General features: G+C 70.8%; 50 protein-coding genes and 1 tRNA gene (2 of these 51 running past the window's edge). 14 read left to right on the forward strand and 37 right to left on the reverse strand.

Features of this window, described 5'->3' with window-relative positions; translation table 11 throughout:
- Positions 1-338, forward strand: partial view of a MarR family winged helix-turn-helix transcriptional regulator gene (locus tag BLT21_RS05170; protein WP_091500702.1) — the 3' portion only. It extends 184 nt beyond the left edge of the window; 338 of the gene's 522 nt are visible here — the last part of the coding sequence; its start codon lies beyond the left edge, outside the window; the stop codon is at positions 336-338.
- Between the two features lie 142 nt (positions 339-480).
- Positions 481-1,509 (forward strand): NADP-dependent oxidoreductase, encoded by a 1,029-nt coding sequence (locus BLT21_RS05175; protein ID WP_091500077.1) that lies wholly within the window; start codon positions 481-483, stop codon positions 1,507-1,509.
- 125 nt (positions 1,510-1,634) lie between these two features.
- On the opposite strand, the gene BLT21_RS05180 is transcribed toward BLT21_RS05175, so the two are convergent.
- Entirely contained in the window at positions 1,635-2,540 is a 906-nt protein-coding gene (locus BLT21_RS05180) for a LysR family transcriptional regulator ArgP (protein ID WP_091500079.1), read from the reverse strand.
- Between the two features lie 71 nt (positions 2,541-2,611).
- Here BLT21_RS05180 and BLT21_RS05185 point away from each other — a divergent pair, with 71 nt between their 5' ends.
- Complete coding sequence (locus BLT21_RS05185; RefSeq protein ID WP_256335920.1) at positions 2,612-3,229, forward strand: LysE/ArgO family amino acid transporter; 618 nt, start codon at positions 2,612-2,614, stop codon at positions 3,227-3,229.
- A gap of 42 nt (positions 3,230-3,271) precedes the next feature.
- Complete coding sequence (locus BLT21_RS05190; protein ID WP_091500083.1) at positions 3,272-3,547, forward strand: acylphosphatase; 276 nt, start codon at positions 3,272-3,274, stop codon at positions 3,545-3,547.
- Between the two features lie 67 nt (positions 3,548-3,614).
- Here BLT21_RS05190 and BLT21_RS05195 read toward each other — a convergent pair whose 3' ends face one another.
- The 6 genes from BLT21_RS05195 to BLT21_RS05220 all read right to left on the reverse strand — a co-directional run bounded on the left by BLT21_RS05195 (position 3,615) and on the right by BLT21_RS05220 (position 7,615).
- Entirely contained in the window at positions 3,615-4,658 is a 1,044-nt protein-coding gene (locus BLT21_RS05195; protein WP_091500085.1) for an NAD(P)H-dependent flavin oxidoreductase, read from the reverse strand.
- Positions 4,659-4,755: 97 nt separating this feature from the next.
- A complete protein-coding gene (rplA, locus tag BLT21_RS05200; protein ID WP_091500088.1) occupies positions 4,756-5,445 on the reverse strand; it encodes a 50S ribosomal protein L1 in 690 nt (229 codons plus the stop codon).
- Positions 5,446-5,458: 13 nt separating this feature from the next.
- Complete coding sequence (gene rplK / locus BLT21_RS05205; RefSeq protein ID WP_091500090.1) at positions 5,459-5,890, reverse strand: 50S ribosomal protein L11; 432 nt, start codon at positions 5,888-5,890, stop codon at positions 5,459-5,461.
- Between the two features lie 214 nt (positions 5,891-6,104).
- Complete coding sequence (nusG, locus tag BLT21_RS05210; RefSeq protein WP_176786814.1) at positions 6,105-7,166, reverse strand: transcription termination/antitermination protein NusG; 1,062 nt, start codon at positions 7,164-7,166, stop codon at positions 6,105-6,107.
- Between the two features lie 74 nt (positions 7,167-7,240).
- On the reverse strand, positions 7,241-7,498 hold the full coding sequence (secE, locus tag BLT21_RS05215) for a preprotein translocase subunit SecE (protein ID WP_091500094.1): 258 nt from the start codon (positions 7,496-7,498) through the stop codon (positions 7,241-7,243).
- 44 nt (positions 7,499-7,542) lie between these two features.
- Positions 7,543-7,615, reverse strand: a tRNA-Trp gene (locus BLT21_RS05220).
- A gap of 247 nt (positions 7,616-7,862) precedes the next feature.
- Here BLT21_RS05220 and BLT21_RS05225 point away from each other — a divergent pair.
- The 3 genes from BLT21_RS05225 to BLT21_RS05235 all read left to right on the forward strand — a co-directional run bounded on the left by BLT21_RS05225 (position 7,863) and on the right by BLT21_RS05235 (position 14,153).
- Positions 7,863-9,278 carry an HNH endonuclease signature motif containing protein gene (locus tag BLT21_RS05225; protein ID WP_091500097.1) on the forward strand — a complete coding sequence of 472 codons (1,416 nt, stop codon included), beginning with the start codon at positions 7,863-7,865 and terminating at the stop codon, positions 9,276-9,278.
- A gap of 173 nt (positions 9,279-9,451) precedes the next feature.
- The gene (locus BLT21_RS05230) at positions 9,452-11,305 is read left to right on the forward strand and encodes an HSP90 family protein (RefSeq protein WP_091500100.1); all 1,854 of its coding nucleotides are present in this window, start codon (positions 9,452-9,454) and stop codon (positions 11,303-11,305) included.
- Positions 11,306-11,366: 61 nt separating this feature from the next.
- Positions 11,367-14,153 (forward strand): hypothetical protein, encoded by a 2,787-nt coding sequence (locus BLT21_RS05235; protein WP_091500102.1) that lies wholly within the window; start codon positions 11,367-11,369, stop codon positions 14,151-14,153.
- 79 nt (positions 14,154-14,232) lie between these two features.
- Here the strand turns inward: BLT21_RS05235 and BLT21_RS05240 are convergent, their stop codons facing one another.
- The 7 genes from BLT21_RS05240 to gabT are packed head-to-tail and all read right to left on the reverse strand — an operon-like array spanning position 14,233 to position 23,761.
- Complete coding sequence (locus BLT21_RS05240) at positions 14,233-15,600, reverse strand: NAD-dependent succinate-semialdehyde dehydrogenase (protein WP_091500104.1); 1,368 nt, start codon at positions 15,598-15,600, stop codon at positions 14,233-14,235.
- Positions 15,601-15,634: 34 nt separating this feature from the next.
- Entirely contained in the window at positions 15,635-17,101 is a 1,467-nt protein-coding gene (locus BLT21_RS05245; protein ID WP_091500106.1) for an NAD-dependent succinate-semialdehyde dehydrogenase, read from the reverse strand.
- Positions 17,098-18,657 (reverse strand): APC family permease, encoded by a 1,560-nt coding sequence (locus tag BLT21_RS05250; RefSeq protein WP_091500108.1) that lies wholly within the window; start codon positions 18,655-18,657, stop codon positions 17,098-17,100. The genes BLT21_RS05245 and BLT21_RS05250 overlap by 4 nt, the downstream gene beginning before the upstream one ends.
- Entirely contained in the window at positions 18,654-19,556 is a 903-nt protein-coding gene (locus BLT21_RS05255; protein WP_091500110.1) for a universal stress protein, read from the reverse strand. The genes BLT21_RS05250 and BLT21_RS05255 overlap by 4 nt, the downstream gene beginning before the upstream one ends.
- The gene (locus BLT21_RS05260; RefSeq protein WP_091500112.1) at positions 19,553-20,911 is read right to left on the reverse strand and encodes a flavin monoamine oxidase family protein; all 1,359 of its coding nucleotides are present in this window, start codon (positions 20,909-20,911) and stop codon (positions 19,553-19,555) included. Before BLT21_RS05260 ends, BLT21_RS05255 begins: the two co-directional genes overlap by 4 nt.
- Positions 20,904-22,400, reverse strand: a complete 1,497-nt coding sequence (locus BLT21_RS05265; RefSeq protein ID WP_091500114.1) for an amino acid permease — start codon at positions 22,398-22,400, stop codon at positions 20,904-20,906. Before BLT21_RS05265 ends, BLT21_RS05260 begins: the two co-directional genes overlap by 8 nt.
- A 2-nt stretch (positions 22,401-22,402) precedes the next feature.
- The gene (gene gabT / locus BLT21_RS05270) at positions 22,403-23,761 is read right to left on the reverse strand and encodes a 4-aminobutyrate--2-oxoglutarate transaminase (RefSeq protein ID WP_176786815.1); all 1,359 of its coding nucleotides are present in this window, start codon (positions 23,759-23,761) and stop codon (positions 22,403-22,405) included.
- Between the two features lie 90 nt (positions 23,762-23,851).
- Between gabT and BLT21_RS05275 the strand changes: the two genes are divergently transcribed.
- A complete protein-coding gene (locus tag BLT21_RS05275) occupies positions 23,852-25,378 on the forward strand; it encodes a PucR family transcriptional regulator (protein WP_091500120.1) in 1,527 nt (508 codons plus the stop codon).
- A gap of 114 nt (positions 25,379-25,492) precedes the next feature.
- Here the strand turns inward: BLT21_RS05275 and BLT21_RS05280 are convergent, their stop codons facing one another.
- Positions 25,493-26,977: a helix-turn-helix transcriptional regulator gene (locus BLT21_RS05280; RefSeq protein ID WP_371113420.1), complete on the reverse strand. Its 1,485-nt coding sequence runs from the start codon at positions 26,975-26,977 to the stop codon at positions 25,493-25,495.
- Between the two features lie 131 nt (positions 26,978-27,108).
- Here BLT21_RS05280 and aceA point away from each other — a divergent pair, with 131 nt between their 5' ends.
- Both aceA and aceB read left to right on the forward strand, forming a co-directional pair.
- The gene (aceA, locus tag BLT21_RS05285; protein WP_091500122.1) at positions 27,109-28,416 is read left to right on the forward strand and encodes an isocitrate lyase; all 1,308 of its coding nucleotides are present in this window, start codon (positions 27,109-27,111) and stop codon (positions 28,414-28,416) included.
- Positions 28,417-28,627: 211 nt separating this feature from the next.
- Positions 28,628-30,190 carry a malate synthase A gene (aceB, locus tag BLT21_RS05290; RefSeq protein WP_256335969.1) on the forward strand — a complete coding sequence of 521 codons (1,563 nt, stop codon included), beginning with the start codon at positions 28,628-28,630 and terminating at the stop codon, positions 30,188-30,190.
- Between the two features lie 96 nt (positions 30,191-30,286).
- On the opposite strand, the gene BLT21_RS05295 is transcribed toward aceB, so the two are convergent.
- The 12 genes from BLT21_RS05295 to BLT21_RS05350 all read right to left on the reverse strand — a co-directional run bounded on the left by BLT21_RS05295 (position 30,287) and on the right by BLT21_RS05350 (position 43,076).
- Positions 30,287-31,153, reverse strand: a complete 867-nt coding sequence (locus tag BLT21_RS05295) for a hypothetical protein (RefSeq protein ID WP_143024941.1) — start codon at positions 31,151-31,153, stop codon at positions 30,287-30,289.
- A 298-nt stretch (positions 31,154-31,451) separates the two neighbouring features.
- Positions 31,452-32,093 carry a response regulator gene (locus tag BLT21_RS05300; protein WP_091500130.1) on the reverse strand — a complete coding sequence of 214 codons (642 nt, stop codon included), beginning with the start codon at positions 32,091-32,093 and terminating at the stop codon, positions 31,452-31,454.
- The gene (locus BLT21_RS05305; RefSeq protein WP_143024942.1) at positions 32,090-33,334 is read right to left on the reverse strand and encodes a sensor histidine kinase; all 1,245 of its coding nucleotides are present in this window, start codon (positions 33,332-33,334) and stop codon (positions 32,090-32,092) included. Before BLT21_RS05305 ends, BLT21_RS05300 begins: the two co-directional genes overlap by 4 nt.
- A gap of 29 nt (positions 33,335-33,363) precedes the next feature.
- Positions 33,364-34,239, reverse strand: coding sequence for an ABC transporter permease (locus BLT21_RS05310; RefSeq protein ID WP_091500135.1), 876 nt, complete (start codon positions 34,237-34,239; stop codon positions 33,364-33,366).
- A complete protein-coding gene (locus BLT21_RS05315; protein ID WP_091500138.1) occupies positions 34,236-35,117 on the reverse strand; it encodes an ABC transporter ATP-binding protein in 882 nt (293 codons plus the stop codon). Before BLT21_RS05315 ends, BLT21_RS05310 begins: the two co-directional genes overlap by 4 nt.
- 94 nt (positions 35,118-35,211) lie before the next feature.
- Positions 35,212-36,240 (reverse strand): Lrp/AsnC family transcriptional regulator, encoded by a 1,029-nt coding sequence (locus tag BLT21_RS05320; protein ID WP_091500141.1) that lies wholly within the window; start codon positions 36,238-36,240, stop codon positions 35,212-35,214.
- A complete protein-coding gene (locus BLT21_RS05325) occupies positions 36,240-37,145 on the reverse strand; it encodes an alpha/beta fold hydrolase (protein ID WP_091500144.1) in 906 nt (301 codons plus the stop codon). The genes BLT21_RS05320 and BLT21_RS05325 overlap by 1 nt, the downstream gene beginning before the upstream one ends.
- 43 nt (positions 37,146-37,188) lie before the next feature.
- Positions 37,189-38,376, reverse strand: coding sequence for a M24 family metallopeptidase (locus BLT21_RS05330; RefSeq protein ID WP_091500146.1), 1,188 nt, complete (start codon positions 38,374-38,376; stop codon positions 37,189-37,191).
- Positions 38,366-39,268, reverse strand: a complete 903-nt coding sequence (locus BLT21_RS05335) for an ABC transporter permease (RefSeq protein ID WP_091500149.1) — start codon at positions 39,266-39,268, stop codon at positions 38,366-38,368. Before BLT21_RS05335 ends, BLT21_RS05330 begins: the two co-directional genes overlap by 11 nt.
- Positions 39,265-40,227 (reverse strand): ABC transporter permease, encoded by a 963-nt coding sequence (locus BLT21_RS05340; RefSeq protein ID WP_091500152.1) that lies wholly within the window; start codon positions 40,225-40,227, stop codon positions 39,265-39,267. Before BLT21_RS05340 ends, BLT21_RS05335 begins: the two co-directional genes overlap by 4 nt.
- A gap of 18 nt (positions 40,228-40,245) precedes the next feature.
- The gene (locus BLT21_RS05345; RefSeq protein WP_091500155.1) at positions 40,246-41,877 is read right to left on the reverse strand and encodes an ABC transporter substrate-binding protein; all 1,632 of its coding nucleotides are present in this window, start codon (positions 41,875-41,877) and stop codon (positions 40,246-40,248) included.
- Positions 41,868-43,076: a dipeptidase gene (locus BLT21_RS05350; RefSeq protein ID WP_091500158.1), complete on the reverse strand. Its 1,209-nt coding sequence runs from the start codon at positions 43,074-43,076 to the stop codon at positions 41,868-41,870. Before BLT21_RS05350 ends, BLT21_RS05345 begins: the two co-directional genes overlap by 10 nt.
- A 166-nt stretch (positions 43,077-43,242) precedes the next feature.
- On the opposite strand from BLT21_RS05350, the gene BLT21_RS05355 reads away from it, so the two are divergent.
- The 3 genes from BLT21_RS05355 (at position 43,243) to BLT21_RS05365 (ending at position 47,221) form a co-directional block, all read left to right on the forward strand.
- On the forward strand, positions 43,243-44,898 hold the full coding sequence (locus BLT21_RS05355; RefSeq protein WP_091500161.1) for an ABC transporter ATP-binding protein: 1,656 nt from the start codon (positions 43,243-43,245) through the stop codon (positions 44,896-44,898).
- A gap of 46 nt (positions 44,899-44,944) precedes the next feature.
- Complete coding sequence (locus BLT21_RS05360; protein ID WP_091500163.1) at positions 44,945-46,144, forward strand: pyridoxal phosphate-dependent aminotransferase; 1,200 nt, start codon at positions 44,945-44,947, stop codon at positions 46,142-46,144.
- Between the two features lie 189 nt (positions 46,145-46,333).
- Positions 46,334-47,221 (forward strand): DUF559 domain-containing protein, encoded by an 888-nt coding sequence (locus tag BLT21_RS05365; RefSeq protein WP_143024943.1) that lies wholly within the window; start codon positions 46,334-46,336, stop codon positions 47,219-47,221.
- Between the two features lie 115 nt (positions 47,222-47,336).
- Here the strand turns inward: BLT21_RS05365 and BLT21_RS05370 are convergent, their stop codons facing one another.
- The 7 genes from BLT21_RS05370 to BLT21_RS05400 are packed head-to-tail and all read right to left on the reverse strand — an operon-like array spanning position 47,337 to position 54,847.
- Complete coding sequence (locus BLT21_RS05370; RefSeq protein WP_091500704.1) at positions 47,337-48,473, reverse strand: UDP-N-acetylmuramate dehydrogenase; 1,137 nt, start codon at positions 48,471-48,473, stop codon at positions 47,337-47,339.
- Between the two features lie 2 nt (positions 48,474-48,475).
- The gene (locus tag BLT21_RS05375; RefSeq protein WP_091500170.1) at positions 48,476-48,883 is read right to left on the reverse strand and encodes a MaoC/PaaZ C-terminal domain-containing protein; all 408 of its coding nucleotides are present in this window, start codon (positions 48,881-48,883) and stop codon (positions 48,476-48,478) included.
- The gene (locus tag BLT21_RS05380) at positions 48,880-49,329 is read right to left on the reverse strand and encodes an FAS1-like dehydratase domain-containing protein (protein WP_091500172.1); all 450 of its coding nucleotides are present in this window, start codon (positions 49,327-49,329) and stop codon (positions 48,880-48,882) included. Before BLT21_RS05380 ends, BLT21_RS05375 begins: the two co-directional genes overlap by 4 nt.
- A gap of 9 nt (positions 49,330-49,338) precedes the next feature.
- Positions 49,339-50,175 carry a sulfite exporter TauE/SafE family protein gene (locus BLT21_RS05385; RefSeq protein WP_091500175.1) on the reverse strand — a complete coding sequence of 279 codons (837 nt, stop codon included), beginning with the start codon at positions 50,173-50,175 and terminating at the stop codon, positions 49,339-49,341.
- Positions 50,175-51,080, reverse strand: coding sequence for a DUF2510 domain-containing protein (locus BLT21_RS05390; protein ID WP_091500178.1), 906 nt, complete (start codon positions 51,078-51,080; stop codon positions 50,175-50,177). Before BLT21_RS05390 ends, BLT21_RS05385 begins: the two co-directional genes overlap by 1 nt.
- Positions 51,081-51,086: 6 nt before the next feature.
- A complete protein-coding gene (locus tag BLT21_RS05395; RefSeq protein WP_091500181.1) occupies positions 51,087-53,123 on the reverse strand; it encodes an ABC transporter ATP-binding protein in 2,037 nt (678 codons plus the stop codon).
- On the reverse strand, positions 53,120-54,847 hold the full coding sequence (locus BLT21_RS05400) for an ABC transporter ATP-binding protein (protein ID WP_091500184.1): 1,728 nt from the start codon (positions 54,845-54,847) through the stop codon (positions 53,120-53,122). Before BLT21_RS05400 ends, BLT21_RS05395 begins: the two co-directional genes overlap by 4 nt.
- A 140-nt stretch (positions 54,848-54,987) precedes the next feature.
- On the opposite strand from BLT21_RS05400, the gene BLT21_RS05405 reads away from it, so the two are divergent.
- Positions 54,988-55,683 (forward strand): GTP pyrophosphokinase, encoded by a 696-nt coding sequence (locus BLT21_RS05405; RefSeq protein WP_091500187.1) that lies wholly within the window; start codon positions 54,988-54,990, stop codon positions 55,681-55,683.
- A gap of 24 nt (positions 55,684-55,707) precedes the next feature.
- Here the strand turns inward: BLT21_RS05405 and BLT21_RS05410 are convergent, their stop codons facing one another.
- From BLT21_RS05410 to BLT21_RS05420, 3 genes are all read right to left on the reverse strand, one after another.
- A complete protein-coding gene (locus tag BLT21_RS05410; RefSeq protein WP_091500190.1) occupies positions 55,708-56,130 on the reverse strand; it encodes an organic hydroperoxide resistance protein in 423 nt (140 codons plus the stop codon).
- Complete coding sequence (locus BLT21_RS05415; RefSeq protein ID WP_256335921.1) at positions 56,127-56,630, reverse strand: MarR family winged helix-turn-helix transcriptional regulator; 504 nt, start codon at positions 56,628-56,630, stop codon at positions 56,127-56,129. Before BLT21_RS05415 ends, BLT21_RS05410 begins: the two co-directional genes overlap by 4 nt.
- A 92-nt stretch (positions 56,631-56,722) precedes the next feature.
- Positions 56,723-56,966, reverse strand: partial view of an SDR family oxidoreductase gene (locus tag BLT21_RS05420; protein WP_091500192.1) — the 3' end only. It continues 653 nt past the right edge of the window; only the last 244 of its 897 coding nucleotides appear in the window; the start codon falls outside the window, past its right edge; it ends in the stop codon at positions 56,723-56,725.

Below are 56,966 nucleotides of genomic sequence, written 5' to 3' on the forward strand. Positions count from 1 at the left end.
GCATGCTGCCCGGCGCGTACAAGGTGTTCACGACGATCGCCCGACGCGGTGAGATCACCCTGTCGGCCCTCGCGGAGACGCTCCACTCCGACAAGGGACAGATCAGCCGGACGGTCCGCGAGCTCGAGGAGCTGCGGCTGGTGCAGCGCACCCCCGACCCCGCCGACGGTCGGTCGAGCCTCCTCTCGGCAACGCCCGACGGCATGCGCCGGCTCGACGCGGTCCGCGCCCCGCGCGAGAACTCCCTCATCACGGCGCTCGAATCATGGCACGTCGACGACATCCGCGAACTGACCCGATTGCTGCACGCCCTCTCCGCGTCCGAGACGCCGGAGTGATCGACGTCCGGCTCCGACCGGACGCGACGAGCTTCTCCCCTCGGTGACCGCTCCGTAACACGGGCGAGACAATGTCACGGTTGACTGAGGTCCACCGAGCATCACCGTTGCCGACGTCGGCGACGCGAGGAAGGAGCGACGGATGAGATTCCGGCCGCTGCGCACAGCAACAGCCTCCCACCCGGCCGCCGCGGTCGAGGCGCCGCCCGAGACGATGCGAGCCGTCGTCTTCGACGGGCCGGGCGGTCCCGAAACGCTTCGCATCGCCGAGATCCCAGTGCCCTCTCCCGCCCTGAGCGAGGTGCTCGTGCGGATCGTCGCCGCCGGCGTCAACCCCATCGACGTCAAGACCCGCTCCGGCGGCGGCGTGTCGGGACTGATCGACCGGTGGCCGAGCACGCTCGGGTTCGACTTCAGCGGCGTCGTGGTGGCCAGCCCGTACGAGACGCACGAGCTCCAGCCCGGCGCCGAGGTGTTCGGGATGCTGCCGTTCCCGCGGTCGGGCGGCAGCTACGCGGAGTACGCCGTCGTGCCCTCGCTGTCGGTCGCCCGCAAGCCCGCGAGCCTCTCGCACGTCGAGGCCGCGGGCGTGCCCCTCGCCGCACTGACCGCGTGGGGACTCGTCGTCGAGACGGCTCACGCCCACGAGGGCCAGCGGATGCTCATCCACGCGGGCTCGGGCGGTGTGGGCCATTTCGCGGTGCAGCTCGCCGCGTACTTCGGAGCACAGGTCACCGCGACCGGTTCCGAGCGGAACCTGCCGTGGCTGCGGGAGTTGGGCGCCTCCGTCGTCGTCGACTATGCGACGACGCGGTTCGAGGACGTGGTCAGCGAGATGGATGTCGTGATCGATCTGGTCGGCAACGTCCACGACGACACCGGATCGCGCTCGCTCGAGGTGCTGCGACCGGGAGGCCTCTACGTGATGGTGCCGACCGGCGGGTGGCCGGGCTACGCCGAGGCCGCTGCCGCGGCGGGCGTGCGGGCGACGGGGTACAAGGTCATCCCGGACGGCAGCGTCCTGGCGACACTCGGGCGCTTGCTCGACTCCGGCGCGATCCAGGTGTTCGTCGAGGGCGTGCACGACCTCGCCGACGTCGCCGCGGCGCACGTCGAGGTCGAACGGGGTCACGCGCGCGGCAAGGTCGTGCTCACGATCGCCGAGAGCTGAGTCCCTCCCCCGCCGGTCGGCGGGATCTCGCCGAGGACGCTCCCTCGCGCCCACCGCGCACCATTGCAGGGACGCTCTCGCGATGAGGGTGCGCTCTCGGCGAACCGATCTCGGGCAGACCGGGCTCAGGTCGCGGGCTCGAGCACGCGTCGAGCCTCGAGGACCACCTCGTCGGCGACGGCGTCGAGCAGCGGTGAGGCGAGGTTCCACTGCTGCCAGTACAGCGGCACGACGATGTCCTCTCCGCCGAGCCGCACCAGTTCGCCCCGCTCCACGTGCGCGCGCGACTGAAGCGTCGGCAGCAGCGCCCACCCCAGGCCGAGCAGCACCGCGGTCGCGAAGTCCTGCGAGGCCGGGACGCGGTGCCGCGGCGGTGTGTGGGCGTCCACCCCTGCGCCGCGCAGCCACCGCGTCTGCAGCTCGTCGCGGCGATCGAAGTCCACGACCGGTGCCGACGCGAGCCCGTCGGCGTCGGGCCCCCAACCGGCGTCCGCGCCCGCACTCGCGGGGAACCAACGGTCCACGAACGCCGGCGTCGCCACGGCCTCGTACCGCAGGGCGCCGAGGGCGCTCACCCGGCATCCGGCCACCGCGATCCGCCGCGACGTGACCGCCCCCGTGACCGTGCCCGACTCGAGCAGCCCAGCGGTGAAGTCCTGATCGTCGCGATGGAGGTCGAACACGACGCCGTGCGTGGCGGCGACCCGCGCGAGGGGAGGCAGGAACCACGTGGCGAGCGAGTCCGCGTTGACGGCGAGGGGCACGCTCGTGACCACATCGTCGAGACCGGCGAAGGCGTCGCGCTCGAGCAGCGCGAGCTGCCGCGCATACCGGACGAAGCGATGCGCCGCCTCGGTCGCGCGGGCGGGCTTCGAACGCACGAGCAGCACCTGACCCGCGACGCGCTCGAGGGCCCGGATGCGCTGACTCACGGCGGAGGGCGTGATGTGCAGACGACGTGCGGCGGCGTCGAGACTGCCCTCATCGAGGATCACAGCAAGCGTCTCGACGAGTTCGGACGGAACGCGCATCTTCAGCTGTGCTTCATCACATGCAGATTCATGAACTGGACTGTAGCGCAACGCGTCCGTACGTTCGACTCGTGCTCACAGCGTCTCTCGCCGGCTTCGGTCTCGGGCTGTCCCTCATCGTCGCCATCGGCGCGCAGAACCTCTTCGTGCTGCGCCAGGGCGTGCGGCGCGAGCACGTGCTGCTGGTCGCGACGATCTGCGCGGCCTCGGATGCGGTACTCATCGTCGCCGGGGTCACCGGTCTCGGGCTCGTGCTCGAGACCGTCCCGTGGCTCGTGCCGGTCGTGCGGTGGGCGGGGGCGGCGTTCCTGCTGACCTACGGCCTCCTCGCGGCGCGGCGTGCCTGGCGCCCGAGCGGTGCCTCGCTCGACGCGGGCGCGGCCGGTGGGCGTCCCGTCGCCCGGCGGCGCACCGCCGTCGTCCTCACCTGCCTCGCGCTGACCTGGCTCAATCCCCACGTCTATCTCGACACCGTCTTCCTCCTCGGGAGCATCGCCGCGACCCACGGCGGCGAGCGCGGCTGGTTCGCCGTCGGGGCGGTCACGGCCAGCGTCCTGTGGTTCTTCGGCCTCGCGTACGGCGCACGGATGCTCGGCCGGGTGCTGGCGACGCCGCGCGCGTGGCGGGTGCTCGACGCGTTCGTCGCCCTCGTCATGATCGCGCTCGCGATGAGCTTGGTGTGGCCCTGATCCAGCGCACCGGTACGTCACGAGGTGCGGCAGGATGAGGTCATGCGCAGCGTTCACGTCGACGTCGAGGGCCGGGTCCAGGGCGTCGGATACCGGTACAGCCTGCGTCTCGAAGCCGAACGCCGTGGCGTCGCAGGATGGGTGCGCAATCGGTCGGATGGAACGGTCGAGGCCGTCGTCGAGGGACCGGATGATGCTGTCGACGACGTCCTCGCCTGGCTGGCGAACGGTCCCCCGGGCGCCCGCGTCGATCGCACCCGCGTGACGGATGCTCCGGTCTCCGGCACAACCGGCTTCGAGGTGCGCGACACCCGCTGAGACCGCGGGGATCGCGCTCGTGCGGCCGGCTCCGGCCTCGACGAGACCGGTCCGGCTGCGCGACGGGTCAGCGCGCGGGAACCCCGCTCGCCAGCTCGCGGAGCACCTCTGCCGCATCCTCGCGCGTGGCCAACGCCGCAGCCTGGCCGGCCCACAATGACGACAGTTCCGGGTCTCCGCCGGCCGCGGTCCGGAAGACCGCGGTGAGCCAGTTCTGCGCCGGGAACGGAGCGATCACCCCGGCGGCCTCGATGTCGTGCACAGCACGGTTCGGGATGCCGCGGGCGAGGCGGCCGCTCATGGCGCGGGTGAGGACGGTCGTCGTGTCGTCAGCGGCCGCGATGGCCGCTCGGTGGCCGTCGGAGGCGGCCGACTGCCGGGTGCGGAGAAACGCCGTGCCCACCTGCACGCCCGCAGCCCCGAGGGCGAAGGCGGCTGCGACACCGCGACGATCCGCGATGCCCCCGGCAGCGACGACGGGGATGTCGACGGCATCCACCACCTGCGGGACGAGCGCCAGGGTGCCGACGAGCGACCGCTCGGGGGCGGCGAGGAACGAAACGCGGTGCCCGGCCGCCTCCGCGCCGCTCGCGACGACGAGATCGACTCCCCCGGCCTCGAGGGCGCGGGCCTCGGCGACCGACGTGGCCGTACCGATGACTCGGATACCGCGCCGGTGGGCCTCGGCGACAGTGTCGGCGCTCGGCACGCCGTACACGACGCTGAGCGCCGCGGGGGCGGCATCCCAGATGGCGTCGAGCTGTTCCGCGAGCGGCGGCAGGAAGCGTTCCGGAGGCTCCGGAGCGGCGGCACCCGCAGCCTCGTAGAGCGGGCGCAGCGCGTCGCGCGCGGGCGCGAAACGGACGGTCTCGGGCCCGACCTCGTCGCCGAGGGGAAGCCAGAGGTTCAGTGAGAAGGGGCGAGACGTGCATTCACGCATCTGGGCCGCGGTCTCGGCGATGCGCGCTGCGTCGTAGCCGTAGAGACCGTACGAGCCGAGCCCGCCACCTTCGCTGACGAGGGCGGTCAGCTCGATCGACGACAGCCCGCCGAAAGGTCCGAGGATCACCGGAAGGTCGATTCCGAGGAGGTCCGTCAGAGCTGCGGTCATGATCCGACGGTACCGCGACGACCGTCCCGGCGTGTGGGCCGGGAGACGACGAACGGGGCCTCGCCCGAAGGCGAGACCCCGTTCGATCGAACTGCGATCAGACGAGCGCGTTGACGTCCAGCGGGATGCCGGGGCCGAACGTGGTCGACACGGCGCCCTTCTGGATGTAGCGGCCCTTGGCGCTCGAGGGCTTCAGACGGACGATCTCCTCGACCGCCGTGTTGAAGTTCTCTTCGAGCTGCTCGGCCGAGAACGACGCCTTGCCGACGACGAAGTGCACGTTGGCGTGCTTGTCGACGCGGAACTCGATCTTTCCGCCCTTGATCTCCTCGACGGCCTTGGCCGGGTTGGGGGTCACGGTGCCGGTCTTGGGGTTGGGCATGAGGCCTCGGGGACCGAGGACCTTACCCAGGCGGCCGACCTGGCCCATGAGCTCGGGCGTCGAGACGGCCGAGTCGAAAGCGGTCCAGCCGCCGGCGACCTTCTCGATGAGCTCGGCGCCGCCGACCTCGTCAGCACCCGCCGCGATCGCGGCCTCAGCGGCCGGGCCGGTCGCGAACACGATGACGCGCGCGGTCTTGCCGGTGCCGTGGGGCAGGATGACCGTGCCGCGGACCATCTGGTCCGCCTTGCGCGGGTCGACGGCGAGCTTCAGCGCGACCTCGACGGTCGAGTCGAACTTCTTCGACCCGGTGTCCTTCGCGAGAGCGACTGCCTCGGTGGAGCTGTAGAACTTGTCGCGGTCGATCTTCGCCGCGGCTGCTTCGTAAACCTTGGACTTAGCCATTGTGTTCTCCCCCTCAGCTCTCGACCGTGATGCCCATGGAACGGGCGGTGCCGGCGATGATCAGCGAGGCGGCCTCGATGTCATTGGCGTTCAGGTCGGGCATCTTGGCCTCGGCGATCTCGCGGACCTGGTCCTTCGTGAGCTTCGCGACCTTGGTCGTGTGCGGCGTCGGCGAGCCCTTGGCGACGCCGGCGGCCTTCTTGATGAGCTCCGCCGCGGGCGGGGTCTTCAGGATGAAAGTGAAGCTGCGGTCCTCGTAGACGGTGATCTCGACGGGGATGACGTTGCCGCGCTGCGACTCGGTCGCGGCGTTGTACGCCTTGCAGAACTCCATGATGTTGACGCCATGCTGACCGAGCGCGGGGCCGATCGGCGGCGCCGGGTTGGCGGCTCCTGCCTTGATCTGGAGCTTGATCAGGCCGGTCACCTTCTTCTTCGGTGCCATTCGTTTTCCTTTCCTCGAGCGGATGCCGGTGGCATCCCTCTCCCGCACACCCGGCATCTCCGAGCGGCGGTCGTGTCGCGCGGACGCGAAAGCGCCCGCAAACTCCCCAAGACTACCGCATGTCGGGCGTTCCCGGGCGCTGCGGCGACGGGCAGGACGACGAAGCGCCCCGGCCGCCAGAAGGCGGAGGGGCGCTCGTCGACGCGACGTCGCGTTACTGCTTGGTGACCTGGTCGAACGAGAGCTCGACGGGGGTCTCTCGTTCGAACAGCGACACGAGCACCGTGAGCTTGCCGCTCTCGGGCTTGATCTCGCTGATCGAACCGGGAAGACCGGCGAACGAGCCTTCCTTGATCGTGATCGTCTCGCCGATCTCGAAGTCGACCTCGGTGACGACGCTGCGGGTGGGGGCGGCGACGCCCTTCGCGGCGCCGGCCTTGGCAGGCGCAGCCTCCTTGACCTCGACGAGCGACTTCAGCATGTTGAAGGCCTCGTCGAAACGCAGCGGAGTCGGGTTGTGAGCGTTGCCCACGAAGCCCGTGACGCCCGGGGTGTGACGGACGACCGACCAGGTGTCTTCGGTGAGCTCCATGCGAACGAGCACGTAGCCGGGGATCCGGACGCGCGTGACCATCTTGCGCTGGCCGTTCTTGATCTCGACGACGTCCTCCATGGGGACCTCGACCTGATAGATGTCCTCCTCGACCTCGAGCGTCGACTTGCGCTGCTCGATGTTGGCCTTCACCTTGCGCTCGAAGCCGGCGTACGAGTGGATGACGTACCACTTGCCCGGCAACATGCGCAGTTCGGTGCGGAACGACTCGTAGGGGTCTTCGTCGTCACCGACGGAGATCTCGATGCCGGCAGCCGCCTCGAACTCCGTCAGGTAGTCGACGGTCTCGTCCGAGACCTCGGCGTCGGGCTCGGGGCCGTCGTAAGGCTCGACCTCGTCGGCGGCGTCGGCGGCCTGCTCGGCGAGCTCCTCCTCGAGGGAGTCGGTCAGCACCTCTGCAGCGGCCTCGGCCTCGGCGGTCTCGTCGATCTCGAGCGCGTCGTTCACGACGGCGTCGGCCTCGGGGTCGTCGATCTCAACGCCGTCGAGGTCGGTGTCGTCCTCGTCAGCCTCGTCGTCGACGACGTGGACGGCCGCGTGCTCGGCGGAGTCGGAGGCGCGCTCCTGGTCGGCGAGCACGTTGCCCTCCTGGGCTTCGTCGTCCTCGCTGGACTGCTCGGCGGCCGTGGCCCAATCGACGTCGTCGGGGATGCGTTCTGACACTGCGTTCTCTTCCATCGAATATCGGGGTGCCTGCGCAGCAGGCACTCGCGGGTCGTGCGGGAGGGGCCCGTCGATCAGCTCGGGACGCCGAAGACGACGGTCGTCACCCACGAGAACAGGACGTTCAGGCCGTAGACGAGCGCCATCATCACGACGACGAATCCGAGGACCACTGCCGTGAACTTCACGAGCTCCTGGCGGGTCGGCGTGACGACCTTGCGGAGCTCGGCGAAGACCTGGCGGATGAAGATGATGATCCGCGCGAAGATGTTGGGCTTCTTCTCACGGGGCGCGCCACCTGCGGCGACGACTTCGCCACCCTCTTGGACCATCGAACCCACCTGATACCTTCCGTGTGCCGGCTGACGCCGACGCGCAGGGCGGACAGGAATCGAACCTGCAACCTGCGGTTTTGGAGACCGCTGCTCTGCCAATTGAGCTACCGCCCTAGAGATCCACTGGATCCCGGGGTCTGCGTCTGCGTTCTGACGCCGCTCATCACGTCGAGGACGCTTGGGCATGGCGAAAGAATGCAGATTTCGACTGCTTCTCCCAGTGTACGTCATGACCGCGACCGTCGCGAACGTCGGCACGACCGCCGCGCCGCCTCCTCCCCCCGGCGTCACGGTTGCGCTTCTATCCACGTACGAACGGGGATTCGAATGCGATGTCGGAGCGGGCGGCCATAGTGGGAACATGCAGACGAACGACGATTGCAGCTCCGGCGGCTCTATCGGGTCGTCTTCGTCGCCGCACGCAGACGCGTTCTCGGCGTACGACGGGGCGCTCGCCCTCCGCCATGCCGGCGAGGTCGCGCATGTGCGTGCGCTGGCGGAGCTGGGCCGGTCGGCGTTGCGCGAGGCGCGGCAGGGCGGGGTGCGCGGGATGGCGTCCGACATGGAGCTGCGGTCGGTCGCGGCCGAGGCCGCGGGGATGGCGCGGTCCACGGACCGGCGGGTGCAGCGTGAGATCGATCACGCGATGACGGTGGTCGATGACTACCCGGCGGTGTTCGCCGCGTGGGTGGAGCGGCGCATCGAGCGCGGGCACGTGGACGCCGTCGTCCGGGTCGGGGCGGGTGTGCCGCTCGAGCTCCGCGGGGAGTTCGAGCGGGCCGCGATCACGGCGTGCGAGCGGGACGTGCCCTCACGGGTGCAGGGCGCGTTGGAAGTACTCGCGGCGCAGGTGCATCCGCAGTCGTTCACGGAACGACACCGGGCCGCGGCGGCCGAGCGGTGCGTGCGGGTCTTCCCCGGACCGGACGGGATGTCAAACCTCGTGGCGACGCTGCCGACGGTGATCGCTGCGGGGATGTTCGACCGGCTCACCCAGATGGGACAGGCGCTCAAGGACGCCGGGGCGGATGCCGGCGCTGCGGCCGTGGATGATGGCGCTGCGGCGGTGGATGATGGCGCTGCGGCGGCGGATGCGGCGGCGGAGCCCGATCTGCGGACGATGGATCAGCGCCGCGCCGACATCCTCGGCGACCTCGTCCTCGCCGGCGCGCCCGTCGTCGACCCCACCACCGGCATCGACCGGTCCGGCGGGCTCGGCGCGATCCGCGCGCGGGTCCAGGTCGCGATCACCGCGGAATCACTCACCGGCTCGGACCAGCACCCGGCCGAGGTCGTCGGGGCGGGGCTGATCGACGCCGACACCGCCCGCCGCCTCGCCGGACAGACCCGCGAGTGGGACCGGCTGTTCGTCGACCCGATCACCCGCACCCCTGTCGAGGTCGACACCTACCGGCCGACGGCGGCGATGGCGAAGCTGCTGAGAGCCCGGGACCAGCACTGCCGGTTCCCCGGATGCCGCCTCGCCGCGATCCGCTGCGAGATAGACCACACCCGCGACTACGCCCTCGGCGGGCACACCCACCTCGGCAACCTCGCGCATCTCTGCCAGCGACACCACTCCATGAAGCAGTTCACCAGCTGGCAGGTTCGACAGGTCGGCGGGGGCGTTCTGGAGTGGACCTCACCACGGGGCCGGATCTACCGCGAAGACGTCCCGATACCGGCCGTCTGCTTCACCCCCAGCACAGCCGATCCCCCACCCGGTCCTCGGCGAAGTGTCCACGACCAAAAGACCGGGGATCCGCCACCCTTCTGATCGCCGCCCTTCTGAGCACCACGCGCCGACAGCTCGACGCGCGGGCCGTCGATCTGTCGGGGCGCGTCGTATCTGGACGGCGCCCAGAAAATACGTTTCACCAGGAACTGTTACGCTCCCTGAGGCACCGACCACGCCGCCGGTGACGAACACCCGAGAACGAAATCAGGCGGATGGACAGCGGACGATCACAGCAGTTCCAGGTCGACCTTCGCGGCATCGTCGACCTCCTGAGCAGGCACATCTATTCCGGCCCCCGCGTGTTCCTGCGCGAGCTGATGCAGAACGCCTGCGACGCGATCACGGCGCGCGCCGAACTCGACGCGGATGCCTCCCCCTCCGGCCTCGGGCGCGAGTCGAGCGGCATCCGCATCACCCCGCTCAGCGATCGCAGCGACGAGTTCGTCGTGCGAGACGACGGCATCGGCCTCACCGAGAGCGAGGTCACCGAGCTGCTGGCCACGGTCGGCCGCAGCTCCAAGCGCGACATCTTCGATCTGCCGCGCAGCGATTTCCTCGGTCAGTTCGGAATCGGGCTGCTGGCGTGCTTCATGGTCGCCGAGACCATCGTCATCCGATCCCGCAGCGCCCGCGGCGGCGACGCCGTCGAATGGCGGGGGAACGCCGACGGCACGTTCACGGTCACGACGGTCGCGGACGACCTCCCGGTCGGCACGAGCGTGCATCTGCGGCCGCGTCCCGGTCATCGCGAACTCCTCAGCACCGCGGCGACCGTCGAACTCGCCGAGACCTTCGGAGAGTTCCTCCCCATCCCGGTGCGCGTCGACCTGCCCGCCGGAGGTGAACGGCTCACGACGCGCACACCCGCCTTCCGGGCTGGAGCGGGCGAGGTCGACGAGGCCGCCCGATGGGCGTACGGCCGAGACCTGCTCGGACAGGAACCGTTCGACGTGATCCCGCTCCGCGTACCCGGCACCGATACCGTCGGCACGGCCTACGTCTTGCCCTTCGCACCCCCGCCGGGCGCCCGACAGGCGACCCGCGTGTATCTCGGTCGCATGCTGCTCAGCGAGAACGCCGACGACATCCTTCCCCCGTGGGCGTTCTTCGTCCGCGCCGTGATCGACTCGACCGCGCTCAGGCCGACCGCCAGCCGCGAGAGCCTCGTCGAGGACGACGCGCTCGAGCACACCCGCGAACAGCTCGGAGCCGCGATCCGCCGCTGGGTGCTCGACCTCGGCCTCACCGAACCCCAGAGACTCGCACAGTTCGTCGCCATCCACGAGGTCGCGCTCAAATCACTCGTCCGCCACGACGACGAGCTCGCGGCGTTTATCGTGCGGTGGCTGAGCGTCGAGACCACGCACGGCCGGATGCGCGTCGGCGACCTGGTCGGCCGTCACTCCCGCATCCGCTATGTCGAGACCGTCGACGAGTACCGGCAGGTCGCGGGGATCGCCGACCCCCGTGAGCCCCTCGTCAACGGCGGCTATCTGTATGACGCGGAGCTCGTGCGTCTGTTCCCGCTCGTCTTCGACGGCGTCGCGGTCGAACACGTCGACGTCCTCGACGAGCTCGACCGGCTCGACCCGCCGCCGCTCGACGACCGGGAGCGGGTGCTCGGGCTCGAGGCGCGCGCGACGGCGGCACTCGCCACGGTGGGATGCACCGTCGTGGTCCGCTCGATCGACACCGACGAGATCCCCGCGGTCTACCTCGCCGGCGCGGATGCGCTGCGCGCGATCGACCGCAGCCGTGCCCGTTCGGTCGGGAGCCCGCTGTGGGGCAGCGTGATGGACCGCATCGACGCCACCGCCCAGCGGCTGCGCCCCGGCGCCGCGGACGAGGCCGCGACGACCGGCGTGCGGCTCTGCTTGAACTGGAAGAGCCCGGTCACCCGTTCCCTGCTCGGAGTCCCGGGCGACGACGCGTTCGCCCGCACGGTGCACCTGCTCTACGTGCAAGCCCTCCTCGCGGCGCAGCGGCCGCTGAGCGGCGACGACCGCGTGCTCATGACGAACGCTCTCCGTGCGCTCGTCGAGCTCTCCGCGCGTCCGTCCTCCTGACCGGGTCGCTCTTCGCGACATCCCCTCCGCTCGCGCACCTCGCGCCTCACGAAAGGACAGCATGAGCAGCGACCGCATCCTCGACCTGTTCGAGCAGATCGACCGCACCCCCGTCGGCCCGGAGGAGCGCGCCCTCATCGACGAGGCGATCTCGCTCGCCGTCGAAGCCGGAGACGAGCCCCTCGAATACCGGGCGCGGATGCGGTTGACCTCGTCGGCGTGCATGACGGGCGACACCGAGACGATGCTCACCTCTTTCGCCTGGTGCCTCGGGAAGCACGACGGTGATCGTGGCCGCTTCCCCGCCGACCTCGGCGACGAGACGGCCGATCTCATGTGGCAGTTCAAGTGGATGGCCGACAGCCTGGCGAGCTCGCCGGCGTTCGATCGCGAGCAGATCGCTGCGGTGCTCGACGACATGGAGTCGCACTATCGCGCGGCCGGGCTGGGGCAGAGCGGAGTGCTGATGGCCCGCTTCGAGACGGCCTGGATGGCCGGCCGCCTCGAGGAGGCGGAACGACTGCGCGCACAGCTGGAGACGACCCCCCGCGACAGCCACAGCCACTGCGAGGCCTGCGTCCGCAGCGTCGTCGCCGGCTTCCTGATCGACACCGATCGCGAGGGCGAGGCGATCCGCCTGGTCGAGGAGCTCGTCGAGGGCGAGCTCTCGTGCGGCGAAGAGCCCGAGCACGCCCTCGCCCGCTCGCTCGTGCCGTACCTGCACACCGGCGAGTTCGAGAAGGCCCGCCTCGCGCACCTGCGCAGCTACCGTCTCGCGAAGGACAACGCCGACAACCTCGCGATCGTCGCCGACAACATCGTCTTCTGCGCGATCACCGGCAACGAAGCGCGGGCGCTGTCGCTGGTCGAACGCCACCTCGACTGGCTGGCGCACGACTCCCTCGGGGTCGACGGCCACCTCTCCGCCCTCGCCGCGTTCGCGGTCGCGCTCGAGGCCGTCAGCGCCGCCGGTCACGCCGGCACCGTCGTCCGCGGAGCCGACTCCGATCGGCTGCGCGGCTTCTTCGGCGTGCACGACGGGCCCTGGCACGCCGCCGAGCTCGCCGCGGTGATGCGCGCCGAGGCCGAGCGGATCGCGAGCGCCTTCGACCGCCGCGACGGCACCGACGGTCACCGACGGCGACTCGATCGCGCCTGGGCCGTCGGACGCGAGCGGTACGCGCTGCCTCTGTCCGCAGAGCCGCTGCTGCCGCGTGCGGCTCCGATCGCGGTACGGTCTTCGGCTGAGACGGTCCAGCGCGCCATCGATCTCGGCGACTACGGTGCCGTCGAGGCCCTCGCCGCCGCCGAGGCGGCCATCCCCGAGGCGTCCGGGGCTCAGCGGCCGCAGCTCGAATCCATCCGCCGCAGCGCGCTGCTCGCTCGCGACGACATCGACGGTGCCCTCGCGGCGCACGAGGCCCGGATCGCGGCGCTCCATGCCGATGGCCGGGACGACGAGGCGGACGTCGAGCGGCGCGCCGGGCTCGCACTGGCCGGCCGTACGACCCCCGAAGACGTCGACACCCTGCGTGCGCTGTCGGCCGACGCCGAGAGCCTGCCGCCGCGCTCGCGTGTCGCCGTCGCGGTCGTGCTCGCGGTGGCGACGGCAGAGGCCGACGCCGAGGGTGCGCGCGCGCTGCTCGACGACGCCGCCGACCGAGCCGCCGCTCTCGCCGACGACGGCCTGCGGCACACCGTGGCGCTCGCCCGCGCGTCGTTCCTCGGCGCCGTCGGCGAGCTCGACGCGTGCACCGCGACGATCGCGGCCGCGCTCGACGACCGGGATCTCGGCGCGGGGATGCGCGCTCGGCTCCTCGGGCTGCGCGCTCGCACCCGCGGCGGTCAGGAGCGCTTCGCCGAGGGCGCAGCCGACGCCGACGAGCTCTGCCGCATCCTCGTCGAGCTCGATGCTCGCAGCGTGTTGGCGGGAGCGTACGTCCTGGCCGCCGCCCTCACCGAAGACGCCGGAGCGCCGGCGGAGGCCGTCGCGCGCTACCGTTTCGCCGAGAGCGCCGCAAGCGAAGCCGGAGACCCCGCGACCGGGGTGCGGTACCGGCTCGCGCGGGCGCTCCTCGCCTCGGGTTCGGCCGACGAGGCCGCCGAGCTGCTGGTGACCGTATACACCGACGAGACCGACCGCGACGAACCCGCCGCCTCACGCGCTCAGACGCTCATGCTGCTCGCCCGCGCGTTCGAGGACGCCGGCGAGCCCGGGCGCGCCGTCGGGGCCTGGGAGTTCGCGGCCGAGCTCTTCGACGAGGGCGGGGCGCCGGCCGGCCGAGCCAACGCGCTTCTGTCGCACGGGCGCCTGCTGCACCGGTTCGGCGAGCTCGACGACGCGCTCGGCTCGCTCGAGACCGCCGTCGCCATCGCGCGGTCCGACCCCGACCAGGCCGCGCTGCTCGCCGAGGCGCGCCACTCCGAGGGCCAGGTGCGTGCGGCGCGGGGCGAGGAGGACGCTATCGCCGCCCTCGACGAGGCGCGTGAGATCGCGGATGCCCTGGGCGCCCCCTGGCTCGTCGCCGACATCACCGATTCGCGGGCCCGCGCGCTCGTCATGCTCGGCCGTCCCGACGAGTCCGTGGCGACCGCGCTGCAAGCCGCCGACGCCTTCGCCGAGATCGGCGACGGCGGATCCGCGGGTGCCGCCGAACTGTTCGCCGCCCGCGTGCTCACGCAGAACGCCCGCCCCGCCGACGCGGTGCCGCTGTACCGGTCGGTCATCGAGCGAGCGGCGGCGATACCGCCGCTCCTGCAGGTGGCTGCAGGCGAGCTCGGCGACGTGTACGACGCGCTGGGCCGCCCCGCCGAGGCCGCCGAGGTACGCGCCCTGCTCGAAGCCTGATGACCCGCCTGACCACACGCCTGACACCGAGGGGTGCACCGATCAGCTCGATGCGCCCCTCGTGCCTCTGCGAGCCGGATCAGGGTCCGGTGCGGATGAGCTTCTTGTTGACGAACTCGTCGGCTGCCAGCAGGCCGAGCTCGCGCGACGTGCCACTGCGCTTGACCCCGCCGAACGGCAGGCCCGCCTCGTCGGCGAGCACGAGGTTGATGTAGACCATGCCCGCGTCGATCGCGTCCGCGACGCGCGCCGCCTGATCCGCATCCGTCGTGAACACGTACGAACCGAGGCCGAACGGGGTGTCGTTCGCCAGCTCGACCGCCTCGGCCTCGTCGGCGACGCGGTAGACGACGCCCACCGGACCGAAGAACTCCTCGCGGTAGGCGTCCATGTCGGGCGTGACGCCCGTCAGGACCGTTCCGGGATAGAAGGCTCCGTCGCGGCTACCGCCCGTGACCAGGGTCGCCCCTTGCGCGACCGCGCGGTCGACCTGCTCGGCGAGACGCTCCGCAGCGGTCAGCGACGACAGCGGGCCGAGCACCGTGTCGTCCGCGAACGGATCGCCGACCTTCGCGCCGGCGAGTGCATCCGCGAACCTCTCGACGAAGGCGTCGTAGAGCCCGTCGATCACGATGAAGCGCTTCGCCCCGTTGCAGGACTGGCCGACGTTGTCGAGCCGCGCTTCGGCCGCCGCCGAGACCGCGGCATCCAGATCGTCGGTCGACAGCAGGATGAACGGATCGGATCCGCCGAGCTCGAGGGCCACCTTCTTCAGGTTGCGCCCGGCGATCTCGGCGACCGCGGCCCCGGCACGCTCCGAGCCCGTCACCGACACGCCCTGCACGCGCCGGTCGGCGATCACGTCGGCGGCCTGATCGTTGCTCAGGTAGAGGTTGGTGTACACGCCGGCCGGGAAGCCCGCGTCGCGGTAGATGTCGTCGATCGCCGCGGCCGACTCGGGGCACTGCGGGGCGTGCTTGAGCACGATCGTGTTGCCGACCGCGATGTTCGGGGCCGCGAAACGGGCGACCTGGTAGTAGGGGAAGTTCCACGGCATGATGCCCAGCAGCACGCCGAGCGGACTGCGCCGGATCACGGCGGTGCCGTCGCCCTCGATCGGGATGGGGCTGTCGCCCGTGATCTCGTCGATGTGATCGGCGTAGTACGCGGTGATGTCGGCGGCGAAGTCGACCTCGCCCTCGGCCGCGGCGAGCGGTTTGCCCATCTCGCGAACGATGATGGCGGCGAGGTCGTCGCGGCGCTCGCGGTGCAGTTCGGCGACGCGCCGCAGACGCGCGGCGCGCTCGGCGGGCGCGACCACGCGCGTCCACGTGCGGTAGGCCTCGTCGGCGGCGGCGAGAGCGTGCTCGACGTCGGCGTCGGTGGCGGGGTCGTACGTCGCCAGGGTCTCGCCGGTGGCGGGGTTGGTCACGGCATACGTGCTCATCGGTTCTCCTTCGTGTGCTCGGTCGTTCGTGAGCTCAGTCGGCCGGGATCAGGGTGTACTTCGTGGACAGGTACTCGTGGATTCCCTCGAGCCCGCCCTCGCGTCCGATACCCGACTGCTTGACCCCTCCGAACGGGGCCGCGGCATTCGAGACGACCCCGACGTTGAGCCCCATCATGCCGGTCTCGAGCCGGTCGATCATCCGGTGGCCCCGGGCGAGGTCCCGGGTGAAGACGTACGAGACCAGTCCGTACTCGGTGTCGTTCGCGAGTCGCACCGCCTCGTCCTCGTCGGCGAAGGTCGCGATGGCGAGCACGGGCCCGAAGATCTCCTCGCGGAGGATGTCACTGCCCGCAGCGACTTCGGTGACCACGGTCGGCTCGAAGAAGGTGCCCTCGCCGTCGATCGCCGAGCCGCCGGTGCGCACCGTGGCGCCCCGCGCGACCGCGTCGTCGACGAGTGCGCCCGTCTTGGCGACGGCCTTCTCGTCGATGAGCGGTCCGATCTGCACGCCGTCCTCGGTGCCGCGGCCGATCCGCATCGCCGAGACGCGCTCGGTGAGCCGGTCGGCGAACTCGTCGGCGACCGACTCGTGCACGATGAAGCGGTTGGCCGCCGTGCACGCCTGCCCGATGTTCCGGAACTTCGCGAGCATGGCGCCCTCGACGGCCGAATCGAGGTCGGCGTCGTCGAACACGACGAAGGGCGCGTTGCCGCCGAGCTCCATTGACACCCGCAGCACGCCCTCCGCGGCCTGTTCGATGAGTTTGCGACCGACCGGCGTGGACCCCGTGAACGAGAGCTTGCGCAGCCGCGGGTCGGCGATGATCGGGGCGGCGACCTCGCTCGCGCGCGTCGCGTTCACGATGTTCACCACGCCCGCCGGCAGGCCGGCCTCCTGCAGGATCTGCACGAACAGCGTCGTCGTCAGCGGCGTGAGTGCCGCCGGCTTCACGACGACGGTGCACCCGGCGGCGAGGGCGGGGGCGATCTTGCGCGTGGCCATCGCCAGCGGGAAGTTCCACGGCGTGATGAAGAACGAGGGGCCGACGGGCCGCTGCGAGACGACCATCCGACCGGTGCCCTCGGGGTTCAGGCCGTAGCGTCCCGTGATGCGCACCGCCTCCTCGCTGAACCACCGCAGGAACTCGCCGCCGTAGCCCACTTCGCCGCGCGCCTCGGCGAGGGGCTTGCCCATCTCGAGGGTCATCAGCAGCGCCAGGTCCTCCTTGCGCTCCTGCACGAGGTCGAACGCGCGGCGGAGGATGTCGCTGCGGACCCGCGGAGCGGTGGCGGCCCACGCTTCCTGAGCGGCGACGGCCGCGTCGAGGGCACGGATGCCGTCGGCCGGGGACGCGTCGGCGATCTCGATCAGCGTCCGGCCCGTCGAGGGATCGGTGACCGCGAACGTCGCGCCGCCCTCCGCGTCCACCCACTCGCCGCCGATGAAGAGCCCTCGCTCGATTCCCGCCAGCAGTCGTGTCTCGTCCTCGTGCGTCATCGCGCCACTCCTCTCGAGCGCCGGCTGACCGGCGCGTCCTTGGTCAAAGTCTCGCCCCGGAAGAACGCGGGGCGCCTCACGGCCTGCCACACCATCACGACGACACCGACGAGGATGACCCCGACGCCGAGGATGAACACCAGGCCCACGCCGCCGACCTGCGAGCCGCTGCCGTAGGCCGGGTCCATCGTGTCGATGAGGGTCGTGACGAACAGCACCGCGAGGATCACGCCGCCCACGAGCGGGAACAGGAACGTGAAGAAGACGTTCCGCACCGAGTCGAACCACTGCTTGCGGAAGTACCAGACGCAGGCGAACGCGGTGAGGCCGTAGTAGAAGCAGATCATCATGCCGAGCGCGAGGATCGTGTCCCACAGCACGTTCTCGCTGACGATGCGCATCACGACGTAGAACCCCGAGGCGACGACGGCCGAGACGATCGTGGCGTAACCGGGCGTGAAGAACCGCGGGCTGACCTTGGCGAACTTTTCGGGCAGGGCGCCGTAGTGGCCCATGGCCAGCAGGGTGCGGGCCGGTCCGACGAAGGTCGACTGCAGCGACGAGGCCGAGCTCGTGAGCACCGCGAGCGAGACGAGGAACGCCAGCGGGCCGAGGATCGGGCCCGACAGGTGGAAGAAGACGTTCTCCTGGATGTCCTCGTTGCCGAGGCCCAGCTCTCCCGTGCCGACGCCGGCGAACATGATCATCGCGATCGCGAGCAGCAGGTAGAGGGCGACGATCATGACGACCGTGATGGTGGCCGCCCGGCCGGGCGTGCGCTCGGGGTCCTTCGTCTCCTCGTTCATCGTCAGGGTCACGTCCCACCCCCAGAAGATGAAGATCGACAGCGACAGACCCGCGGCGAACGCGCTGAACGTCGGCACCGCGAACGGGTTGAACCACGACCAGTCGAAGGCCGTCGCGTCGAACGCGTTGCCCGAGACGGCCTCGACGATGGCGGCGACCGCGAACAGCACGAGCACCACCACCTGGAAGGCGACGAGCCCGTACTGGAGCTTCTGCGTCGTCTGCATGTCGCGGTACGAGATGTAGGTCGCGCCGGCGACGAACAGCACGCACACGAGGACGTTGATCCAGACGATCGACGCGAGCCCGGCGATCGACTCCTGCCCCGTCAGCTGGGCAATGAGCAGGAAGAGGAAATCGACCGCTACCCCCGCGAGGTTGGACAGCACGAGGATGGTCGCGGCGACGAGTCCCCAGCCCGCCATCCAGCCGATCCACGGGCCGAAGGCGCGCGTCGCCCAGGTGAAGCTCGTGCCCGAGTCGGGCATCCGGTTGTTGAGCTCGCGATAGCCGAACGCGACGAGCAGCATCGGGATGAACCCGACGAGCACGATCGCGGGCACCTGCGTGCCCACGACGGACGCTGTCGGGCCCACGGCCGCCGTGAACGTGTAGGCGGGCGCGATGCACGAGATGCCGATGACGACGGCGCCGATGAGGCCGACCGTCCCCGCGCTCAGGCCCTTGCGGGAGATACCTCCGGTGACGGGGTCGCCCGCGGGCACGCCTGTCTCGTCTGCACGGGTCATGCGCTCGCTCCTTCGCGCTCGCTGCGGGTGCGGGGCACCACGATCATGGGGGCGGTCACGACGCGCAGCATCCGCGCGGCCGTCGAGCCGAGGAAGAGACGGCGCGGCTGAGCAAGACGGCTCGACCCGACGAGCACGACCTCGCCCGCCTCCCACTCCAGGTGCGAGGCGGCGTCTTCGATCCCCTCACCCGCCGCGACCACGGCCGACACGTCGGTCTCGGCGGGAAGCGCCGAGCGGACCTCGTCGAGCACCTCCTGCGCGTGGGTCTCTCCCACCGTGCGGATCGCACCGGTGTCGAGGCCCGCGGGCAGGTCGAGGGCGACCAGCGACAGCAGTCGCACGGGGGTCGAGACGGCGGCGGCCAGGCGGATCGTCTCCGCCACGAGCAGCTCGGTCCCCTCGCGCTCCCCCACGGCCGCCGTGAGGCGCGTGATGCCGGTCTCCGCGGGCACGCGACGAGCGCCGCGGGGCACGAGCGCGACGGGCACGTCGGAGGAGTGCACGAGCTCGGTCGTCGTCGTGCCGAGGCGGTGCCGCCCGCGATGACCGCCGTCGGCAGCGCCGACGACGATGAGCGAGGCTCCGAGCTCGTCGGCGGTGTCGACGAGTCCCGCCGCGACGGACTCGCCGTAGCGGACATGCGCCCGGTGCGGGATGCCGTCGGGCACCCCCTCGGCGCCCTCCCGCAGCCAGCCCGCAGCCTGCTCGCGCAGCAGGCGCTCGTAGCCGGCGTCGGGCGGCACGACACCCGGCTTCTGGGCGGGCAGCACGAGCACGAGGTGCAGGGATGCCGCCGACGCCGACGCGAGACGACTCGCGAAGGCCACGGCATCCCGTCCCGCCTTCGTCGCGGTGTACCCCACGACGATGCGGTCGGCCGATGCCGAGGCGCTCATGCCCGGTCCGCGGCGAGGATCTCGTCGGCGACGCGGTGGCCCATCCGGATCGCGCCGTCGACGTGCTGGTAGCCGAGCCCCGCGAGGTCGCTGCAGGCGACGTGGAGCGGCGCGACGAGCTCGAGCTGCTCGGCGCCGTACCGGGTCAGACCACCGAGGTCGAAGCTCGCGGCGTAGGCGCCGCGCGTCCACTCCTCGCTGCCCCAGTCGCTCTCGTAGTACACGACCGGGTTCTTCGCCTCGGGACCGTAGTAGTGCGACAGCGACTCGAGGATGCGCTCGCGCCGCTCGTCGGCGGAGAGACGGAAGAGGTCGTCGGCGTTCTGGTCGGACACGAAGCCGACGAGGGTGCCGCGCTCGTCGCCGTGGTTGGTGTTGTCGTACGCCTCGTGGGCGAGTTCGTACGGGCTGAAGGCCGTGCCCGACAGTCCCTGTTCGCGCCAGAACGGCCGGTCGTAGACGGCGTGCACCTTGATGACGAAGCCCATCGAGAAGTGCTGGTGCATCTGGTGCTTCAGGCGCGGCAGAGGCGGCGAGAACGAGATGCGGTTGTAGAGCACGGGGGCCAGCGCGAGCACGACGTGACGCGCGCGAACCGTCAGCTCGTCGGTGCGGACGACGGCACCGGAGCCGGAGTACTCGATCGAGCGCACCGGCTGCTCGAGCAGCACGTCCTCACCGAGGCGTTCGGCGAGTCGGAGCGGCACCCGCTGCAGACCGCCCACGACGCGCTTGTCGAGGATGAAGTCCGCGTCGACCAGGTGCGAGTACGACCCCGCCGAGGCGGCCATGAGCAGCGACTGGAGCAGCGAGAAGGTGTGCGTCGGCTTGGTCAGCATGGCCGATCCCGTCGCGAAGGCGAGGTTGCGCACGGCCTCGTCGTCGTCGGTCTGCTCGCGCAGCCAGGCGTCCCACGAGATGCGGTCCCACTCGGCCGCCTTCTCGTGCGCCCACGGGCGGTCGGGGTCGATCTCGGCGACCATGGCATCGAGGCGCGCGGTGATCTCGTCGATGACGCGCTCGGTCTCGGGGGCGACCGGGAACATCTCGCCCGTGAAGCGCCTCGCCTCGCCGTCCGCGCCGACGTACACACTGTCCCCCTCGCGGTAGCGCGAGTAGGTGTCGAGTCCGAGGTCGGCGAGGGTCTCGATGAGCGCGTGCTGGTCGGGTGAGACCCACTGCCCGCCGAGCTCGAGCAGGGCACCGTCGATCTCGTCGGTCCACAGCCGTCCGCCGACGCGGTCGCGGGCCTCGAGCACGACGACCGACAGGCCGGCCTTGCGCAGATCGTTGGCCGCGGTCAGCCCGGCCGCGCCGGCTCCGACGATCGCGACGTCACGGGTGATCTCAGTCATTTCCGACTCCTTCGTTGGCAGAACCCGAGACCGGGACGACACTCTCCCGGTCGAGCCGACGCGCGCGGAGGTTGCGACGCACGAGCGGCCAGAACACCAGTAGTACACCGGTCGCGATCAGACTCGTCCACACCTGCGATCGGCCCGACTCCGTCGTGAGCATGACGACCACGACGGCCGCGATCGCGACGACGAGGAGGATGTTGAGCCACGGGTGCAGCCACATCTTCAGCTTGAGCGCGGCGACCTCGTCGGGCGTCATCCGCTGCCGGAGCCGCATCTGCGTGAGGGCGATGAACACGTACACGAACAGGGCGACGAGGCCCGCCGAGTTCATGATGAAGTCGAAGATGCCCGAGCCGGGGGCGATGAAGTTCACGAGGGTGGCGATGAGCCCGCCGATCGTGGATGCCAGCAGCGCCATGATCGGCACGCCGTTGCGCGACTTCTTCGCGACCGCCTTCGGCGCGAAGCCCTTCTCGGCGAGGGCCGAGAACATCCGCGAGGCCGAGTAGAGGCCCGAGTTCAGCACCGAGATGACGGCCGTGAAGATCACCAGCTGCATGATGACGTCCGCGCCGGGGATGCCGAACCGCGAGAGCGCGACGGTGAACGGCGCGTTCGCGACGTCCGTCGGCGCGGGCAGCTCGTCCCAGGGCACGACGGCGACGATCACGAGGACCGAGCCCACGAAGAACAGCAGGATGCGCCAGATGATGGTGCTGGTGGCCTGCTTGATGCCCTTGGCTGGGTCGACCGACTCGGCCGAGGCCATGACGGCGATCTCGGTTCCGAAGTACGAGAAGATCACCAGCGCGACCCCCGTGAACGCGACGCCGATGCCGTTGGGGGCGAACCCGCCGTGCTCCCAGAGGTTCGGGACGGCGAAGGTCGCGTCGGGCCACAGCCCGAGGGCGAAGAGGATGCCCGCGCCGAGGAACACGACGATCGCGAGGACCTTGATGCTCGCGAGCCAGAACTCGACCTCGCCGAAGGTCCGCACCGAGATGACGTTGGTGCCGACGAACACGGCGAGCAGGACGAGCGACCACGCCCACGACGGCACGGCGGGGAACCAGGTGTGCATCGTCTCGCCGCCGAGCACCGCTTCGTAGGCGAGCACACCGACCCAGAAGTACCAGTACAGCCACCCGACGAGGTAGGCCGCCCAGTCGCCGAGACCCACCCGGGCGTACTCCATGAACGAGCCGATGGCGGGACGCGAAGCCGCCATCTCGCCGAGCATCCGCATCGCCAGGAAGACGAGCAGACCGCCGATGAGATACGACACCACGGCGGCGGGCCCCACGGTGCGGATCACGTTGCCGGAGCCGACGAACAGGCTCGCGCCGATGATCCCCCCGAGGGTGATCATCGTGACGTGACGGGAGCGCAGCTTGTTCGAGCGCGCCTTCGTCACCGCCCCGAGCCCGGCGGACGTCTCGGGCGAGACCGGGTTCTCCCAGCCGCTGGAGCTCGGGGCGGCCACGCTCAGAGCCGTCCGAGCGCGGCGGCGACGACGTCGAGGCCCTCGTGGAGCAGCTCGTCGCCGATCGAGAGCGGCGGCAGGAACCGGATGACGTTGCCGTAGGTGCCGCACGTGAGCACGATGACGCCCTCGGCGATGCAGGCCTTTGCGACGGCGGACGTGAGCGCCGCGTCGGGCGCGCCGGTCGTCGGGTCGACGAACTCCGCGGCGATCATGGCACCCAGACCGCGCACGTCGCCGACGCGGGGGTCGCTCTCGCGGAGCGCGGTCAGCCGCCCCGTCAGGAGCGAGCCGATCTCCTGAGCGCGCTCGATCAGGCCGTCGTTCTCGAACGCGTCGATCGAGGCGAGCGCGGCGGCGCAGGCGACCGGGTTGCCGCCGTACGTGCCGCCCAGCCCGCCGGGGTGAGAGGCGTCCATGAGGTCGGCGCGACCGGTCACGGCAGCGAGCGGCAGGCCCGCGGCGATGCCCTTCGCGGTCGTGATGAGGTCGGGGACGATGCCGAAGTGCTCGCTGGCGAACATGGCGCCGGTGCGGGCGAACCCGGTCTGCACCTCGTCGGCGATGAAGACGACCCCGTTCTCGCGGCACCAGTCCGCGACCGCAGGCAGGAAGCCGTCGGCGGGAACGATGAAGCCACCCTCGCCCTGGATGGGCTCGATGATGACGGCCGCCAGGTTGTCGGCTCCGATCTGCTTCTCGATCTGCGAGATCGCCCGGGCCGCGGCATCCGGACCCGAGAGTCCGTCGCGGAACGGATACGACAGCGGAGCGCGGTAGACCTCGGGCGCGAAGGGTCCGAAGCCGCTCTTGTAGGGCATCGACTTCGCCGTCAGTGCCATCGTGAGGTTGGTGCGACCGTGGTAACCGTGGTCGAACGCGACGACCGCGGAGCGGCCGGTCGCCTTGCGGGCGATCTTCACGGCGTTCTCGACGGCCTCGGCGCCCGAGTTGAACAGGGCCGTCTTCTTCTCGTGGTCGCCGGGGGTCAGCCGGTTCAGCGCCTCGGCGACCGCGACGTACGACTCGTACGGCGAGATCATGAAGCAGGTGTGCGTGAACTGCGCCACCTGCGCCTGCACGGCCGCGACGACAGCGGGGTGCGCGTTGCCGACCGAGGTGACCGCGATACCCGAGCCGAGGTCGATGAGGGAGTTCCCGTCGGCATCGACGACGACGCCCCCGCCCGCGGCGACAGCGTGGATCGGGGCGGTGTGCCCTACTCCCGCGGGAACGGCGGCGGCCTTGCGGGCCAGCAGCTCCTCCGAACGGGGTCCGGGGATCGCGGTGACGACGCGGCGCTCCTGCGGGAGGGTCGGGCCGCCGAGGGGGATGGTCGGCGTCGGAGTCGAGGTGCTCATCCCGCGACAGTAAGACGGCTTTCCCCCGGCTCGCATTCGCCGGGCTGTACAGTGAGTGCACCTCTTATCGACGCGTCGTACAGGATGCCGATGCCCGCTGCCGCCGCCGCCCCGCCCACGATCCGCGCTCTCCTCGCGCGTCGCGAGCTCGACCTGCACCTCGCGACGCCGGCCGACGACGCTGCGCTCGATCTGCCGGTGCGGTGGGTGCACAGCTCGGACCTCGCCGACCCCACGCCCTTCCTTTCCGAGGAGGTGGTGCTGCTCACGACGGGCACGCAGTTCGCCGGCGATGCCGGAGCGGATGCCGACGACGCGGCGATCGGGTACGTCCGGCGCCTGCGCGACCGCGGCGTGCGGGGGCTCGGCTTCGGCACCGAAGTCGTACGCGACGGCATCCCCGATCCGCTGCGAGCCGCGTGCGTATCCGTCGGCATGCCCCTGTTCGAGGTGCCCTACCGGACGCCCTTCATCGCCGTCGCGCGCGCGGCGGCCGAGGCCATCGCGGCTCAGGCCTACGCGCGGCGCAGCTGGGCGCTCGACGCCCAACGCTCCCTCGCGCTCGCGGCGCTGCGTCCCGACGGCTTCGACGCGACCCTCGCCGAGCTGGCACGCCAGCTGGACGCGTGGGTCGGACTCTACGACGCGTCGGGAGCCCGCACCCACGCTCACGCAGCACCGGGATGGGCGGCGGACGACGAGCTCCGACGCGCGGTCGACGACGAGGCCGCGGCGCTGCTGAGGCGCGGCGGCGGCACCGGGGCGGCGATGCGTCTGGCCGGACGCCCGGTCACCCTGCAGACCCTCGGTTCGGGCGGACAGCGCGGTGTGCTGGTGACCGCCGGCGCCGAGCTCGACCAGGACGCCCGCGCGGTCGTCACGGCCGTGGTCGCCACGACGGGGCTCGCCCTGGAGCAGCGGCGGATGACGGCGGGGGCGTGGAGCCGGCTGCGCGCCGCCCTCGTGGACCTGATGGTCGAGGGTCACCTGGGGCTCGCGCGCGACGTCGCGACGGACGCGTGGGGTGGCTTTCCGGCCGCGCCGTACACCGTGGCCGTCGCGGACGCCCTCGCGCCGACCGGGTCGCGCGAGCTGCTCGATCACCACGCCGCGACGGGCCGGCTCTTCTACGGTCGCGACGCGGACGGCGTCCTCCTGATCGTCTCGGCGGCCGACCGCACGATGCTCGACGAGATCGCCGGGCGACTCACCTGGCGGCTCGGCACCGCGGCGGCGCCCGCCGACCCCGACCTGCCGGCCGCCCGCGATCGCGCCCGTCTCGCCCGCGATCGCGGCCTGCCGGGCGCGGCGACCGACGTCGCGGACGCGCCGGGCGACCTGCTCGACGACCTCGCGACAGCATCCGCCCGGGCACGCGCCGGGGCCGAGCTCGTCGCGCTCCGCAATCATGACGCCCGGCACGGCACGGCTCTCGAGGCCACGCTCGCCGCCTGGCTCGACCACGACGGCGCGCACGAGGCCACGGCCCGCGCGCTCGGCGTGCACCGGCACACGGTGCGCACGCGCATCGCCCTCGCCCAGCGCCTGCTCGGCCGCGACCTGTCGACCTTCGCCGATCGCGCCGCCGTCTGGACCGCGCTGCGCCTCTCCCCCTGACCCCATCCCCACCCCCCAGCCCAGCCCCATCCCCCTCCGTCGACTCGCCACAAATGGTGGGTCCCACCCCCGCCGCATCCGCAGTTCGTGGCGACTCGACGGGGTCCGCGCGGATCAGGACGGGGCGTGCGCCTCGAGGAACGCATACAGGTCGGTCGTGTCGACGCCCGGGAAGGCGCCCGTCGGCAGGGTCGCGAGCAGCGTCCGGGGCGTCTTGACGTTCGGCCACGCAGACGTCCGCCACCGTTCCTCGAGCTCGACCGGCGCGCGCCGGCAGCAGACGTCGACCGAGTGTCGCGACACGCCGCGGTGGGCCGTGTCGCGTCCGAGGAACCACTTCGTGTCGTCGAAGCGCACACCGACGCTGATCGAGTGCGCGCCCTCGCTCGAGTGCTCGACCCGGGCGGTGCACCAGTAGGTCCCGTTCGCCGTATCGGTGTACTGGTAATAGGGGTTGAAGCGGTCGTCGACCTCGAACACCGCCCGACTCGTCCACTCGCGGCAGCACAGCTGCCCCTCGATCGCGCCCAGGCGGTCGGTCGGGAAGTCGACGTCGTCGTTCTCGTACGCCTTGGTGATGGTGCCCGACTCGTGGACCTTGAGGAAGTGCACCGGGATGCCGAGGTGCTGCGTCGCGAGATTGGTGAAGCGGTGCGCTGCTGTCTCGTACGAGACGGAGTAGGCGTCGCGCAGATCCTCGATCGAGATCGCACGCCGCTCCTTCGCCTCGCGCAGCGCCGGCGCGGCATCCGACTCGGGGATCAGCAGCGCTCCGGTCAGGTAGTTGGTCTCGACGCGCTGACGCAGGAACTCGTCGTAGCTGGTCGGCTCGGTGTGGCCGAGGATGCGGCTCGACAGCGCCTGCAGCACCGCGGTGCGCGGGTCGGCCGGGCCGGCCCCCGACAGCCGGCTCGACAGGTAGAGCCGCCCGTGGGCGAGGTCGGCCACGCTGCGGGTCGTCTGCGGCAGATCCGCGACGTGGTGGATGCTGAAACCGAGGTGGGCGGCGATGTCGCTCGCGGTGCGCTGCGTGACGGGCCCGCCGGGATGTCCGACGGCCGCGAGAAGCTCGCGCGCCTGGCGCTCGAGGTCAGGGAAGTGGTTGTCCTGCTTCCGCATGAGCCGCCGGAGGGCGATGTTCGCGCGGCGAGCCTCCTCGGGGGTCGCCGCGCGCTCGTCGTGCAGCCGCTCGATCTCGCCCTGCAAAGCGAGGAGCGCACGAAGCGCCTCGTCGGGCACCGCGCGCGGGATGCGGAACGGCGTGATCCCGGCGCTGCGGAACGTCGGACCCGCCATGGCCCGCGCGACCTCGATCTCGAGCGCCGCTCGAGGATCGAGCTCTTCGGACTCGAGGAGGGCGTCGAGCGACGAGCCGAGCGCACGCGCGATCGTCCGCAGCAGCGACAGCTTGGGTTCGCGTCGACCGTTCTCGATCATGGAGAGCTGGCTCGGAGCGCGACCGACGGCAGCTGCGAGGTCGTCGAGGGTCATCCCCCGCCCGGTACGGATCTGCCGGATGCGGCGACCGATCGTGAAGGCGTCCATGTCCTCATCGTCGGGCGCCGGGCCTCCGGCGGCGACGGCATCCTCGCGCGTCATGGCGGGATTCTGTCACGAAAGCAGAAGATCGCTCGATCTTCTCTGCGGATGCGCCGGGAGCACGCCGACAAGTTCGCCCACAGTGGTCTCCACGACGGGCAGAGCAGCCCGTTCCGACGAAGGAGACCGAGATGACCACGATTCCCGCTCCGGGTCCGCTGCGGCCCGGCGACCAGATCCAGACCGCCGCCGAGCTCGAGGAGCTGTGGCGGAGCGACCCCCGGTGGGACGGCATCGAGCGCACCTTCAGCGCCGACGACGTCATCCGGCTCCGGGGCTCCGTGCGCGAGGACGCCACCCTCGCACGACGCGGCGCGGAGTCGCTGTGGAACCTGCTGCACACCGAGGAGTACGTCCGCGCGCTCGGCGCATACACGGGCGGCCAGGCCGTGCAGCAGGTGCGCGCGGGTCTGAAGGCGATCTACCTCTCGGGCTGGCAGGTCGCGGCCGACGCCAACCTCGCGGGCCAGACCTACCCCGATCAGAGCCTCTACCCCGCCAACTCGGTGCCCGCCGTCGTCCGGCGCGTCACCAACGCGCTGCTCCGGCAGGACCAGATCGAGCATGCCGAGGGCAGCCGCACGCGCGACTGGCTCGCCCCGATCGTCGCGGACGGCGAGGCGGGGTTCGGCGGACCGCTGAACGCCTACGAGCTCGCGGCATCCCTCATCGCCGCGGGCGCCGCCGGCACCCACTGGGAGGACCAGCTCGCGAGCGAGAAGAAGTGCGGCCACCTCGGCGGCAAGGTGCTCGTGCCCACCGCGCAGCACATCCGCACGCTCAACGCCGCGCGCCTGGCGGGGGATGTCGCGGGCGTCCCGGCGATCGTGATCGCCCGCACCGACGCGCTCGGCGCCGACCTCATCACGAGCGACGTCGACGAGCGCGACCGCCCCTTCCTCACCGGCGAGCGCACGAGTGAGGGCTTCCACCGCACGCGCCCCGGGATCGACGCCGTCATCGCACGCGGTCTCGCGTTCGCGCCGTACGCCGATCTGCTGTGGGTCGAGACCGGCGAGCCCGACATCGAGCTCGCCCGCGAGTTCGCGGCGGCCGTCCACGCCGAGCATCCCGGCAAGCTGCTCGCCTACAACTGCTCGCCGAGCTTCAACTGGAGGCGGCACCTCAGCGACGCGCAGATCGCGACGTTCCAGGCCGAGCTGGCCGAGCTGGGGTACCGGTTCCAGTTCATCACCCTCGCCGGATTCCACGCCGTGAACCACTCGATGTTCGAACTCGCCCGGGGCTACGCCGACCGGGCCATGAGCGCGTACGTCGAGCTGCAGCAGGCGGAGTTCGACGCCGAGGCTCACGGCTACACCGCGACGCGCCACCAGCGCGAAGCCGGCACCGGCTACTTCGACGCCCTCTCGACGGCGCTCAACCCCGACAGCGCCACCCTCGCCCTGGCCGGATCGACCGAGGCATCCCAGTTCTGACCCATCCCCACCTCGTCGACTCGCCCGAAAACGCCGATCCGGAGCCCTCTGCATCCGCAACTTCTGGCGAGTCGACGGGAGAGACCCAGGAGACGAGACCATGACCATCGCAGACACCACGGCAGAGACACACACGCAGACCCGGCGACGCAGCTGGACGGGACCCGTCGCCGTGCAGGCGCACGAACCCGCCCTCGCCGTGCGCGGCGACATGCACTCGCGATTCGACGAGATCCTCACCCCCGACGCGCTCGACTTCGTCGCCGCGCTGCACGACCGGTTCGCGGGTCGACGCCACGACCGCCTCGCCGACCGGATGCGGCGCCGCTTCGAGATCGGCAACGGTGCCGACCCGTCGTTCCGCAGCGACACCGCGCACATCCGCGACGACGACTCGTGGCGGGTCGCGGGCGCCGGACCCGGCCTCGAGGACCGCCGTGTCGAGATCACGGGGCCCACCGACCCCAAGATGACGATCAACGCGCTGAACTCGGGGGCCCGGGTGTGGCTCGCCGATCAGGAGGACGCCACCTCGCCGACCTGGCGGAACGTCATCGGCGGGCAGCTGTCCCTGCGCGACGCGATCCGCGGCGAGCTCGAGCACACCGGTCCCGACGGGCGGCGCTACGCCGTCACCGCCGAGCGCACCCCGACGATCGTCATGCGCCCGCGGGGCTGGCACCTCACCGAGAAGCACCTCGCCTGGACCGACCGCACCGGTCGCACGCTCGACGCCTCGGGGTCACTGGTCGACTTCGGGCTGTATGCGTTCCACAACGCGGTGCGTCTGGTCGACGACGGCCGCGGGCCGTACTTCTACCTCGCCAAGCTCGAGTCGAGCGCCGAGGCGCAGCTGTGGGACGACGTCTTCTCGTTCACCGAGCGACGGCTGGGACTGGCCCACGGCACCATCCGGGCGACCGTGCTGATCGAGACGCTTCCCGCGGCGTTCGAGATGGACGAGATCCTCTTCGCGCTCCGCGACCACTGCGCGGGCCTGAACGCCGGGCGCTGGGACTACATCTTCTCGATGATCAAGAACTACCGCGGCCGCGGGGCGCGGTTCGTGCTGCCCGACCGCAGCGCGGTGACCATGACCGTGCCGTTCATGCGCGCGTACACCGAGCTGCTCGTCAAGACCTGCCACCGCCGGGGCGCGCACGCGATCGGCGGGATGAGCGCGTTCATCCCCAACCGTCGCGATCCCGAGATCACTCGGGCCGCGTTCGAGAAGGTCGCCGCAGACAAGCGGCGCGAGGCGGGCGACGGCTTCGACGGCACGTGGGTCGCGCACCCCGACCTCATCCCCGTTGCGCGGGCAGAGTTCGACGCCGTACTCGGCGACCGCCCCAACCAGCTCGATCGGCGCCGCGACGACGTCGAGGTGGCAGCATCCGAGCTCATCGACTGCCACATCGGACTGCCGATCACCACAGCCGGTGTGCGCGCCAACGTGTCGGTAGCGGTGCGCTACCTCGAGGCCTGGCTGCGCGGCATCGGGGCCGTGGCGATCGACGACCTCATGGAGGATGCGGCGACCGCCGAGATCAGCCGCTCGCAGATCTGGCAGTGGATCCACCAGGACCGGACGACGGACGACGGGACGCCGATCACCCGCGCCTGGGTCGACGGCCTCGTCGAGGATGTGCTGGCCGAGACCGAGCGCCGGGACGGCGATCGCTTCGACGACGCTGCGGCCCTGTTCCGCGAGGTCGCCCTGGGTGCGGAGTTCCCCGCCTTCCTGACGCTCCCCGCCTACGCGAAGTACCTCTGAGGCCCCTCTCCCCTCCGTCGACTCGCCACGAACTGCGGGTCCGGCACCCACCGCATCCGCCTTTCCTGGCGAGTCGACGGGTGGGGGGTGGGGGCTTCAGCGGGGCGGGAGGAGGAGGAGGGGGATGAGGCCGGCGGGGGCGCGACGGGCTTGGAAGTCGGTGCCGACGATGCGCTGGCAGCCGTCGAGCTCGACCGTCAGCGGAGGGTGGGACTCCTCCGGCGCGGAGGCGATGCGCGGGTGCACCACGACGAATCGCGACGCCGTCTCGGCGCAGTGCGCACCGCCCGGGGGTGCGGCTGCGGCCATGAGCACGGCACCGGCGGATGCGGCGTCGAGCGAGAACACCCCGTCGAAGACGCCGCCCTCGCCCATGACGACCGGCGTCCCGGCGTCGGCGTCCGCGTCGGGGGCGTCGGGGGCGTCAGCTCGATAGACGCAGACCCGGGCTCCGGTCACACCGTCGAGCGGTGACGAGCCGGGCGAGGTCCCTCCGAAGAGCTCGAGCGGGGCCACCCCCGCACGCGTTGCACAGCCCGCCTCTGTCGCCTCGCGCAGTTCGATCCGCTCGGCGCCCGAGAACGTGCGGTCGATGACGTCGAGGCGAGCCAGGGCAGCGAGCGCCTCCTCTTCCTTCGGCCCGCCGCACGCGGTCAGCGGGAACGACAGCGGCACGAAACGGCCCGCCGCATCGGTTGCCCAGAGTGGGCGGAAACCATACGCGACGGCGGAGCAGACCGCCGCGGGGCCGGGATCGCTGGGCGCGCCCATCGCGTCGAGGAACTCGGTGAGGTCGCCCTCGTAGCGCACCACCTCGGCCCCCGCGATGACACCGTCGGCGTCCTCGCGCGTCACGCCGCCCGCGCACTCCACGACGGCGACGGCGTCGAAGTCCTCGGGCACGAGGCCGGCGCCGGGAAGGGGGTCGGGTATCAGACCGGGACACGACATCGTGTCGGACACCGTCGCGACCTCACGGATAGGCGCAGGCCCGAGCGGCACAGACGCGCACCCGGCAAGCACGAGCACGAGCGCCGTCGCCGCACACGTCGCCGCACCCGCAGCCAGAATCGTCCGCACCCGCATCCGCACCCGCTCGTCCCTCCGGCACTCCACCTCTCCCCCACGCTATGACGCACCTCCATCCCGCGGGTGACGACGGCATAACGATCGTCGACTCGCCACGAACTGTGGATCGGGCACCCACCGCATCCGCATTTCCTGGCGAGTCGACGGGTTGGGGGTGGGGGTGGGGGCAGGGTCAGGCGGGCGGGAGGAGGCCGCGCTCGAGCGCGAGGGTGACGGCACGGGTGCGGCTGTCGACGCCGAGCTTGTCGTAGACGCGCAGCAGATGCGTCTTGACCGTCGACTCGCCGATCCCCAGCTGCACGGCGATCTGCCGGTTGCCGTGCCCGGCTGCGACGAGGCGCAGCACGTCGGTCTCGCGTGGAGTGAGGGCGGATGCGGGCGGCTCGGGCCGCCGCATCCGTTCGACCAGACGCACGGCGACGGCGGGCGACAGCGCCGACTGTCCCGCCGCGACCGACCGGATGCCGGCGACGATCTCCTCGCGCGGCGCCGCCTTCAGCAGATACCCGCTCGCCCCGGCCTCGATCGCCGCGAGGATCTGATCGTCGCTCTCGTACGTCGTCAGGATCAGCACCCGAGGCGTCGACGCCTCGGCGCGGTCGGAGATGATGCGGGCGGTCGCGGCGACGCCGTCGAGCACGGGCATGCGGAGATCCATCAACACGACGTCTGGCCGCGTCTGCGCGACGAGCTGCGCGGCCTGTTCGCCGTCGGCAGCCTCCGCGACGACGGCGAAGCCCGGCTCGTCGGCCAGCAGACCCGCGAGCCCCGCACGCACGATGGGATGGTCGTCGACGATGAGCAGCCGGATCATGCGGGCAGCGCCTCGCGTCCGGATGCGAGCGCCGCCGCTGCCGGAAGCCGTACGGTCAGCGTCGTTCCCGCGCCCGCCGTCGCGGCGACCTCGACCGAGCCGCCGGCGAGCGCCACCCGCTCGCGCATCCCGTCGAGTCCGTACCCAGTGCGCGGCGACCCCGGATCGAACCCGCGCCCGTCGTCGTGCACCTCGAGGCGCAGCCAGCCGTCGTCGTCCCGCGCCAGGCCGACGTCGACCCGGGCGGCGCCGGCATGCTTGCGGACATTGGCCAACGCCTCCTGCATGCAGCGCAGCACCACCACCTGCGTCTCGCGGCCGATGGTCTCATCCCCCGCCGCTCCGGCAGGTGCCGGCGCTGCCGTCGACAGTGTGTCGACGACCGCGATCGCCAATCCCGTGTCGGCGCGGAAACGCTCGACCAGACGCTCGACCGCCGCCCCCAGTGCGGGATCGCCCGGAACCGCCGCGGTGCGCGCGACGATCGCTCGGGCCTCGCCGAGAGCTTCGCGCGCGGCGGCCTCGAGCCGCTCGGCGGCCTCGGCGGCGCCCTCGGCATCGCCGCCGCGCGAGCGCCTGCCCGCCTGCTCCGCGAGCATCACCAACCCCGCGAGGGTCTGTGCGAGCGTGTCGTGGATCTCGCGGGCCAGGTGCTCACGCTCGGCGGATGCCCCCCGGTCGCGGTTGAGCGCTTCGACCTGCTGCTGCGCCTCAGACAGTTCCGCGAGCAGTCGGGCCCGCTCCTGCCCGTACTCGGCGATGGCGGTGATCCACCAGCCCATCGCGATCGAGAACGCCACCGAGAGCACCGCGACGGCAAGTGCCTCGACGACAGCGTCGAGGGCGAACACGAAGCCGCCCGCATAGCCGACGAACATGCCGACACCGACGACGACTGACCCCGAGACGCCATCGCGGCGCGCGGGCGCGAAGATCCAGACGAGCGGATACGCGATCACCTGCATCGTCGCGAGCGACGGATCGGCGAAGGTCATCACCGCCAGCCCGACGAAGGCGATCGCCAGGAAGGCCCGGAACCGCCGGGCGTCCTCCGCACCGGCCGACGGACGTGCCACGACGTAGGCGGCGACGAGCAGGCCGAGCCCGGCCGCACCCCACGGCAGACGCTCCGCGGCGGAGCCGGCGGCGCCGCGACCGCTGAGGGCTCCGAGGACGAGGATGCCGATGCCGAGCGCCACGACGGCGGCGACGGCGACATCCACCCATCTGCGACTGATCACGAGTCCATCCTGCCGGTGCGTGGCCCGCGTCAGCGGATGCGGGAACGGATGCGCGCCGACGCGAGCACCGTGAAGACGACCGCGACCGCGATGAGCATGACCACCGCGACCCCGACCGGAACCGTCGCCGTACCCACCTGGAGGTCGAGCCCGTAGACGCGGGCGAGCTCGTCCACGGCGCCCGGTGCGTCGCCGGCGAGCCGGTCGAGCGGCCCCGCCGCGAACTCGCGTCGGACGAGCATCGCCGACTGCGCGAAGGGCAGCACGCCGACGGCATCCCGCACCGCGTCGGGGAACGATCCGACGGGGATGTAGGCGCCGGCGACGAAACCGGTGAGGGTCCCCACGAGCGTCGAGAGACCGGAGTACGACCCGCTCGTGCGCAGGAACGACACGACGAACGCCCACAGGGCCGTGTACGCCGCGACCGACAGCACGGTCCACAGCACGATCCGCGCGATCTGCCCGGTGTCCGGGAGGGTGCCGCCGGTGGCGGCGAGGTAGCCGAGGGCCACGGCGAGCACGATGAGGGTCGTGATCAGTCCGATCACGAATGCCGAGCCGAGGTAGCCGAGCACGAGCTGCGCCCGGTGCACCGGGGAGACGAGGAAGTCGCGGAACCGACCGGTCGCGGCGTCCTCGACGAAGGTCGAGAGCGCGCCGAGCGGCGTCGTGACCGCCGCGACCGCGACGACGCCGGCGAACATCCAGGAGTCGACGAAGTCGCGCGCTGCGTCGCCGTCGAAGCCGGGCGTCGCCGCGAGCGAGTCGACCTGCATCTGCCCGAGGAACAGCGCGTACAGCAGGAACACGACGAGCGCGCCGGTCAACGAGAAGAACACCCCGAGCGGGTCGCGGTAGAACAGCCGGAGGTTGCGGCCGACATAGGCGCGTACGGTTCTCATCGCGACTCCTCCCCCGCGCCGGCCCGCCCGGTGAGCGCGAGGAAGACGTCGTCCATGCGTCCGTGACGGAACTCGAAGTCGAGCACCGCGTCGCCCCGTTCGGTCAGGATCCGGCGCGCCTCCGTGGCGTCCGCCACAGCGATCCGCTCGTCTCCGCCGGCGGTGACGAGCGACAGGACGCTGGAGCTGTAGCGCGCCCGCAACTGCGCCGGTGTGCCGTCGGCGACGATGCGTCCGCGATCGATGATGCACACCTGGTCGGCCTCCTCCGTCTCCTCCAGGTAATGGGTCGTGAGGAAGACGGTGAGTCCCGCGCGCTCGCGGAGCTCGTGGATCGTGCGCCACACCATCTGACGGCTCGCGGGGTCGAGACCCGTCGTCGGCTCGTCGAGGAAGACGATCTCGGGATCGTGGAGCAGCGCCCGCGCGATGTCGGCGCGACGACGCTGCCCGCCCGACAGCCGTCCGTAGCGACGGTCGACGAAGTCGCGCAGATCGATGATCTCGGCGAGATGATCGATGCGGTCCCGGATGGCCGCCGTCGAGCCGAGGTAGGGCCGCGCACGCACCGCGAGGTTCTCGCGGACGGTGAGTGCGGCGTCGAGGAGGGAGTCCTGGAACACGACCCCGATCGCCCGCCGCACGGCATCGCCGTCGGTGAGCACGTCGTGGCCCGCGACCTCGAGCGAGCCGGCATCCGGCTGGATGACGGTCGTCAGGGCGCCGATCGTCGTCGACTTGCCCGCACCGTTGGTCCCCAGGAAGGCGAAGACGCCGCCCGCCGGCACATCGAAGCTCACGTCGTCGACGGCGGTCAGGTCGCCGTAGCGCTTGGTCAGGCCGCGCACTACGGTCGGTGCGCTCGCTCTCGTGGTCATGCCTCCAGCGTGCACGAGGGGCGGCCCGCACGGCAGAGGTCATCCGGTCGATCCGTCGTCCACCGATCGGTGGACCCCGCGCGGACCGAACCGCTCAGGCGCCGTCGCCGTCCGCGCTCGGAGACTGCAGCTGCGCACGCCACCACGGCGTCTCGATGAACCCGCGCTTCAGGAAGAGCAGTTCCATGTTCGCCGACCAGCCGAGCACGCCATCGAGGTGGGCGAGCGAGTCCGTCACGAAGGAGTACAGCTCGTCGACAGAGGTGGTGATCACCTCGCACAGGAGGGAATTCTGGTCGAGCGTCGCGGCGAGGTAGCGGACGAACGGGTACCGCGCGAGCTCACGGGCCACCGCCTCCATCCGTGCGGGCGCGACCGTCACCGAGAGGAAGGTCTCGGCCTCCATCCCGAGGGCCGCCGACTGCACGAGCGTGACGACGTCCACGCAACGGTGCTCCTTCATCCGATCGAACCGCCGCCGGACGCTCGACTCGTTGAGTCCGATGACCTCGCCGACCCGCTGGAACGACTCGCGGCCGTCGTGGCGGAGCACGTCGAGGATCTGCCGATCCACGTCGTCGAGATGATCGGGGTCGCACGTCTCGTCGCTGTCGGTCTCGGTGGCGACCGGCTGGTCCGACAGCAGATCGGCGTACAGCTGCCGCCCCCAGTCGTAGCTCACCTTGTACACGTGCATGATCAGATCGCTGCGCCACCGTTCGACCCCGTCGATCGGCTGGAGGTCGAGCATGAGCTGCGGGTACCGGGTGGCGGTGCCGCGCACGACCACCTCGGCGATGATGTCGTAGCTGCCGGTCACGATGGTGCAGAAGCGGACGGAGGGGTTGCGGACCAGCTCCTCCGCGACCGCGACATGCGATCCGGGCGAGCAGTTGATGCGGACGAGGAACTGCGCGTGCGGGCCGTCCGCATCCAGGGCCGGCAGGGCGGCGACGCGCACGAGGCCGTCGGCGAGCAGCTGCTGACCACGCCGCGAGACCGTCGAGACGGGCGCTCCGATGCGGTCGGCGATCGCGCGCCAGCTGGCCCGTCCGTCGCGCTGCAGCGCGACGACGATGCGCTTGTCGACCTCGGTGAGGCGTTCGAGGACGAGCTGCCCCATCAGCGGCCCGACGCCGCCGCCGGACGCACCTCGTGCAGGAAGTCGCGAACCGTGCTCGTCCATTCCTCCGCCTGCTCGATCTGAGGTGAATGACCCGACTTCTCGAAGATCTCGAGCCGGGCTCCCGGGATGAGTCCCGCGATCGTCTCACTGCACGATACCGGGGTGATCCAGTCGGTCCGGCCTACGGTCACGAGCGTCGGGACACCGATGCCCGGCAGCTGAGCCTTCAGGTCGTACTCCTTCAGATTCACCGAGAAGGCGTAGTTGTGTGCTTCGTACCGGTACGGAGTCGCCTGCACCTTGCGCTCGGTCGCCTCGGGGTCGTAGGTGAAGTCGTAGAGCGGCAGGATCTCGCGCCAGCAGTCACGCAGGTCGTCGTCGTCGCGCACGCGTCCCTCGTCGATGCGGTCGAACTTCTCCATGTCGACCTCGACCCGGTCGCTCGCGAGCGCGTTCTCGCGCGCCAGCGCCGCGTGGGAGTTGTCGGCGGCGGTGTCCCGCAGCACGACGGCCTCGACCCGGTCGGGATAGCGGATCGCATACTCCATCGCCATGAACCCGCCGTAGGATCCGCCCGCCATGATGATGCGCTCGGCACCCAACCACGCACGGAGGCCGTCGATGTCTGCAGCCCACTGCTCGTGGCTCAGCGTGCCGGCCCCCTCGCTCTCGCCGCTGCCACGGGCATCGAACACGACGACGCGATACTCGTCGGCGAGCCGCCCGAAGCTCGCGCGCGGCTCGGCTCGCGAACCCAGGCCCGGCGCCCCGTGGTGGGCGATGATGACGGGCGCGTCGTCGGGGCCGAGCACCTCGACCGCCAACTCGTTGTCGTTGATGCGCACCCGCTGGGCGGTGCTGGTCGCGCGGGCGAACTCCGGTGACACGGTCTCGTCTGCCATGGGTTTCCTTCCGATCGAGCGGTGGGCGGGCGCGCGGTAGCGCCTAGAGCGGGATGACGCAGTCGTCGAGCGAGCGCGGGTACGCCGTCAGCGGCTCGGCTCCGTCGGCGGTGACGAGCATGCTGTCGCTGATGCGGTAGCCCGCGTGGCCCGGGATGTAGATGCCCGGCTCGTTCGAGACGATCATCCCCTCCTCGAGCACTGTGGGATCGCCGTCCTCGAGCCAGGGCGGCTCGTGCATGCCGAGACCGATCCCGTGCCCCTGCCGGTGCCGCAGATACCCGCCGAGACCCGCATCGCGGATGACGTCGAGGCAGACGCGGTTGCTGTCCGCGCACCGCACGCCGGCGGCGATCGCGCGCCCGCCCGCGGCCTGCGCGTCGCGCACGGCGTCGTGGTAGCGGCGCTGCTCGGGTGTCGGGTCGCCGAGGACGAAGGTCCGCTCCCCTTCGACGAAGCGCCCGCCCACGGCGGCGCCCAGAGACAGCATGAACGTGTCGCCGGGTCGCAGCCGGTACGACGACGGCAGACCGTGTGGCAGGGCCGAGTTCGCAGCGGCGTAGACGAGTCCGCCCGCGAGGAACGAGATGACGACGACGTCGGCGTGCTCGCGGTACATCCGTCCGACTCCGTCGCGCCCGACGTGCGCGGCGAGCTCCGCCTCGGAGGGCAGCTCGCCGCCGGCCGCGACCGCCTCGCGGACGAGGGCGACCCCCGTCTCGAGCATGAGATCGGTGATGCGCGCCGCCTCGCGATGCAGCGCGATCTCCTCGGGCAGCTTGACGAAGCGGGCACGGGTGACGGCATCCGTCGGAGCGAACGCGGTGTCGGGCAGGGCGGCCTGCAGCAGCGCGAGGCGATGCAGGGTCATGCGCGTCGTGATGCCGACGCTGCGCGGGGCCTCCGGTGTGGCGCGAGCGAGCGGCAGGAAGGGGTTCTCGAGACCCGGATACTCCGCGAAGTCCACAATCTCGGCTCGGGCCGACTGCTCCTCGGCGTGCTGCCTCTCGAGCGCGGGCACGAGCAGGACGGTGCGGTCGGCGTCGAGGTAGACCGCGACCGGTCGTTCGCCGGAGTGGTGGAAGAAGCCGGTGAGGTACGACACATCCTCGGGGTCGTCCGTGATGATCGCGGAGATCCCCTCGTCGTCGAGCCGGCCGCGCAGGCGGGTCTGGATGCGGTCGTAGACGGCGGGAGCGAGGCGCTGCCGGAAGGCGGTCTCAGCGTTCATGGCTTCTCGGATTCCGTGCGTCGTTGTAGGCGATGGAGAGCAGCGTGGCGGACAGGACGAGCGCGAGGATCGCGAGCGACGGGAACAGCGTGAGCCACCAGGCGCTCACCATCGCGCCCGACTGCTGCGCCTCGAACAGGATGCGTCCCCACGACCAGGTCGTCGGATCGCCGAGTCCGAGGAACGACAGCCCGGCGGCCGAGAGCACCGCGCGCGACGCGGTCACCACGACCGAGACGACGACGACCGGTGTGACCGCGGGCAGCACGTGGCGCCCGAGGATCCACGCCGAGTTCCGCGTCATGAGACGCGCGGCGTCGATGTACGGCAGCTGCACGACGGCGAGCGCCTGCGACCGCACGAGGCGGGTGACCTCGGGCCACGAGAACGCCGCCACCACGAGGATGATCGTCGACGTCGAAGGCCCGACGAGGGCGGCCACGAGGATCATCAGCGGCAGGACGGGCAGCGACAGCGTGAGGTCGACCAGGACGCTGACGACGGCGTCCACCGGACGCCAGTAAGCGCCGATGATGGCGATGAGCGTTCCGAAGGCGATCGCGATGGCCGACGCCGCGAGCGCGACGAGGACCGACTGCTGCGTGCCCCACACCACTTCGGCGAAGACGTCGCGACCGAGCGCATCCGTGCCGAACCAGTGCGTGCCGCTCGGTGCCCGCAGGACGTCGGTGCCGTAGCTCGCCGGGTAGGGCGCGAGCAGCGGTGCCGCGAACGCCACGACGACGAGGCCGAGCAGGATCGCGAGCGAGATCATGCCGAGCGGCTGACGGCGGAAGGCCCGCCACGTCTGTCTGCTGGCCCGCCTGCCGTCGGCTCCGGCGGTCTCGATGACGGGAGCGACGACCTCGGTCGCCGGAAGGGGGGCGGTCATGCTGTCTTCACTCTCGGGTCGAGGAAGCCGTAGGCGGTGTCGGTGAGCAGGTTCGCGACGACGACGGTGGCCGCGAGCAGCAGGAACGCCCCCTGGAGGACGGGGAAGTCGAGCTGCGTGACCGCCTCGTAGATCCCGCGTCCGATCCCGGGGTAGGCGAACACGGTCTCGGTCAGGACGGCTCCGCCGACGAGGAACCCGAGCTGCAGTCCGATGAGCGTGGTCGCCGGGAGCAGAGCGTTGCGCACGGCGTGCCGCCACAGGATGCTGCGCGGCGGCACCCCCTTCGCGCGGGCGAGCGTGATGTAGTCCTCGCCGAGGGCGTCGATCAGCGTCGCCCGCATCGTCAGCACGTACGACCCGAGCTGGATGAGGGTGAGCGAGACGACCGGCAGCACGAGATGCGACAGCACCGACCCGTACCACTCCACCCCGTAGACCCCGTCGTCGTAGGCGCCGCCGATGGGGAACGCCCGCAGGACGAGGCCGAAGAAGAACAGCAGGACGATGCCGACCGATGGCACGAACAGAGACTGCCCGGTCACACCGAACACCTGCACGAGCCGGTCGAGGAAGCGGTTCCGGTGGGATGCGGCCAGCACGCCGAGCGGGATGCCGACGGCGATCGTCAGGAACAGCGCCGACATCGTCAGGAGCAGCGTCCACGGCAGCCGCTGCATCAGCACGTCGACCACCGGGATCGACTGCGTGAAGCTCGTGCCGAGGTTCCCCTGCAGCATCTGCCCGAGGTACAGCACGTACTGCACGATGAGCGGCTGGTCGAGGCCGTACTGGGTGAGAAGGGCCGCCCGTGTCTCGTCGGTCATGTTCGGGCTCGCGATCGCGAGCGCCGGGTCACCGGGCAGGAGACGCAGCAGGAGGAACGTCACGGTCACGGCGAACAGGATCGTGAACAGCCCCCGGCCGAAACGGCGGAGCGCGAACAGCGCGATGGACATGAGCGGCCCTTCTCCCTGCTACTCGGCGACCTTGGAGGCGCCGGCGATCGACTCGGGGTTCACGATCGACAGCAGCTCGCTGGGCTTCGAGACGAATCCGGTCCACTCCGAGCTGTGCGCGACGTACAGGTTCTGCGTGTACATCACGTTGTCGTAGACCTGTTCGTGCACGATCCGTGCCGCCTCGCGCATGAGCTCGATCTTCTCGTCCTCGTCGAACGTCGAGCCGGCCTCGGCGATCAGGCCGTTCAGCTCGGGGTCGTCGACGTAGGTGTAGTTGATCGCCCCGCCGGGCAGGTACGACAGGCTGAAGTTCGTCACCGGGTCGTCCATGATCGCGAAGTTGCCCGCGTAGATGTCGTAGTCGCCCTCGTTCGTCCGGGCGAGGTACGTGTTCCGTTCCAGGCCCTGCAACTCGATCGCGATGCCCGCCTCCGCGGCGCCGTCCTTGACCAGCTGAGCCCACTGGCTCGTCACGGGGTCCTGCAGCGAGTACAGCAGACGGAACGACACGGGGAACATGCCGTCGGCGCCGGCGGTGTAGCCCGCCTGCTCCATCAGGTCGCGCGACATCTCCGGGTCGTACTCGTACTCGGTGATGCCGTCGTCGTAGTACTTCGACAGCACCGGCATCAGCGGGCTCGACCCGGTCGAGACGGCCTGCCCCTGGAGCACGACGGACCGGATCGCCTCGTAGTCGGCGGCGTGCGCGAGCGCCTGGCGCACCTCGACCTTGGCCAGGTCGGCCTGCTGCATGTTGTAGGTCATGTGGGCGTATCCGAGGCCGGTGACCTCGACGACCTCGATACCCGCGGTGTTGCGCAGCTGCTCGACCTGGGCGGGCGGCAGCGAGTTGGCGATGGCGTCGACCTCGCCGCTCTGCAGCGCGAGGATCTCCGTGTTGACGTCGGGATAGACGCGGTACACCACCTGCGCGGGGATCGGCGTGCCGCCCTCGACGAGCGGGTAGTCCTCGACGCGATCGAGCGTGTAGGACTGACCCACCTGCACCCCGGTGAGAACGTACGGACCCGCGCTGACCCAGCCGCCGTCCGAGCCGTCGTTCGCGAACTCCGCGACGGACCCGGCGGGCTCGAACACGTGCTGGGGAACGACGTTCCCCCAGAACCCGATCTCCTCGACGATGGACGAGTCGGGCTGCGACAGCGTGATCTCGACGCGGGTGTCCGACACCGCCTCCGCCGAGGCGAAGTTCCCCATCTGGCCGTAGTAGGTGCCGGCGGGCGCATCCTGCTTGACGGCGTTCATCGTGTAGGCGACGTCGTCCGCCGTCACCGGCTCACCGTCGCTCCACGTCATGTCGTCGCGGATCTCATAGAACCCCGTCGTGTCGTCGACGTATCCCCACTCGACGGCGAGCTGCGGCGACTTCGAACCGTCGTCGTCGATGCTCAGCAGGTGCGGGTACATGAGGTTCGTCACCCAGTAATCGCTCCGGCTGTTGCCGATCAGCGGGTTGTAGTTGACGACGTCCGTCGTCGTGGCGATCGTGAGGGTCTCGTCGCCGGCTCCCGCCGGCGTCCCCTCCGTCGCCGTGGGCGCCTGCGGAGCGCAGGAGCTCAGTGCTAGTGCGGCGGATGCCGCGATGACGCCGATGGCGGCGCGTTTGCCGTGTGATGTCACACCCATACCTCCTCGAGGACCCGCATGGTGTTGCCCCCGACGACGGCGCGGATCTCGTCGTCGGAGTAGTCGTGAGCCACGAGCCAGCCGATGATGTTGCTCATCGCCTCGGCGGGGTTCTCGACGCCGTCCACGTAGGGCACCTCCTCGAACTCGACCTGCCCGTGCGCCTGCCCGAGCGACAGCTGTGCGGCGAAGGCGTGATGCAGACCGACGTGGTCGCCGAAGAGCGTGTCGGGGCCGAAGCTGACGTGCTCGAGGCCGACGAGGTCGACGCAGTACTGGAAGTGGTCCATGACCGACTCGAGCGAGTGCTTCGGGTGGGACGGCGACAGCGTCGTGTGCGGAGCGGCCTCGATGCCGATGACACCGCCGCGGCGAGCGCACTCGATGATGGTCTCGTCGGTCTTCATGCGGTTGGTGGGCCAGACGGTGCGGGCCCCCGCGTGGGTGATGAACACCGGCTTGGTCGAGGCCTTGACGACGTCGACGCAGGTGCGGTCGCCGGAGTGCGAGATGTCGATCGCGATCCCGAGCTTGTTCATCCGCGCGACGGCACGCTCGCCGAAGTAGGTGAGGCCGCCGTCGCCGCGCTCCTTCAGGCCGCTGCCGAGGGTGTTGGCCTCGGAGTAGGCGATGCCCATCTGGCGCACGCCGAAGCCGTAGAGGACGTCGAGCCGGTCGACCTCGTTCTCGATCATCGTCGCCGCCTCGAGCGCGAAGACATGGGCGATGCGCCCCGTCTCGTGCGCGCGCCGGATGTCGGCGAGCGTCTCGCCCTTGATGACGTAGTCCTGATGCGCGAGGTCGGCCATGCGCACGCCGAGGTCGAACAGCACGTCCTGGTACTTCCACCCGGCGTCGCTCGAGATGCAGCAGGTACCGTCCATGCCGTTGTCGAACACCGCGGTCAGGCCCGAGCGCGACAGGCCCTCGTAGCCGGTGGGTTCCCGGCCCTGACGGATGTGGTCCTTGAGGTAGTCCATGTTCTCGGGGAACACCTGGACGTGCTCGTGCAGCGAGATGACGACCTCGTCGCGGAGCAGGCGCTGCGCCCGGTCGGCCTGGGAGCCCGACAGCTCGAGCCCGCCGTACGCGGGGACGCGGCCGATCTGCTTCGCGTAGTCGAAGACGCGGTAGTCCACCCCGGCCTCGAGGTAGTCGTAGGCCTGATATCCGGTGTAGCGCTCTGCTGGTTCGAGCACGGGTCCTCCTTGGTCGTAGCGGCACCCGGCGAGCACTCGTCGCTTCGGGGGTGATGCAGCGACTCTGTCGCCAATCCGGCGCAAGTGTCAAGAAAGCTGAGCGAATCCGGCAGATAGTTTTCATTCTTGAAACAAATGACGACCTCGCAGGGGTAACAATGGGTGCGTGCAGAACATCGACCCCTCCCCCGCCCCCGTCCTGCGGGTGCGCGGATTGACGATCGGCTTCCGCTCGGACGGGGCGGTGACGAGCGCGGTGGACGGCATCGACCTCGACGTGCGCCCCGGCGAGCTCGTCGCGCTGCTCGGCGAGTCCGGCTCCGGCAAGACGATCACCGCGCGAGCGATCATGGGCATCCACGACGCCGCCGCCGTCGTCACGGCCGACGAGATGCGCCTCGGCGGCACCGACCTGCTGACCCTCGACGAAGAACGGTTCCGCCGGCTCCGCGGTCCGCGCATGAGCATGGTCCTGCAGGACGCGCTGTCGGCGCTCAACCCCGTCCTCACGATCGGCGACCAGGTCGGCGAGGTGTTCCGCGTTCACCGGAGGATGAACCGTCGCGCCGCGCGGGCCCGCGCCGTCGAGCTGCTGGAGCTCGTCGGCATCCCGGCGGCAGCCGACCGTGTCGACGACTACCCGCACCAGTTCTCAGGAGGGATGCGGCAGCGCATCCTCATCGCGATGGCCATCGCACTCGAGCCCGAGCTGCTCATCGCCGACGAGCCGACGACCGCACTGGACGTGACGGTGCAGGCGCAGATCCTGCGCCTGCTGCACGACCTGCGGGAACGCCTCGGTATGGCGGTGCTGCTGATCACCCACGACATCGGCGTCGTCACCGAGGTGGCCGACCGGGTGGTCGTCATGCGCCACGGAGCGGTCGTCGAGTCCGGCGATGCCGACGAGGTCTTCTCCGCACCGCGCGAGCCCTACACCCGGGAACTGCTGGCCTCGGCTCCGCATCCCGCCCCGGCGCGCGTGCTCGACCCTGCGGCGCGCGATAAGGTCGTGCTCGAGGTCTCCGGGCTCCGACGCACCTTCCGGGTGGGGCCCACGTTCGCGCGACGCGCCGTCGCGGCGATCGGCGGCGTCGATCTCGTCCTCCGCCGCGGGGAGACCCTCGGCATCGTCGGCGAATCGGGCAGCGGCAAGTCCACGCTCGCGCGGATGATCGTCGGCCTGGAGAGCAGCGACGCGGGAACGGTGATGTACCGCGGCGCCGACATCACCCGACGCACCCGCGGGCGGCGCCCGCCCGCCCAGCCGGGCATCCAGATGGTCTTCCAGGACCCGTACGCCTCACTCGACCCGCGCATGCGGGTGCGGGATGTGGTGGCCGAGCCGCTCGCGGTCGCGCGCACCGGGTCGGCGTCGGAGCGGCGCGACCGTGTGGCGGAGCTGCTCGAACTCGTCGGCATGAAGCCCGACATGATGTACCGGTTCCCGCACCAGTTCTCCGGCGGGCAACGGCAGCGCATCGGCATCGCGCGATCGCTCATGCGCGACCCCGACATCCTCGTGTGCGACGAACCGGTGTCGGCGCTCGACGTCACGATCCAGGCGCAGGTCGTCGATCTCCTCGTCGAGCTGCAGGAACGCCTCGGGGTCGGCATCCTGTTCATCTCGCACGATCTGTCCGTCGTCCGCAACCTGGCCCACCGCGTGCTCGTGATGTATCGCGGCGAGTGCGTGGAGACGGGCGAGGTCGGACAGATCTTCGACCGACCGCAGCACGACTACACGCGCAGCCTGCTCGCGTCCATCCCTCCCCTGACCCGCGCCGAGCGCGGTCGCCTCGTCGGGGCTGCGGCTCGATGACCGTCATCCACCACCAGCCGACGGGCCCCGGCGCTACGCTCGGAGGGTGACCGAACGCGCACCGCTGTCCCGCAAGCTCTCCGCCATCGCCGAGTCGGCGACCCTCAAGGTCGACGCCAAGGCCAAGGCCCTGCAGGCCGCCGGCCGGCCCGTCATCTCGTACGCCGCCGGCGAGCCCGATTTCGCGACGCCGCAGTTCATCGTCGAGGCGGCGCAGCACGCCCTGGCCGATCCCGCCAACTACCGCTACACACCGGCTGCGGGCCTGCCGGTGCTGCGCGAGGCGATCGCCGCGAAGACGCTGCGCGACTCCGGCCTCGAGGTGCAGCCCTCGCAGGTGATCGTGACCAACGGCGGCAAGCAGTCCGTGTACCAGGCGTTCCAGACCGTCGTGAACCCCGGGGACGAGGTGCTGCTGCCCGCACCGTACTGGACGACGTACCCCGAGGCGATCGCCCTCGCCGACGGCATCCCGGTCGAGGTCTTCGCCGGTGCCGACCAGGAGTACAAGGTGACGGTCGAGCAGCTCGAGGCCGCGCGCACCGAGCGCACCACGGTCCTCGTCTTCGTGTCGCCCTCCAACCCGACCGGGTCGGTCTACACGCCCGAAGAGACCGCGGCCATCGGCCAGTGGGCGCTCGAGCACGGTATCTGGGTCGTCAGCGACGAGATCTACCAGAACCTCGTCTACGAAGGTGCCCGCGCGGTGTCGATCGTCGAGGCCGTGCCGGAGCTCGCCGGGCAGACCATCCTCGTCAACGGGGTCGCCAAGACCTACGCGATGACCGGATGGCGCGTCGGCTGGATGGTGGGTCCGTCCGACGCCATGAAGCTCGCAGCCAACCTGCAGTCGCACCTCAGCTCGAACGTCAACAACGTCGCGCAGCGCGCCGCCCTCGCCGCGCTGACCGGGCCGCAGGACGAGGCCGAGCAGATGCGCCTCGCCTTCGACCGTCGGCGGCGCCTCATCGTCGACGAGCTGGCGAAGATCCCCGGCGTCGAGGTTCCGAACCCGCTCGGCGCCTTCTACGTCTACCCCGATGTGACCGGCCTGCTCGGCCGCACGTGGGGCGGCGTCGAGGCGCACACGACCCTCGAGCTCGCCGACCTCATCCTCGAGCAGACCGAGGTCGCGGTCGTCCCCGGCGAGGCGTTCGGCCCCTCGGGGTACCTCCGCCTCTCGTACGCCCTCGGCGACGAGCAGTTGCTCGAGGGCATTCAGCGCCTGCAGCGCCTCTTCTCCTGACCCCGGCCCGGCCGGGCGTCGACTCGCCACGAAACGCGGGTCGGAGCGCCCGCGCACCCGCAGTTGCTGGCGAGTCGACTACCGGGCGGCGGGCTCGCGGAGCCTGCACAGGACGGGGGGGCCGGCGGCTTGTCCACGGGGTGGGGGCGGGGTCTCGGAGCGGCACCGCGACGGCGGATGCTGTGGGGCATGCGACGAACCGACCTTCCCTCATCGCTCCCGGCCGCGTTCCTCGTCGGATCGGCACGCGAACTCGGCGTCACCGCCGGACGACTGCGCGCACTCGACCTGACGCGGCCGCTCCACGGTGCCCGATCGCGCGAGCCGCTCGGTGAGCTCGACACGCTCCGGCTCATCCTCGAACGCGTGCCCGACCACGCGTTCTTCTGCGGCCCCACGGCTGCAGCCATCCACGGGATGCCGCTCCCCCGCAGCCTGCGAGACGCGGCGTCGGCGCGCCCGCACCTCGCCGTGGCCCTGCCGGCGAACCGCATCCGACGCCCCGAGATCGTCGGGCGTGCGCTCGGCCTGCACGACGACGACGTCGCCGAGGTCGACGGCATCCGCCTGACGACGCCGGAGCGCACCTGGGTCGACCTCGGCGGGGCGGTCGCCGTGGGCGCGCTCGTCGCCGCCGGCGATGCTCTGCTCGACCGGCGCGGGCCGCGCACCACGCGCGAGGCGCTCGCGGAGGCGCACGCCCGGGCCGGTCGCAGCCGCGGCGCCGTCCGCCGCGCCGAGGCCCTGACGCTGCTCGACGACGGCGCCGAGTCGCCGAGAGAGTCCGAACTGCGCGTGCTCCTCGTGCGGGCGGGACTCCCTCGCCCCGAGACGAACGTCGTCATCCGCGACGGCCGGCGGTTCGTCGCCCGCGTCGATCTCCTGTACCGCGACGCACGGCTGGTCATGGAGTACGACGGCGATTACCACCGCGATCCCGGCCAGTGGAGCCGAGACCAGTCACGCCGGGCCGAGCTCGAGTCCCTCGGCTACCGGGTCACGGTCGTCACCGCGCGCGACTTCGACGATCCCGGCGCCCTCATCCGTCGCATCCGGCGCCTGCTGTCACGTTTCTGACCGCCGCTCCCCCGTCGACTCGCCAGGTTCTGCGGATGCCGGCGGCCCCGCATCCGCACTTCCTGGCGAGTCGATGGAGGGGCCGGGGCCGGGCCGGGCAGGGCAGGCGGCCGGGTCAGAGCTCCACGCCGATGAGCACCGGCTCGGGCTGGAGGATGAGGCCGAACTCCGACTGCACGCGCTGCTGCACGAAACGCGCGAGGGCCCCCAGCTCGTCGGCGGTCGCCCCACCGCGGTTCGTCAGCGCCAGCGCGTGCTTGGTCGACAGCCCCGCGCGTGAGCCCGGCAACGCGAACCCCTTGCCGATGCCGGCGTGCTCGATGAGCCAGGCCGCGCTGACCTTGACGTCGGGCTCGGCGGTGCCGGCGGTCGGTGAGATCCCGTAGTACTCGTTCAGCGGGATGACCCGATCCGCCACGGGGTCGGGCGCGACCGGCCACCGCGGACAGGCGTCGGGCAGCGTCCGGGCGAAGGCAGCGGGGACGATCGCGTTCTGGAAGAACGACCCGGCGCTCCAGGTGTCGGGATCGGCGTCGTCGAGCACCATGCCCTTGCTGGCCCGCACCGACAGCACCGTCTCGCGCACCCAGCGAAGGGTGACGGTCGCCTCGGGATCGAGACCCAGGGCTCCGCGCAGCTGTGGCCCGGGCACGGCGAACTCGCCGTGCCCGACGTCCGCGAGCTCGAGCGTGATCGACAGGATGACGGCCGAGCGCTCGGCGACCGAGCCGTGGTGATGCTTGAGCACCGAGGTGCGGAATCCGAGACCGAGATCGGACGCCGGGACGACGCTCACGTCGCCGGTGGCCTCGTCGAGCAGCTCGACCTCGACGAGGGTCTGCACGACCTCCTGGCCGTACGCGCCGATGTTCTGCACGGGGGCGGCGCCGGCGGTTCCGGGGATGCCTGACATCGCGGCGATGCCGCTGAGCCCGGCCGAGACCGCGTACTCGACGAGATCGTCCCACGAATGCCCCGCCTGCACCCTCAGCCGCCGGTGGCCGGGATGCGGCGAGGGGAGCTCGTCGATGCCGGCGGTGCGCACGACGACGACCGTGCCGTCGAACTGTTCGTCCCCCATGAGCAGGTTCGACCCGCCGCCCACGACGAGCCAGGGCTCGCCTGCAGCCCACAGCTCGCGCAGCGTGCTCACCAGCTCGTCGACGGTGCGCGCCTCGACCATCCGGTCGGGCGCGCCTCCCGCACGCAGCGTCGTCAGTTCGGCGAGCGGCCGCGGCTCGATCTCGGGCACGATCACGCGGCGGTGCGCACGCGCACCTGGGCCTTGCCGAGCACGACCGTGTCGCCGTGGCTCACCGTGAGATCGATGCGCGCGGCATCGTCGTCGACGGCGCCCACCTTGGCGACCACGGTCAGCGTCGCGCCCGACTCGGCGTCGACCACGACGGGGCGGGTGAAGCGGACGCCGTACTCGACGATGCGACCGCTGTCGCCGAGCCAGTCGACGATCGTCTCGACGGCGAGCCCCATCGTGAGCATGCCGTGCGCCAGGACGCCCGGCAGGCCCACGCGCGTCGCGACGTCGTCGCGGTAGTGGATGGGGTTGAAGTCACCCGAGGCACCGGCGTAGCGCACGAGAGACTCGCGCGAGAGCTCGACGGTGCGCTCGGCGACGATGGTTCCGACTTCGAGTGCGCTCATGCGTCTTCCCCTCCGACAAGCAGCACCGACACGGCGGTGACGACGTGCTCACCCTCGACGTCGCGGATCTCGGCCTCGCTGGTCACCATCGCGCCCTTGCCGAAGGCACGGATGCCGGTGACGCTGAGCTGCGCCACGAGCTCGTCGCCCGCGACGATCGGGCGTGTGTACCGGAAGCGCTGTTCCGCGTGCACCGTGCGCTCGAGGGCGATGCCCGAGTCGGGCTCGCCGAGCAGTTGCTGCAGCGTCAGGTCCTGGATCACCATCGCGAAGGTTGGCGGGGCGACGACATCGGCGTAGCCGAGAGCGCGCGCCGCATCGACGTCGGTGTGCTGCGGATCGGTCGCGAAGACGGCACGGGCGAACTCGCGCACCTTCTCACGACCCACGAGGTACGGGGAGGTCGGCGCGAAGACGCGCTCGACCAGATCGGGGTTCACGGACACCGTCCGATTCTACCGGTGGCCCTCCGTCACGAGTGCGGCGCGCTTCTCTGCTCGCTTCGCCCGGTGCGCCCGCACGGCGCGCACCGCCATCTGCGACGCGATGAACGTCAGGAACGCAGCGAAGAGGATGTTCGAGGTGAGCGGGTTGAGCAGCGTCGCGATCCAGGCGCCCACGGCGGTCGTCGTGCAGGCGGCCAGCCCGACGACGAGCGCGGCGAGCAGGTCGACATTGCGGCGCCGGGTGTTGCCGATGGTGCCCGAGATGGCGGTCGGAATCATCATGAGCAGCGACGTGCCCTTGGCGACCAGGTCGCTCGTGCCGAAGAGGAACATGAGCGCGGGCACGACGATGACTCCTCCGCCGACGCCGAGGAGACCTGCCATGACGCCCGTGAAGAGCCCGAGCCCGGCGAGCCCGATTCCGACGGGCCAGGTGAGCTCGAGGACGGCGTCACGCGAGGGCACCACGATGAAGAGCATGACGATCACCGCCACGAGGAAGGCGATGAAGCCCCAGCGCAGGGCGTTCTGCGAGATCTTCGCGAGCAGCCAGCTGCCGATCTGCGCCCCGATGACAGCGCCGGCCGCCAGGATGATGGCGGGGATCCAGGCGACGGATCCCGTCAGGGCGTAGGAGACGACGCCGACGGATGCCGTGGGAACGATCGCGGCGAGGGATGTCCCGGCGGCGAGGCGCTGGTCGAAGCCGAGCAGCAGCACGAGGAGCGGCACGATCACGGTGCCGCCGCCGACGCCGAAGAGTCCGGAGAGAAGGCCCGCGCCGAGGCCGACCCCGGCGCACGCCAGGTAGAACCGCGCGGTGCGAGGCGCTCGCTGTTCGGCCATCACTGCTCCACGTAATCGTCGATGAGCCAGCCCGCTCCCCCGGGGACCAGGGTGTACAGCGCCGAGAAGCTGCCCGGCACGGGGTTCTCGAGCGGGACGCCCTCGGCGTCGGCCGTCTGGGTGAACGATTCGACCGTCTCGACGTAGATGACGTCTCCGTCGCGGGTCGTCGAGACGAAGCTCACCTCGTAGTCGTCGACCGAGACGTTGAACTCCGCGGCCGCCTGCGTGAATTCGACGCAGTCGGCGAAGCCTCCGCTGGCGAGGAAGTCGGGCGTGACGATCGCCTGATAGGCAGCGCAGTCCATGTCGTCCCAGGCGTCGTCGTAAGCGTCGACGACGTCTTCCGCCGCCCGCAGGTCGGTGCTCTGCGCCGATCCTGCGTCGGGCCGTCCGGCGGAGGGGTCGAGGATCCCGACGATGAAGCGCGGGATGAAGACGGCCGCGAGGATGATGAGCCCCACCACGGCGACGCCGAGCACGACGAAGAGGATCCACAGGCGCGAGCGTCCACCCGCGGTCGCGTTCTCGGTCGCCGGGCCATCGGGGGGCGTCTGCCCGGGCTGCGCGGCCGGTGCGGGAGTCGTCGTCGGAGGCGCTCCCGGGTGCACCGGCGCGAAGCCGTCGGGCGCGGCGGGGATCGGCGGCAGCGTGTCGGTCGGCGACGCGGTGTCGGATGCCGCGAGGAGCTGATGACTCTCGACCACGGACGCCTCGGTGGTCGCGGGGGGCTCGGCGGTCGCCGAAGGCTCGGCGGTCGCGGGAGCCTCGGCCTCGGCCTCGGCCTCGGCGGGAGCATCCGCTGGGGCGAGCGCGTGCGTGTGCTCCGTCCATCGGGTGCCGTCCCACCACCGCAACGCGCCGTGACCGTCGTCGTACCAGCCCGGGGGCGTCGAACCGCTCAACTCTGCCTACTCTCGCGTCGGGCGCAGATCCGCCTCGCTCAGACTACCGACCGGCTGATCCGAAGCGGCCTGCTCGAACTGCGAGCGGTAGAGCCGCCAGTACGCCCCCTGGGCCGCGATGAGCTCGTCGTGCGTGCCCTTCTCGACGATGTCGCCGTGCTCCATGACCAGGATGAGGTCCGCGTCACGGATCGTCGACAGCCGGTGCGCGATGACGAACGAGGTCCGCCCCTCGCGCAGGGCCGACATGGCCTGCTGCAACAGGAGCTCGGTGCGGGTGTCGACCGAGCTCGTCGCCTCGTCGAGGATCAGCACCGCCGGCTGCGCGACGAAGGCGCGGGCGATGGTGATCAGCTGCTTCTCGCCCGCCGAGACGTTCGCGGCGTCCTCGTCGAGGACCGTGTCGTAGCCCTCGGGCAGAGAGTGCACGAAGCGGTCGACGCGCGTGGCGACGGCGGCTTCGACGATCTCGTCGTCGGTCGCGCTCGCTCGCCCGTAACGGATGTTGTCGCGGATCGTCCCCGCGAACAGCCAGGGATCCTGCAGCACCATTCCGGTGCGCGACCGTACGTCGTCCCGCGAGAGCTCGGAGATGTCTTGCCCGTCGAGCAGGATGCGTCCGCCGTCGAGCTCGTAGAAGCGCATGAGGAGGTTGACGAGCGTCGTCTTGCCCGCCCCGGTCGGGCCGACGATGGCCACCGTCTGCCCGGGCTCGACACGGAATGTGAGGTCGCCGATGAGCGGCTTGTCGGGCGTGTACGCGAAGCGGACGTGCTCGAACTCGATGACACCGCGTCCGCCGGAGACCGGCTCGACCCGGTCGGCGTCGGGTTCCTGCTCGTCCTCGTCGAGCAGTTCGAAGACGCGCTCGGCGGAGGCGGTGCCGGACTGCACGACCGCGGCCATGCCGCCCAGCTCGGAGAGCGGCTGCGTGAACTGCTGCGAGTACTGGATGAACGCCTGCACGTCTCCCAGGCGCAGCTGCCCGGACGCGACCATCAGGCCGCCGAGGACGGCGATGCCGACGTAGGTCAGGTTCCCGATGAACATCATCCCGGGCATGATCAGCCCCGACAGGAACTGCGCCTTGAAGGCCGCTTCGAACAGCTCGTCGTTCTCGGCCTCGAACTTCTCACGGGCATCGCGCTCGCGTCCGTAGACCCGGACGAGCGCGTGGCCGGAGAACGACTCCTCGACCCGGGCGTTCAGCCGCCCGACCTTGCGCCACTGCACACCGAACGCCTTCTGCGAGCGCGGACCGATGACTCCGAAGATGACTGCCATGAGCGGCAGCGAGACGAGGGCGACGAGGGCGAGCTGCCACGAGATCGAGAACATCATGAACAGCACGCCCACGACCGTGAGCACGCTGGTCAGCGCGGTCGAGAGCGACTGCTGCATCGTCTGGGTGATGTTGTCGATGTCGTTGGTGACGCGCGAGATGAGCTCACCGCGCTGGACGCGATCGAAGTACGACAGCGGGAGTCGGTTGATCTTCGCCTCGACGGATTCGCGCAGACGCCACATGGTTCGCACCATGATGATGTTGATGACGAAGCCCTGCAGCCACGTCAGCACCGCGGAGCCGACGTAGATGGCGAGCACGGTGACGAGCACCCACTTCAGCCTGTCGAAGTCGACGCCCGCCCCGACCTGGAAGTTCTGCATCGCCCCGACGATGTTCGCGATGTCGGTCTGCCCCGCCGCGTTGAGGGCGGCGACGACGTCCGCCTGGCTCGTCCCCGCGGGGAACTGCGAACCCAGATTCGCCGAGACGACGCCCTCGAAGATCAGGTTGGTCGCATCACCGAGAACGCGCGGGGCGAGCACCGCGAGGAGCACGCCGATGGCACCGAGCACCGTCATCAGCGCGAACACCGCGGCGTAGGGACGCAGCAGCCCGATCATGCGCAGGAAGCTCGGTCCGAACTTCGCCGCCTTGCCGGGCGCGACGCTGTCCCAGTCGCCGGAGTTCTGCCGGGCCTGCTCGGCGAGTTCGAGCTCGCGCCGTTCGTCTTCGGTGAGGTTCTCCGCGGCGCTCATGCGTCGACTCCCAGCTGCGACTCGACGATCTCGCGATAGGTCTCGTTGCCGGCGAGCAGCTCGTCGTGACTGCCGAGTCCGGCCACGCGTCCGTCGTCGAGGACGAGGATGCGGTCGGCTCCGGTCACCGTCGAGATCCGCTGCGCGACGACGATCTTGGTGACGTCGGGCAGCTCGCGCCACAGGGCGTCGCGCAGGCGTGCGTCGGTCGTGAGGTCGAGCGCGGAGAACGAGTCGTCGAAGACGAGGATGTCGGGCCGCCGCACGATCGCCCGCGCGATCGCCAATCGCTGCCGCTGCCCGCCGGAGACGTTCGTCCCGCCCTGGGCGATGCGGGCCTCGAGCCCACCCTCCATCTCTTCGACGAAATCGCGCCCCTGTGCGATCTCGAGCGCGCGCCAGAGCTCCTCGTCGGTCGCCTCCTCCCGACCGAACCGCAGGTTCGAGGCGACGGTGCCGGTGAACAAGAACGAGCGCTGCGGCACATAGCCGATGCCGCCCCAGAGCAGGTCGAGGTCGGCCTCGCGCACGTCGACGCCGGCGACGCGCACCGAGCCGCCCGTGACGTCGAAGAGCCGCGGGATGAGCGAGACGAGGGTCGTCTTCCCGGAGCCGGTCGAACCGACGACCGCGACGGTCTCGCCGGGCGCCGCCCGGAAGGAGATCCCCTCGAGCACGGGCGCGTCGGCTCCCGGGTAGGTGAACGATACGTCGTCGAACGTGATCGCCCCCGGCTCGGGGAACTCCGTCACCGGTGACGCGGGCCGTTCCAGCGCGTCGTGCGACGAGAGCACCTCGCCGATGCGGTCGGCCGAGACGGCGGCGCGCGGGATCATGATCGTCATGAAGGTCGCCATGAGCACGCCCATCAGGATCTGACCGACGTACTGCATGAAGGCGAAGAGGGTTCCGATCTGCACGTTGCCCTGATCGACCTGGATACCGCCGAACCAGATCACGCCGACGACCGTCACGTTCAGCACGAGCATGGCCAGCGGGAACATGAGCACGAAGAGGGACCCGACCTTGCGGCCGACGACCATGATGTCGGTGTTGGCGCCGCGGAAGCGCTCCTCCTCGATGCGCTCACGGACGAACGCGCGCACGACGCGGACGCCGGTGAGCTGCTCGCGCATGATGCGGTTGACGTTGTCGAGGCGGGTCTGGAACTGACGGAAGAGCGGGACCATCCGGCTGATGATCAGGCCCGCGACGACGAGCAGCAGCGGCACGGCGACGCCGATGAGCCAGCTCAGCCCGACATCCTGCTGCAGTGCCATGATGATGCCGCCGATCGCCAGCATCGGCGCCGTGACGAGCATGGTCGCGCCCATCATCGCGAGCATCTGCACCTGCTGGACGTCGTTGGTGTTGCGCGTGATGAGCGTGCCCGGGCCGAAGCGCGAGACCTCGCGCTCGGAGAACCCGCTCACCTTCTCGAAGACGTCGCGGCGGATGTCTCGGCCGGCGGCCATCGCGGCGCGGGCGGCGCACAGCGTCGCGATCACCGATGCGATGATCTGTCCGAGCGCGATGAGCAGCATGATCGCCCCGCGCGACCAGATGTAGGCCGTGTCGCCGCGGGCGACGCCGTTGTCGATGATGTCCGCGTTCAGGCGGGGCAGGTAGAGCGAGGCCATCGCCGAGCCGAACTGGAAGACCAGGACGCCCAGGAGCAGCCATCGGTAGGTGCGCAGGTAGCGGACCAGGAGCTTGCCGAGCATGCGTCTCCTTGGGCGAAGCGGATCTGACGGTTCATGCTAGCGCCGGGCTCCGACAGCCGCCGGGCGGGCCGTTGCGCCGCGCGCGAACGACCACTCGTCTTCACAGCCCGCGCCGATGCGACCTGGGTACCGTCTGATGCATGACCACCGGCAGTTCTGTGCCCCCGCTCTCGATCACCGACGGTCTGCAGAACTTCTCGCCGCAGGAGCTGCGGAGCCTGCGCGACGAGTTCCAGCAGTTCCTCCTCGAATACCGATTCGGGATGCAGGAGATCGAGACGAAGCTGCAGATCCTGCGCGACGAGTTCCAGCAGCTGCACGACTACAACCCCATCGAGCACCTGTCGAGCCGGCTGAAGTCGCCCGACAGCATCGTCGAGAAGGTCGTCCGGAAGGGCGTCGAGCCCGAGTTCCCGGCCATCCGGGAGCACATCACCGACATCGCCGGCGTCCGTGTCACCTGCAGCTTCACCCAGGACGCCTACCGCCTGTTCGACCTGCTGACCGCCCAGGACGACATCGAGGTACGGATCGTCAAGGACTACATCGCCGAGCCCAAGCCCAACGGCTACAAGAGCCTGCACGCGATCGTGGAGGTCCCGGTCTTCCTCTCGACGGGTCGGATCACGGTTCCGGTCGAGGTGCAGTTCCGCACGATCGCGATGGACTTCTGGGCGAGCCTGGAGCACAAGATCTACTACAAGTTCGCGGCGAACGTGCCCGCCGAGCTGCTCGCGGAACTCAAGGACGCGGCCGACACGGCGTCCGAGCTCGACGCGAAGATGGAGCGCCTCCACCGCGAGGTGCGGCACCGTCCCCGCGTCGTGCGCATCTGAGCGTGCGACGCGGGGAGGTCGTGGTCAGTCCTCCGAGACGGTGATCTCGACCGGGATGTTGCCGCGCGTGGCGTTCGAGTACGGGCACACCTGGTGCGCGGCGTCCGCGAGCTCCTGGGCGATGTCGCGCTCGACGCCCGGGAGGACGACCTCGAGCACGACCGACAGCGAGAATCCGCCGGCGTCGGTCGGGTGGATCTGAACCTGCCCGCCGACGGCGGAATCGGTCACGTCGATCTTCTTCGAGCGGGCCACCATCTGCAGCGCGGAGTGGAAGCATGCCGCATAGCCGGCGGCGAAGAGCTGCTCGGGGTTCGAGCCGTTGCCCGAGCCGCCCATCTCCTTCGGGATGGCCATCTCGAGATCGACGCGCCCGTCCGTGGTGCGGACATGGCCGTTGCGGCCGGCTCCGGTCGAGAGTGCTTCGGCGGTGTAGAGAGCGCTCATGCGTGCTCCTCCTTCTTTTCGGGGGTGGTCTGGGTCTCGCGGGCGCCCGGCGACGCGGGCGCCGACCGGATGTCGGCGGCGGTGCCGCGCATGCCGTCCGCGAGTTCGGTGAGAGCGGCGATGAGCTGGCGCGCCCCGTCGAGGGTCACGCCCATCCCCTCCGCTATGCACGTCGGGACGTGGGCCAGATCGGCGCGGAGCGTTCGACCGCGCTCCGTGAGCGACACGGTGACGACGCGCTCGTCGACGCCGTCGCGGCTGCGCTCGACCAGGCCGTCACGGGTCATCCGGCGGAGCAGCGGCGACAGGGTGCCCGAGTCGAGGTCGAGCGCCTCGCCGAGGTCGCGGACGCTCCGCTCGTCGCGGCTCCAGAGCAGCACGAGCACGAGGTATTGCGGGTACGTCAGTCCGTGCGGCTCGAGCAGCGCGGCGTAGGCCTTCGTCGTCGCGCGCGAGGCCGCGTACAGCGAGAAGCACACCATGTGCTGCGTCGGTTCCATATCCTGATCGTACACAACTCGGTTGTGCACAATCAATATCCGCGAGACGAGCGCCGGCAGCCGAAGCCACCGGCGCTCCTGTCACGCGGTCGTCACGGTGTGGGCATGCCGCCGTTGACGTTGAGCGTCTCGCCCGCGACGTAGCTCGATTCCGCGGACGCGAGGTACACGTAGGCGGGCGCCAGCTCGGCGGGCTGGCCCATACGGCCGAGCGGGGTCTCCTCGCCGAAGCTGTCGATCTTCTCCTGCGGCTGGCCGTCGCTGGGCTGCAGCGGCGTCCAGATGGGGCCCGGGGCCACCGCGTTCACGCGGATGCCCTTCGGCGCCAGCTGCTGA

The sequence above is a fragment of the Microbacterium sp. cf332 genome, assembly GCF_900102175.1.
In the GTDB taxonomy this organism is placed as follows: domain Bacteria; phylum Actinomycetota; class Actinomycetes; order Actinomycetales; family Microbacteriaceae; genus Microbacterium.

Bases quoted from the DNA above. Each gene is read 5' to 3' on its own strand.
- BLT21_RS05175 (WP_091500077.1), top strand. From the start codon at position 481: ATGAGATTCCGGCCGCTGCGCACAGCAACAGCCTCCCACCCGGCCGCC.
- BLT21_RS05180 (WP_091500079.1), bottom strand. From the start codon at position 2,540: ATGCGCGTTCCGTCCGAACTCGTCGAGACGCTTGCTGTGATCCTCGAT.
- BLT21_RS05190 (WP_091500083.1), top strand. From the start codon at position 3,272: ATGCGCAGCGTTCACGTCGACGTCGAGGGCCGGGTCCAGGGCGTCGGA.
- BLT21_RS05195 (WP_091500085.1), bottom strand. From the start codon at position 4,658: ATGACCGCAGCTCTGACGGACCTCCTCGGAATCGACCTTCCGGTGATC.
- rplA (WP_091500088.1), bottom strand. From the start codon at position 5,445: ATGGCTAAGTCCAAGGTTTACGAAGCAGCCGCGGCGAAGATCGACCGC.
- rplK (WP_091500090.1), bottom strand. From the start codon at position 5,890: ATGGCACCGAAGAAGAAGGTGACCGGCCTGATCAAGCTCCAGATCAAG.
- secE (WP_091500094.1), bottom strand. From the start codon at position 7,498: ATGGTCCAAGAGGGTGGCGAAGTCGTCGCCGCAGGTGGCGCGCCCCGT.
- BLT21_RS05225 (WP_091500097.1), top strand. From the start codon at position 7,863: ATGCAGACGAACGACGATTGCAGCTCCGGCGGCTCTATCGGGTCGTCT.
- BLT21_RS05230 (WP_091500100.1), top strand. From the start codon at position 9,452: ATGGACAGCGGACGATCACAGCAGTTCCAGGTCGACCTTCGCGGCATC.
- BLT21_RS05235 (WP_091500102.1), top strand. From the start codon at position 11,367: ATGAGCAGCGACCGCATCCTCGACCTGTTCGAGCAGATCGACCGCACC.
- BLT21_RS05240 (WP_091500104.1), bottom strand. From the start codon at position 15,600: ATGAGCACGTATGCCGTGACCAACCCCGCCACCGGCGAGACCCTGGCG.
- BLT21_RS05245 (WP_091500106.1), bottom strand. From the start codon at position 17,101: ATGACGCACGAGGACGAGACACGACTGCTGGCGGGAATCGAGCGAGGG.
- BLT21_RS05250 (WP_091500108.1), bottom strand. From the start codon at position 18,657: ATGACCCGTGCAGACGAGACAGGCGTGCCCGCGGGCGACCCCGTCACC.
- BLT21_RS05255 (WP_091500110.1), bottom strand. From the start codon at position 19,556: ATGAGCGCCTCGGCATCGGCCGACCGCATCGTCGTGGGGTACACCGCG.
- BLT21_RS05260 (WP_091500112.1), bottom strand. From the start codon at position 20,911: ATGACTGAGATCACCCGTGACGTCGCGATCGTCGGAGCCGGCGCGGCC.
- gabT (WP_176786815.1), bottom strand. From the start codon at position 23,761: ATGAGCACCTCGACTCCGACGCCGACCATCCCCCTCGGCGGCCCGACC.
- BLT21_RS05275 (WP_091500120.1), top strand. From the start codon at position 23,852: ATGCCCGCTGCCGCCGCCGCCCCGCCCACGATCCGCGCTCTCCTCGCG.
- BLT21_RS05280 (WP_371113420.1), bottom strand. From the start codon at position 26,977: ATGACGCGCGAGGATGCCGTCGCCGCCGGAGGCCCGGCGCCCGACGAT.
- aceA (WP_091500122.1), top strand. From the start codon at position 27,109: ATGACCACGATTCCCGCTCCGGGTCCGCTGCGGCCCGGCGACCAGATC.
- aceB (WP_256335969.1), top strand. From the start codon at position 28,628: ATGCACTCGCGATTCGACGAGATCCTCACCCCCGACGCGCTCGACTTC.
- BLT21_RS05300 (WP_091500130.1), bottom strand. From the start codon at position 32,093: ATGATCCGGCTGCTCATCGTCGACGACCATCCCATCGTGCGTGCGGGG.
- BLT21_RS05310 (WP_091500135.1), bottom strand. From the start codon at position 34,239: ATGAGAACCGTACGCGCCTATGTCGGCCGCAACCTCCGGCTGTTCTAC.
- BLT21_RS05315 (WP_091500138.1), bottom strand. From the start codon at position 35,117: ATGACCACGAGAGCGAGCGCACCGACCGTAGTGCGCGGCCTGACCAAG.
- BLT21_RS05320 (WP_091500141.1), bottom strand. From the start codon at position 36,240: ATGGGGCAGCTCGTCCTCGAACGCCTCACCGAGGTCGACAAGCGCATC.
- BLT21_RS05325 (WP_091500144.1), bottom strand. From the start codon at position 37,145: ATGGCAGACGAGACCGTGTCACCGGAGTTCGCCCGCGCGACCAGCACC.
- BLT21_RS05330 (WP_091500146.1), bottom strand. From the start codon at position 38,376: ATGAACGCTGAGACCGCCTTCCGGCAGCGCCTCGCTCCCGCCGTCTAC.
- BLT21_RS05335 (WP_091500149.1), bottom strand. From the start codon at position 39,268: ATGACCGCCCCCCTTCCGGCGACCGAGGTCGTCGCTCCCGTCATCGAG.
- BLT21_RS05340 (WP_091500152.1), bottom strand. From the start codon at position 40,227: ATGTCCATCGCGCTGTTCGCGCTCCGCCGTTTCGGCCGGGGGCTGTTC.
- BLT21_RS05345 (WP_091500155.1), bottom strand. From the start codon at position 41,877: ATGGGTGTGACATCACACGGCAAACGCGCCGCCATCGGCGTCATCGCG.
- BLT21_RS05365 (WP_143024943.1), top strand. From the start codon at position 46,334: ATGCGACGAACCGACCTTCCCTCATCGCTCCCGGCCGCGTTCCTCGTC.
- BLT21_RS05375 (WP_091500170.1), bottom strand. From the start codon at position 48,883: ATGAGCGCACTCGAAGTCGGAACCATCGTCGCCGAGCGCACCGTCGAG.
- BLT21_RS05385 (WP_091500175.1), bottom strand. From the start codon at position 50,175: ATGGCCGAACAGCGAGCGCCTCGCACCGCGCGGTTCTACCTGGCGTGC.
- BLT21_RS05395 (WP_091500181.1), bottom strand. From the start codon at position 53,123: ATGAGCGCCGCGGAGAACCTCACCGAAGACGAACGGCGCGAGCTCGAA.
- BLT21_RS05400 (WP_091500184.1), bottom strand. From the start codon at position 54,847: ATGCTCGGCAAGCTCCTGGTCCGCTACCTGCGCACCTACCGATGGCTG.
- BLT21_RS05405 (WP_091500187.1), top strand. From the start codon at position 54,988: ATGACCACCGGCAGTTCTGTGCCCCCGCTCTCGATCACCGACGGTCTG.
- BLT21_RS05410 (WP_091500190.1), bottom strand. From the start codon at position 56,130: ATGAGCGCTCTCTACACCGCCGAAGCACTCTCGACCGGAGCCGGCCGC.
- BLT21_RS05415 (WP_256335921.1), bottom strand. From the start codon at position 56,630: ATGGAACCGACGCAGCACATGGTGTGCTTCTCGCTGTACGCGGCCTCG.